The sequence below is a fragment of the Pseudonocardia ammonioxydans genome, from assembly GCF_900115005.1.
Classification (GTDB): domain Bacteria; phylum Actinomycetota; class Actinomycetes; order Mycobacteriales; family Pseudonocardiaceae; genus Pseudonocardia; species Pseudonocardia ammonioxydans.
Genome location: NZ_FOUY01000022.1, coordinates 57,099 through 114,769, shown reverse-complemented (window position 1 = coordinate 114,769; position 57,671 = coordinate 57,099). Strand labels below are relative to the sequence as shown.

Here is a 57,671-nt window from a genome sequence, read left to right as displayed (position 1 = left end):
TGAGGCCGCCGACGGCGAGGAAGTCGACCCCCGTGGCCGCGTAGGCGCGGGCGTCCGGCAGCGTCAGCCCGCCGGAGGACTCCAGCAGCGCCCGGTGCCCGGTCGCCGCCGCGGCGGCGTCCCGGCTCCGGACGGCCGCGGCGGTCTGCTCGACGGTGAAGTTGTCCAGCAGCACCAGCTCGGCCGCCAGGCCGAGCACCTCCTCCAGCTGGGCCGGCGAGTCGACCTCCACCTCGCACGGCAGCTCCGGTGCCGTGGCCCGGGCGGCGGCGAGCGCCGCCGTCACCGACCCGGCCGCCGCGACGTGGTTGTCCTTGATCAGCACCGCGTCGCCGAGGCCGAGCCGGTGGTTCGTCCCGCCGCCGCAGCGCACCGCGTACTTCTCCAGCAGCCGCAGCCCCGGCAGCGTCTTGCGGGTGTCGCGGATGCGCGCCCCGGTGCCGTCGACGGCGTCGACCCAGGCCCGGGTCGCGGTCGCGACCCCGGACAGGTGGCAGAGCAGGTTCAGCGCGGTCCGCTCCGCGGTGAGCAGGCCACGGACCGGGGCGCGGACCACCAGGGCGGGCTCACCGGCGCGGAGCCGGTCACCGTCGGCAGCCGCGGAGAGGATCTCGTACCCGTGCGCCCCGTCGCCCCGCACTCCGTCGCCCAGCACCTCGTCGACGCCCAGCACCTCGTCGAGCACCGCGAGTGCCACCGGCAGCCCGGCGAGGATCCCGCCGGTCCGCGGCATGAACGCCCCGACCGCCACCGCATCCGCGGGCACGGTCGCGGCGGTCGTCGCGTCCGGGCCGTAGCGCAGGTCCTCGGCCAGGGCCGTCCGGACCACGCGGGCCAGGTCCTCGGGGTCCGGGGCGCCGATCTCGGACCCTCCCCCGACCCCGGCCGCAGTGCTGTTCCCGCCGTTCATGCCGCCCCCACCAGGGTGTCGGCGACGACCACCGGCCGCCCGTCCGCGTCGAGCCGCACCGGCAGCGACGCCTGCTGGTGGGTGTCGTCGCGCTGCGGGAAGTCGGTGCGCACGTGACAGCCGCGGGTCTCGCGACGGGTCCCGGCGGCGGCCAGCACCGCCTGGGCGAGCAGCGTCAGGGCGGCGTCCTCCACCCCGGCGCGGTCGACCGGCACCGCGGTCACGGTCGCGGCCTCGACCGCGTCGGACGCGCCCGCCAGGCCGGTCGCGTCCCGGCCGATGCCGGCATAGCGCGTCATCACCCGCTGCACCACCGCGCGGTCGGCGACCGGCAGCGCCGGGGCGGGCCGCAGCGGTGCCGAGCGCGCCGCGCCGCCGCGGTCGGCGAGCACCGCACGGACCACGCGCTCGCCCGTGACCAGGCCTTCGAGCAGGGAGTTCGACGCCAGCCGGTTCGCCCCGTGCAGCCCGGTCCGGGCAACCTCCCCGGCGGCGTAGAGCCCGGGCACACCGGTACGGCCGTCGACGTCGGCGACGACCCCACCGCACGCGTAGTGCGCCGCCGGGGTCACCGGGATCGGCTCGGTCAGCGGGTCGATCCCGGCCGCCCGGCAGGAGGCGTACACCGTCGGGAACCGGGTGGCGAACCCGTCGATGCCGGTCGCGTCGAGGTGGACGCGGTCGGCGCCGGTCTCGGCCATCCGGCGGGTGATCGCGGCGGCGACGACGTCGCGCGGGGCCAGATCGGCGAGCGGGTGCACGCCGGTCATGAACGCCGCGCCCGTCCGGTCGCGCAGGACCGCACCCTCGCCCCGGACGGCCTCGGTCACCAGCGGGCGCCGCCCGGCGCCGGCGGGGTCGGGGCCGGCGTGCAGCACGGTCGGGTGGAACTGCACGAACTCCAGGTCCGACGCCGTCGCCCCGGCCCGCAGCGCGAGCGCGATCCCGTCACCGGTGGCCGTGGCCGGGTTGGTGGTCGAGGCATAGAGCAGGCCGTACCCGCCGGTGGCGAGCAGGACGGCGGGGGTGTGCAGGATCCCGGGCCGGCCCGCGCCGTCGAGCACGGACAGCCCGGCGACCCGGCCTGCGGTGTCGCGCAGCGCGTCCACCGCGACGTGCCCGTCGAGCACGGTCAGCTGGGCCGAGCGGGCCGCGGCGACCAGGGCGCGCTCGATCTCGGCGCCGGTCGCGTCCCCGCCGGCGTGCACGACCCGCAGCGCGGAGTGGCCGCCCTCCCGGGTGCGGTCGAGACGGGCTGCCGAGGTCCCGCCGCCCGCCGGGGTTCCGTCGACCGCCGTGGTTCCGTCGAAGACCGCACCCCGCCCGCGGAGCCGGCGCAGCGCCCCGGGCCCGCCCCGCACGACCGCCTCCACCGCGGCCGGGTCGTTCAGCCCGCCACCGGCGGCCAGGGTGTCGGCGACGTGGGCGTCCAGGCTGTCCCCGGCGACGTCGCCGAGCACCACCGCGACCCCGCCCTGGGCCCAGCGGGTGGAGCCCTCGTCGACGCCGTCCTTGGTGACGACGACGGTCCGCAGCCCGGCCGCGACCGCGTCCAGCGCGGCGGTCAGGCCCGCCACCCCGGAGCCGACGACGACCAGGTCGGCGGCCGCCTCCCAGGGGGTGCGCGCCGCGGTGCCGGTCACTCGCCGCTCCCCGGGTTGCCGATCTCGATCATCCGCTGGACGGCGGCGCGGCCGCGGGCGGCCAGCTCCGGGTCCACGTGCACCTCGTCGGTCCCCTCGCGCACCGACCGCAGCAGCGCCTCGGGGGTGATCATCTTCATGTAGGTGCAGGACGCGCGGTCGTTCACTGCCCGGAACTCGATCTCCGGAGCGGCCCGGCGGAGCTGGTGCAGCATCCCGACCTCCGTCGCGACCAGCACCTCCTTCGCGCCGGTGGCGCGGGCCGCGTCGATCATCCCGCCGGTGGAGAGGATCTTGACCTGGTCCTCGGGCACCGCCCCGGTCCCGGCCAGGTACAGCGCGGACGTCGCACAGCCGCACTCCGGGTGCACGAACAGGTCGGCCTCCGGGTGGGCCTGTGACTGCTCGGTCAGCTGGCGGCCGTTGATCCCGGCGTGCACGTGGCACTCCCCCGCCCAGACGTGCATGTCCGACCGGTCCAGGACCCGGCGGACGTGCGCGCCGAGGAACTGGTCGGGCAGGAACAGCACCTCGCGCTCACGCGGGATCGAGGCCACGACCTCGACCGCGTTGGACGAGGTGCAGCAGACGTCGGTCTCGGCCTTCACCGCGGCCGTGGTGTTGACGTAGGAGACGACGGCCGCACCGGGGTGCTCGGCCTTCCACTCCCGCAGCTGCTCGGCGGTGATGGAGTCGGCGAGCGAGCAGCCGGCCCGCGCATCCGGGATCAGCACGGTCTTGTCCGGGCTGAGGATCTTGGCGGTCTCGGCCATGAAGTGCACGCCGCAGAACACGATCGTCGACGCATCGGCCTCGGCCGCGATCCGGGACAGCGCGAGCGAGTCCCCGACGTGGTCGGCGACGTCCTGGATCTCGGGCAGCTGGTAGTTGTGCGCCAGCAGGACCGCGTCGCGCTCGCGCGCCAGTGCACGGACCTCGGCGGCCCACCCGGGGCCGGCCGTCGTCTCCGCCGCGGTGCGGTCGGCTGCCGTGAGCGTCGGGACCATCTCGCCCTCCCGGGCCGTGTCAGGTTTTCGCCTAGTGAGCGGAAACTGGCGGGATCGTAGCACCGGGCCGTGGCCGGCGGCACCTGCGTGGTGACCGGGACCTCACCTGAAGGACACCCCCGCGTCACCCGCCGGTGCGGTGCGGGGGTGCTCCTAGGCTGGCCGCCGTGACGTCCCCGCCGGTCCTGCACGAGGTGCTCGCCGCCGTGCTCGGCATCCGCGACGGGCGGCTGCGGGTGCTGCTCTGGGAACGCGCGCTCGATCCCGATGCCGGCCGGTGGGCCCTGCCCGGCGGGCGGCTGGCGAGCGACGAGGACGTCGAGACCTCGGTGCGGCGCCAGCTGGCCGAGAAGGTCGATGTCCGCGAGGTCGCCCACGTCGAGCAGCTCTCGGTCTTCTCCGCCCCGGACCGCACCCCCGGCGCCCGGACGATCGCAACGGCGTTCGTCGGGCTGGTCCCGTCCGACGCCGACCCGGAGCTGCCCGCCGACACCGCGTGGCACCCGGTCGACGCGCTCCCACCGACCGCGTTCGACCACGCCGGCATCGTCGCCTCCGCGCGGGACCGCCTGCGCGCCAAGCTCTCCTACACCAACCTCGGGTTCGCCCTCGCCCCGGCGGAGTTCACGATCTCGGCGCTGCGCGAGCACTACGTCGCCGCGCTCGGGCACGAGGTGTCGGCGACCAACCTGCAGCGCGTGCTCACCCGGCGCGACCTGCTCGTGACGACCGGGGAGACCGCGCCACCGGGCCGGGCGGGCGGACGCCCCGCCGCGCTGTTCCGGTTCGCCGACCGCGCCCTGCGCGTGACGGACGCGTTCGCGGTACTCCGCCCACCCGCCCGGGCCGGCCGGTCGCGCCCGGGCGGTGCCGGCACCGGCGTACTACCGTGAGGCCGTGTCCGCGATCCTTCCGCTGTTCCCGCTGGGGACGGTGCTGATGCCGGGCGCGGCGCTCCCCCTGCACATCTTCGAGCCGCGCTACCGGCAGCTCACCGTCGACCTGCTCACCGACGAGGTCCCGGACAAGGAGTTCGGCGTCGTCGCGGTACGCGAGGGGCACTCGCCGGACCGCTCCGGCTCCGACGGCATGCACCTCGTCGGCTGCACCGCCGTCCTGCTCGACGCCCGCCGGCTGCCGGACGGCCGCTACGACATCGTCACCCGTGGCGCGCGGCGGTTCCGCGTGCTCGACCTCGACAGCACCGCACGGCAGTACCTGACCGGGACCGTGGAGTTCCTCCCCGACGCCCTCGGCGGGGAGGACCCGCGCCTGGTCACGATGCTGGAGCAGGCCGCCCGTGAGGCGCACCGGGTCTACTGCCGCACCGCCTGGCGCACCGGGGACTGGTCCGAACCCGAGGCGGACACCCCGCTCGCGGAGCTGCCCCACCTGCTCGCCGGGGACTGCCTGCTCCCGCTGCCCGACCGCCAGCGGCTGCTGGAACAGACCGACCCGGTGCAGCGGCTGCGCGACGTGCGCCGGCTGCTGGCCCGCGAGACCGGGTTGCTGGAGCGGTTGCGGGCGGTGCCCGCCCCGCACGGCACGTTCGGCGACCAGCCCAGCGCCAACTGAGCCCGCTCACCCGCCCGGGAGCGCGAGCTCGCGACCCGTCCAGCGCCGGCGCAGCCAGCGGTCGTGCGAGGTGACGACGACGGCGCCCGGTGCGGTCCCGATCGCCTCCTCGAGCTCGCCGGCCAGCCGCAGCGAGACGTGGTTGGTCGGCTCGTCGAGCAACAGCAGGTCCGGGGCATCGGCGATCGCGACGGCCAGCGCGAGCCGGCGGCGCTGCCCCAGCGACAGCTCCCCGACGAGGGTGCCGTGCTCGCGCGGGTGCAGCAGGCCCAGCTCGCCCAGCGGCAGCCGCTCGGCGAGCTCCGGACCGAGCAGCGCGGCGTAGGCCGCACGGGCCGTCCGGTCGAGGGGACCGACCTCCGGGTCCTGGGCGAGCAACCCGACCCGGTCGGCCCGCACGTCGACGGCCCCGGCGTCCGGGACGAGATCCCCGTGCAGGACGGCGAGCAACGTCGACTTCCCCGAGCCGTTCGGCCCGGTGACCAGCAGCTTCTCCCCCACGGCCAGGTCGAGCAGACCCAGCCGCACCCGTCCGGCCACGCGCAGGCCCCGGACCTGTACCGCGAGACCGCCACCGGCGCCGTTGCCGGGACCACCGGCGCGGTCCCCGGTCAGCCGGCCGGTGAACCGCAGCGGCCGCGGCGGCCGGGGCAGCGCCTCGCGCTCGGCAACGGCCAGGCGACGGCGGGCGTCGTCGATCCGGCGGGCCCGGGTGCGCTCGACGTTCGCCCCCTTGAACTTGACGATGAACTTGTCGTTGTCGCGCGGCCCCCGGCCGGGCGCGATCGCCCGGGTCGAGATCCGGGTCCGCTCGCGGAGCTCGCCGATGCGCTCCTGCTGCTCGGCGAACCGTTCCTCCCAGCGCCGGCGGCTCGCGGCCTGCTCGGCCAGGTAGTCGGTGAACGAGCCACCGAAGCGGCGCCCGCCGTTCCCGTCGGTGCCGAGCGCACCGGCATCGAGGTCGAACAGCTCGGTGCACACCCGGTCGAGGAAGGTGCGGTCGTGGCTCGCCGCCACGACCACGCCGGGCAGCTCGGGCAACGCGCGTTCGAGGAGGTCGAGCGCGTCGTCGTCGAGATGGTTGGTGGGTTCGTCGAGCAGCAGCACGGCCGGGCGGCGGACCAGCGCGGCGGTCATCGCGAGCCGGGTCCGCTGCCCGCCGGACAGCGTCGTGACCGGCCGTTCCCGGTCCAGGCCGGCCACACCGAGGGTGCCCGCGGTGACCTCGGCGCGACGGTCGGCGTCCCACGCGTCGTGCGCGACGGCCCAGGCGAGGACCCGGTCGTACTCCCCGCCGACGTCCTCCCCGCCGACGTTGCTGCCGTCGGCCATCCGCCCGGCGAGCCGTTCGAGCGCGGCGACCGCGTCGTGCAGCGGGCGCAGCGCGCCGTCGAGCAGCTCGCCGACGGTGCCGTGCTCGCCGGCGTCGGGTTCCTGCGGCAGGTACACCAGGTCGGCCGGCGCGGACACGGTGCCCGAGTCCGGGGTGTCCGCTCCGGCCAGCAGCCGCAGCAGCGTGGACTTGCCTGCGCCGTTCTCCCCGATCAGCCCCAGCCGGGTCCCGGGTGCGACGGTGAGGTCGATCCCGTCGAGGACGGGCGGGCGTCCGGCGCGGGTGGCGAAGGAACGGACCAGGCCGTGCGCGGTGAGGGCCTGCAGGTCGGTGCTGGATGACACGACGACGTCTCCGTGAACGGAGGGAGACCGGCGGGGGCGTGTGCCGCGTCCGCGGTCGGTGGCGTCGTCTACAGCTCCATGATGGCGGTGAGCCTAGACCGGTTGCGCCGTCCGGCGCTACCCGAATTCCGCCGTTCCCTCGTGGGCGTCACGCAGCCGGGGCCGACCCCACGGTCGCGGCCGGGACCGCGGGCACCCGGCGGAACCGCGGGTGCAGCAGGACGAACACGCTCATCAGGCCCATCACCACCGCCGCGACGACGACCGGCAGCGGCGCCCACACGCCGTACAGCACGGTGCCTGCGGTGGGGGCGATCACGAACGTCAGCCCGGTGGTCGCACTGGTCAGCCCGGCCAGGCCGCCCTGCTCCTCGCGGCGGACCAGGAGCGTCGGCCCGGCGGTGTAGCCGGGCATCGCGGTACCGAGCCCGAGCCCGATGAGCAGGACCGCGACGAACAGCAACACCCCGCCGGCATCCGGGACCAGCAGCGCGAACCCCGCGAACGCGACGGCACCACCGACTCGCAGCAAGGTCGGCGCCGTCCAGCGGCTGCGCGGCACGACGACACCCTGCGCGAGGACCATGCCGATCCCGGCGGTCAGCAGCGCGCCGCCGGTGACCAGGCCGGTGGTCTCGGCGTCGAGACCCAGCCGGTCCTGCACGAGGAACCCCGTGATCACCTGGATGAAGCCGAGCGAGGTGAACATCCCGAACCCGGCCAGCAGGAACGGCCAGACCCGCGGGTCCCCCGGCCGCACCCGGACGGGTTCCTCGATCAGCTCGGTGCGGGGCTCGCGGCGCAGCCGGACCACGAGCAGCACGAGACCCGCCGCGAGCAGCAGTGGGACCGCGATCAGCGGCGTGATCAGCCCGAACACCGACAGCACGCCGCCGACGACCGACCCCGCGATCATCGCGCCGCCCTGCACCGCACCGATGCCCGCCATGCCCTTCACCCGGGCCTGCTCGTCGGTGGTGACGTCGGCGATGTAGGCCTGCGCGGTCGGTGGGACCGCGGCGATCGCGGTGCCGAACCCGAGCCCGCGCAGCAGGACGAACAGCACGAACAGCACCGTGCCGGTCACGATCCCGGTCATGCCCAGCCAGGCCACCAGCGCGAACAGCGTCATCGTTCCCACGCCCAGGGCCAGCGCGCCGGCCAGGACCGGCTTGCGGCCCCAGGACTGCGAACGACGGCCCCAGAACTGGCTGGTGAGCACGACCATCACGGCCGCAGTGCTGATCGTGACGCCGATCTGCCACTCGGCCAGGCCGACCTCGCGGGAGAGCGGGGCGATGACCGGGTTGAGCGTCATCTGGCCCAGGAAGACCAGGAACACCGCACCGAGCAGCAGCCCGATCTGTGGTCGGGGCGTGGTGCCGTCCGGTGCGGCGGCGGGTCGTACGGTCATGGCCGATCCTTCGGGTGAGCAGGTGGTGGTGGGGAACGGCGCGGGCCGGGAGACCTGGGGCGCTGGAGCGGTGGGTGCGGGCTCAGGGCGGCCGGCTCACGGGCGGGGCCAGCTCACGGTCGATGCCGGCGAGCACGATGCGCAGCTTGCCGAGGAACCAGTCGATCGGCGACGCCCGGAGCGCGTGCACCATCTCGGCGCGGACCCCGGCCGCGGCCGCCGCGGGCGGCGCCGACCGCCACTGCTGTTCCAGCAGGTCGCGCTGCCCGCCGCCGGGCGCGTCGTAGACCTCGATGCCGCGCCGGTTGTCCGCGGCCAGGTCGAACACGAGGTCGACGGCCAGCACCGCGTCCGGCGCGGTGAACCCGCGCTCCACCAGGGCCGCACCGACCCGGTCGGCGAGCACCACGATCGACGGCGGCACGATCCCGCGCCCCACCTCGGCGACCGCGCCGGGGTGGCGTTCCCAGACCCGCCAGGACGCGACCGCCCAGCGCTCCAGCAGCGGCTTCCACGGGCCGGTCAGGTCCGGCCAGTCGGTGCGGCGCAGGGCGAGGTCGATGCCGAGCCGCACCAGCTCGTCCCGGTTGGCCGCGTGCCGGTAGAGGGTCGCCTGGCCGACACCCAGCCGCGCGGCGACGGCGGCGAAGGTGAGCGTGGGGAAGCCGACGGTCAGCACGGCGTCGGCGATCGTGTCCGGGGACAGCGCCGGCGGGCGACCGCGACGCCGGCCGCCGGTCGGTGCAGTGAGGCTCACCTCACCACATTACGAGAGCATGCTCTCGCAATTCAAACCCGAACCGGGATCATCGGAGGGTCAGCGCCAGCCGTAGCGCGACCGCAGCTGCCCGGCGACCCGGTCGAACAGGGCCCGGTCGAGCACCGCACCCTCCCGCCGGATCCCGTGCTCCTCGACCTCGAGCACCCGGTCCAGCCGGATGTAGGAGTCACGACCCGCGCGGTCCCAGGCACCCGAACCGATCCCGACCCAGTCCGGGTCGCCGGCCCGCTTGTCCTGGCTGGACAGCATCAGCCCGAGCAGGTCGGCGCCGGAGCGCCCGACGACCAGCAGCGGCCGGTCCTTGCCCTGGGCCGGGTCCTCCTCGTAGGGCACCCAGGTCCACACGATCTCGCCCGGGTCCGCGGCGCCGTCCGGCTCCGGCGCGTAGACGATCTCCCGGGCCCGGTCGCCGGTGGGTGCGGTGCGGACCGGCGGCGCCGGTGCCGGGCGGCCCCGCTGCGCGTGCTGTGCGGGCTGCGATTTCTGTGCCGGCTGGGACTTCCGTGCCGGCTGGGACTTCTGTGCCGACTGTGACTTCTGTGAGTCCTTCAGCAGCTGCACCGCCACCTCGGCGGCCTTGCGCAGGACCCTCCCCCAGTTGATCGCCATGCGTGCAGCCTGCCGCACCGGCCGGCGACCGGTACACGCGGTGGGCCCGGGCTGGGAACCTGGAGCCTCCGACGAGAGAGGAGCACGCCGTGGAGATCGTGTCGCTGACCGACGAGGCCGACCGGCACCTGGAACTCGCCCGTGAGGCCGGCAGCGGCCGGGCGGCGCACACGGTGCGCGGCGGCCACGACAACGTCCTGCGCCAGACCCTGATCGCGCTGGCCGCCGGGCGCGAGCTCGCCGAGCACGAGAGCCCCGGCGAGGCGACCCTGCAGGTGCTGCGGGGCCGGGTCCGGCTCGTCGCCGGGGACGACGCGGTCGAGGGGTCGGCCGGGGACCTGCTGACGATCCCGCCCCGCCGGCACGCGCTGCACGCCGTCGAGGACTCGGCGGTGCTGCTCACCGTCGCCGAGAAACTGTCCTGACACGGAACCGGCCCCGCACACGGTGTGTGCGGGGCCGGTCGGTGGACGGTGGGGCGGGTGGGTCAGCCCTGCTCGCCCTGCTCCTTCTCCTGCTCGGCGACGGCAGCCTTCACCTCGTCCATGTCGACCGCCTTGACCTGGCCGATCAGGTCCTCCAGGGCCTCGGCGGGCAGCGCGCCGGGCTCGGAGTAGAGGACGACACCGTCGCGGACCGCCATGACGGTCGGGATCGAGGAGATCCCGAACGCCCCGGCGAGGTCCTGCTGCGCCTCGGTGTCGACCTTCCCGAAGGTCACGTCCTGGTGCTTCTCGGACGCCTCGTCGTACACGGGTGCGAACTGCTTGCACGGCCCGCACCAGGACGCCCAGAAGTCGATCAGGACCGTCGCCCCGGGCGCGCCCACGACGTCGTTGAAGTTGTCGGTGGTCAGATCCACGGTGGCCATACGGGGGGCAACGAGCCGGTCCGGCCCGTTGTTCCCGCGGCGCGTGACCCGATCGGGCCGCACCGGGGCCGGGTCAGACCCGCAGCATCCGGCGGGCCGCCACGGCGATGCGGTACCCGGCCGCGGTCCGGTCCGCACCGATGGACCCGTCGCCCGGCTCGACCTCGACGAACCGCTGGGCGTCCTCGTCGAGCACCAGTACCCGGCCGGTGGCGGTGTCGTGGAACAGCCCCACGCTCTCGACGTCGGGGGCCCCGGCGACCGCCTCCTTGGCGCGCAGCATCTCCAGCTGCATGGCCACGTTGACCATGGCCAGCTGGTCGACCTCGTCGACACCGTCCCGGGCGGCCGCGACGGCGACCGGGTGGCCGGCCTCGTGCGCCCGCAGCACCGGGCGGGCCTGCCGCAGCCAGGTCGCGAGCGGGCCCTCCCGGCCGGCGGCCCCCGCGCGCAGCCCCGCCATGGCACCACAGCCCGAGTGCCCGCAGACGGCGAGGAGCCGCACGCCCGGCGCCGACGTCGCGACCTCGACGGCCGCCGCGGTGCCCGGCCCGACGACCAGGTTCCCGACGTTCTGCACGGTGAACACGTCGTCCGGCTCCCCGCCCGCGGGCAGGTGCGGCAGCGGTCCGGAATCCGCGCAGGTGATCATCATGACGGACGGCACCCGGCCGCTCACCGGTTCCGGCGTCCGCGGGCCGAGGGCCCCATCGGTTCCTCCCGCGGCATCGGTTCCTCCCGCGGCATCGGTTCCTCCCGCGGCATCGGTTCCTCCCGCGGCACTGCGCTGCCACTCGCCCCAGGCCAGGAAGCGGGCGGCGGGTGGACCGGCGTGCCCGGCCTGCTGCGGTTCGATCACCTCGACGGTCCCGCCGGTGCCCTCGTGCCGCGCCGTCCAGGCCGTCAGGTGGTCGCGGGCCGCGTGGTCGAGGTAGTCGGTGGCCAGCCGGACGGTGACGTCGACGCCGCGCGGCACCGCGTTCAGTTCGCGGGCCAGGCGCGGGACGGCCAGGAAGCTGACCGAGCCCTCGACGATCAGCTCGCAACGGCCGTCGTCGTGCCGGGTCAGCCGCGGGCGCGCCCGCACGGCCCGCCACAGCAGCATCAGCCCGGCCAGCACCAGCCCGGCCAGCACGCCCTCGAGCAGGTTCAGCAGCACCACCCCGGCCAGGGTGACGGCGTAGACGGGCAGCTCGCCGTGGGTGCGCGCCGTGCGGATGTCGGCCGGCTTGATCAGCCCGACACCCATCATGATCAGCAGGCCGGCCAGGGCCGCCATCGGGATCAGCTCGATGACACCGATCAGCGCGATCGCGAACACCGCGATCCAGACGCCGTGCAGCACGGCGGAGGCGCGGGTCCGGGCGCCGGCGTTCACGTTGGCCGCCGACCGGACGATCACCCCGGTGACCGGCAGCCCACCGATCAGGCCGGAGACGGTGTTGGCGGCCCCCTGGCCGAGCAGCTCGCGGTCGTTGTCGGTGCGCAGGCCCGGGCGCATCCGTTCGACGGCGACCGCGGACAGCAGGGACTCGACGCTCGCGACCAGGGCGACGGTCAGCATGCCGCCCAGCACGCCGGCCCAGTCGGACGCGGGCAGCACCGGCGTCGACAGTGCTTCCAGCAGCGAGCCGCCGAGCTGGACGCGGCTGACGTCGGTGAACAGCAGCGAGACGGCGGTGGCGAACACGACGGCGACCAGCGCGGCGGGGACCACGGTGATCCGTCCGGGGAGGCGCTTCCAGAACAGCAGGACGCCGATGACCAGGGACCCGAGCAGCAACGCCGGCCAGGACACGGTGGCGAGGGCTCCGGGGAGCGCGGCCATCGACGCGACACCGCCGGTCTGCGACTCACCACCGAGGACGACGTTCAGCTGGCCCAGCGCGATCGTGGCGCCGATGCCGGCGAGCATGCCGTGCACCGCGGCGGGCGGGATGGCCTGGGCGAAGCGCGCCAGCCGGGTCAGCCCGAAGACGATCTGCAGGACGCCGGCGCCCGCGGTGATCAGGCAGGTGACCTCCCAGCCGAACCGCGCGACGAGCTCGGCGACGATCACGGTGAGGCCGGCCGCCGGCCCGGAGACCTGCAGCGGGGAGCCGCCGAGCAGGCCGGCGACGACGGCACCGACGACGGCGGCGACGAGGCCCGCCAGGATCGGCGCGCCGGAGGCCACGGCGATACCGAGCGAGAGCGGCACCGCGACGAGGAAGACGACGATCGAGGCCGAGAGATCGGCCCGTGCGTGCGGGAACATCCGCCCGAACCGGCCACCGCCCGGCGGGGAGTGCTCGCCCAGCCCGGACTCGGCCGGGGCATGCTCGTCCTGTGTGGTGCGTACGGGGCTGGTGTTGTACGTGTGACTGGAGTGATCCTGCGGATGCACCGGTTCCTCCGTGTTCGACTGCTGAGTGGGCTCGGCTGCCGGGTGGGCTCGACTGCTGGGCGGGCTCGACTGCCGGGTGGGCCCGACTGCTGGGCCGGCTCGGCTGCTGGGTGGGGATGCCGGACCGCGACGATGCGACCGGTGACAGCGGTGCCTCGGGGGGACGGCCACCGCGTGGGCTTCGTGAGCGCCTCGCAGAGGGCTCAAGAAGGACAAACCACGCACGAACCGTACCCTCCACTGTCGACCCGCCGGGGCCTGCGCGAGGAGCCCGCGGGGCCGCGGTGGCGGCCCCATTCACCGGATGGGGAACCTCCCGGAACGCTCACCGGCGAGCGATCAGCTGGTCAGGGCCGCGTTCCCGGCCGCGAGGTGACCGGGAACACGGGCAGGTCCACCCGGACCGGTGGTTCGGATCGTCCGAGTCCTGATCCGGTCCGTGGCACCGGGCTCTAGGCTGGCCCGACCATGGCCACCCCGTTCCGTGACCCCCCCGCCGACACCGATCCGGACACCTCGGACGGATCACCGCTGCGCCGCCGCGAGCTCGGCCAGACCTCGGCCCGGTCGCTGCTGCTCACCGTGCTCGGCGAGTTCGTACTCCCGGCCGGCGAGCCGGTCTGGACGCGGGCGCTGCTGGAGGTGCTCGGCGCGCTCGGGGTGGAGTCCAAGTCGGCGCGCCAGGCGCTCTCCCGGACGGCGGCCGAGGGGGTGCTGACCTCCGACCGGGACGGCAGGCGGGTGCGCTGGTCGCTGACCCCCGACGGGGAACGGCTGCTGTCCGAGGGCGCCGCGCGGATCTACGGGTTCGGGGCGCCCGCCACCGAGTGGGACGGCCGGTGGCTGGTCCTGCTCGCGAGCGTCCCGGAGTCGCGCCGGCGGCTGCGGCACCGGTTGCGGACGCGGTTGGCCTGGGCCGGTCTCGGCTCCCCCGCGCCGGGGGTGTGGGTCTCCCCCGACCCGGGCAAGGAGCCCGAGGTCGCGGCGGTGCTCGACGAGCTGGACCTGCGCGGGATGAGCAGCTCGTTCATCGGGCACTACGGCGGCATCGGGCGCCCGTCCGACGTCGTCGCCCAGGCCTGGGACCTGGACCGGGTCGAGCAGGCCTACGAGCAGTTCCTCGACGAGTTCGGCCCCGAGCGCGACCGCGACGACGCCGACGACGTGCTCGCCCGCCAGGTCCGGCTGGTGCACGCGTGGCGGCGGTTCCCCTTCCTCGACCCCGAGCTCCCGGCCGAGCTGCTGCCGGACCGCTGGGCCGGGGCACGGGCGGCCGAGCTGTTCACCACGCTGCACCGCCGCTGGGACGCACCGGCCCGTACCGCCTGGGCCGGGCTGACCGGCACGCCCTGAACCGGCGGACGGGGCGGTGCTGGCCGGTCAGCCGCCCGGGCGGATGACCGGCCGGCCCGGTCAGCCCAGGCAGCCCGGCCCGAGCAGGGCCTTCAGGTCCCCCATCAGCGCCGAGGTGTGCATGACCTTCAGCGAGTCGTCGACCCGCAGCGCGGTGACCTTGCTGCCGTAGACCAGCGACAGGTGCACCTCGGAGGTGCCGGGGTGGTGGGTCAGCACCTCCTTGAGCTTCGCGACGCGCTCGGGCGTGCACTGGTCGGTGCGCAGGCTGACCCGGATCGGCAGCCCGGCGTCGCCCACGGCGAGCTCGGGCACCGCGAGGTCGTTGGCGATCAGCGAGATGCGGTCGTCGCGCTTGTTCACCCGGGCCTTGACCAGCACGATCGCGTCCTCCGCGACGTCCATGCCGACCACCTGGTAGGCGCGCGGGAAGAACAGCACCTCGATCCCGCCGGCCAGGTCCTCGATCTGTGCCGACGCCCAGGGTTCGCCGTTCTTGTTCACCCGGCGGTTGACGTTGGCGAGGATGCCGCCGACGGTGACCTGCGCGCCCTCGGCGACCGAGCCCTCGACGATGTCGGCGATCGAGGTGTCCGACTTCGCCGCGAGCGCCTGCTCCAGCCCGTCGAGCGGGTGCCCGGAGACGTAGAGCCCCAGCATCTCCCGCTCGACGGCGAGCTTGTGCTTGGTGTCCCACTCCTCCTCGGGGACCTTCACGTCGAAGATGCCGCCCAGGCCGCCATCGCTGTCGTCGCCGTCCCCGCCGGAGCCGTCCATCGACCCGAACAGGTCGAACTGGCCCATCGACGCCGCCTTCTTGGTGCTCATCACCGCGTCGATCGCGTCCGCGTGCACCAGCAGCAGGCCCTTGCGGGAGTGCCCCAGCGAGTCGAAGGCACCCGCCTTGATCAGCGACTCGACGACCTTCTTGTTGCAGACCACGGCGTCGACCTTGCGCAGGAAGTCGGAGAAGTCGGCGAAGTTCCCCTTCTCCCGGCGCGCGGCGACGATCGCGTCGACCACGTTGTGCCCGACGTTGCGGATGCCGCCGAGGCCGAACCGGATGTCGTTGCCGACCGGGGCGAAGTTGCGCACCGAGTCGTTGACGTCCGGCGGGAGCACGGTGACGCCCATCCGGCGGCACTCGGCCAGGTAGACGGCGGCCTTGTCCTTGTCGTCGCGGACCGAGGTGAGCACGCCGGCCATGTACTCGGCCGGGTAGTTCGCCTTGAGGTAGGCGGTCCAGTAGGACACGACGCCGTACGCCGCGGAGTGCGCGCGGTTGAACGCGTAGTCGGAGAACGGGAGCAGGATGTCCCAGAGGGTCTTGACCGCGTCCTCGGAGTAGCCGTTCTCCTTCATCCCGCCGGCGAAGGTGACGTACTCCTTGTCGAGGATCTCCTTCTTCTTCTTGCCCATCGCCCGGCGGAGCAGGTCCGCCTGTCCGAGCGAGTAGCCCGCCAGGGTCTGGGCGATCGCCATGACCTGTTCCTGGTAGACGATCAGACCGAACGTCTCGCCCAGGACGTCGCGCAGCGGCTCGGCCAGCTCCGGGTGGATCGGCGTGATCTCCTGGCGGCCGTTCTTGCGGTCGGCGTAGTCGTTGTGCGCGTTCGCACCCATCGGGCCGGGGCGGTACAGCGCACCGACCGCGGAGATGTGCTCGAACTCGCTGGGCGCCATCCGGCGCAGCAGGTCCCGCATCGGGCCGCCGTCCAGCTGGAACACGCCGAGCGTGTCCCCGCGGGCGAGCAGCTCGTAGGTCGGCCCGTCGTCCAGCTCGACGTGGTCGAGATCGACCGCCGGCTTGCCGTTGAGGGTGATGTTCTCCAGGGCGTCGTCGAGGATCGTGAGGTTGCGCAGCCCCAGGAAGTCCATCTTGAGCAGCCCGATGGTCTCGCAGACGCCCATGTCGAACTGCGTGATGATCGCGCCGTCGGACTCGCGGCGCTGGATCGGGATGACGTCGATCAGCGGCGTCGACGACATGATCACGCCGGCCGCGTGCACGCCCCACTGCCGCTTGAGGCCCTCCAGACCCCGCGCGGTGTCCATGATCTCCTTGACCTGCGGGTCGGTCTCGTAGAGCGCGCGGACCTCGGTGGCCTCGGAGTAACGCTTGTGGCTCGCGTCGAACACCCCGGACAGCGGGATGTCCTTGCCCATGACCGCGGGCGGCATCGCCTTGGAGATCCGGTCGGCGACCGAGTAGCCGGGCTGGCCGTAGAGCACCCGCGCGGAGTCCTTGATCGCGGCCTTCGCCTTGATCGTGGAGTAGGTGATGATCTGGGCGATCCGGTCCTCGCCGTACTTCTCGGTGACGTAGCGGATCATCTCGCCGCGCCGGCGCTCGTCGAAGTCCATGTCGATGTCGGGCATGGACACGCGGTCCGGGTTGAGGAACCGCTCGAAGATCAGCTTGTGCCGGATCGGGTCGAGGTCGGTGATGCCCAGGACGTAGGCGACCAGCGAGCCGGCCGCCGAGCCACGTCCGGGGCCGCACCGGATGCCGACCGACTTGGCGTGCTGGATGAGGTCGGCGGTCACCAGGAAGTAGCCCGGGTAGCCCATCTTGATGATGACGCCGACCTCGTACTCGGCCTGGCGGCGGTACTGCTCGGTGATGCCGTTCGGGAACCGGGCGTGCAGGCCCCGCTCGACCTCCTTGATCAGCCAGGACTCCTCGGACTCGCCCTCGGGGACCGGCGCCTTGGGCTGCAGGTCCTGGCCGGTGGTGAAGTCGATGTTGCACCGCTCGGCGACCCAGAGCGTGTTGTCGCAGGCCTCCGGGTGGATGGGGTCCCAGAGGTTGCGCATCTCCTGCGCGGACTTGAGGTAGAAGTCCTGCGCGTCGAACTTGAACCGGTTCGGGTCGGCGAGGGTCTTCCCGGTCTGGACGCAGAGCAGCACCTCGTGCGCCTTGGTGTCGTCCGGGTAGGTGTAGTGCAGGTCGTTGGTGGCCAGGCCGGGCAGGTCGAGGCGCTTCTTCAGCGCGAACAGGTCCTCCTGGACCCGCTTCTCGATCTCGATCCCGTGGTCCATCAACTCGCAGAAGAAGTTGTCCTTGCCGAAGATGTCCCGGTAGTCCGAGGCGGCCTGGCAGGCGCCCTCGTAGTCGTTCTGCTGGAGCAGACGGGCGACCTCGCCGGACGGGCAGCCGGTGGTCGCGATCAGCCCCTTGCCGTACTGCTCGAGCAGCTCGCGGTCCATCCGGGGCTTGTAGTAGTAGCCCTCGAGGCTGGCCAGCGACGAGAGCCGGAAGAGGTTGTGCAGCCCCTCGGTGTTCTCCGCCAGCAGCGTCATGTGGGTGTACATGAGGTCGGGGTTGCTGTCGCTGCCGTCACCGAGCGCGACGCGCTTGCGCTCGTGCCGCGACCCGGGGGCGAGGTAGCCCTCCATGCCGATGATCGGCTTGATGCCCGCGGCCTTCGCCTTGCGCCAGAACTCGAAGGCGCCGTAGACGTTGCCGTGGTCGGTCATCGCGACCGCCGACATGTCGTTCTTGACGGCCTCGTCGAACAGGTCGTCGAGCCGCGCCGCCCCGTCGAGCATCGAGAACTCGGTGTGGGTGTGCAGGTGGACGAACGAGCCTGCCTCGGATGTGGCGCCGGCCATGTCTGTTCCGCACTCCTCTCCCGCGCCCTGGGGCGGCGCGGTGCTTCCCCGTCGTGCCACTGCGCCCGCGGCGCACGTGCTCGGACGCGCGTCGCGGAGGTACTCACCACCGACCGTGACGGGACGCCTGCGGCGGGACGACCTCCCGGGCGCGGCGCCCCTGCGGGTGCCGCGCGGGACGCCGGTGGGACTCCTGCCGTGCGGCCGGACCGACCGGATCGGTGAGGTCCCCAGACTAGCCGCGGGGTCCGACAGTTCCCGAGACGGCGCCTGCGAGCCGAGCGGGCTCGGCGTGTCGCTCCAGCTCAGCGTCGTGCGGCCCCGCGTCGGCGTGTCGCGCCCCTGCTCGGAGGCCGGTGGGACCCGCCGCCGGCGCCGCTCAGCCGGTGGGGACGGGGCCGTCGTCGGGCGGTGGGAGTGCGGTGGTCCGCTGCTGCGGCAGCAGCGGGGAGAGCGCGAGCTCCTGGGCCGTCGTGCCGGGCGGCGCGGCCTGGACGGCGCGGACGCCGTCGCGCCCGGCCAGCGCCTCCAGCCCCGCGCGGTCGGCACGCACCACCAGCGCGATCACGCAGGCGCACCCCGGGTCGGCCAGGGCGCGGCGCTCGGCGGCGGCGACCGCGGCCCGCCGGGTCAGCGCCGCGCGCGCCTCCGGGGCCGTCGCCCCGGCCGCGGCCTGCTGCGCACGTCCGGCGTCGGCCTCGGCCCCGAACAGCGCCCGCTCGCGGGCCACCCCGAGCGCTCCCGTGACCTCACCGGTGCCGGTGACCGGTTCGAACCGCAGCGCCGTCTGCACCCGGTCGAGCGGCACCCGGAACACGGCGGTCTCGACCCCGGCCCCGGCCGGGCCGGCGGCGGCCGCGGCCCCCGCGGCGTCGAGGGGACGGTCGAACTGCACCAGCGCGGGCACCGCCGGTCCGGGCGGCGGGAGCGACCCGGGCAGGCCGGCGAGGTAGCCCGCCACGTCCTGACCGGGGTCGGGCCCGAGCCGTACGGACCCGGTCGCCGCGGGCGGGCCGGACGCGGGACCGGACCCGGCGGCCCACACCGCACCGACGAGTACGACGGCCATCACGGCCACGACCACCCACAGGCCACGGGTGCTCAGCCCGGTCATCGCGCTCCGGCTCCGGTCACGGCTCCCGCAGCGTCTCGAGCGCCGCGGCCAGATCGTCCGGGTACGGGCTGGTGTACTCGACGTGGCGCCCGTCGGCCGGGTGCTCGAAGCCGAGCCCGCGGGCGTGCAACCACTGCCGTGACAGCCCGACCCGCTTCGCCAGCGTGGGATCGGCGCCGTAGGTCAGGTCCCCCACGCACGGATGGCGCAGCGCCGAGAAGTGCACCCGGATCTGGTGCGTGCGCCCGGTCTCCAGGTGCACGTCGAGCAGGCTGGCTGCGCGGAACGCCTCGACCGTGTCGTAGTGCGTGATGCTGGGCTTGCCGCCCTGGAGGACGGCGAACCGGTAGTCGTGGCGCGGGTGCCGGTCGATGGGGGCGTCGATCGTGCCCGACGACGGGTCCGGGTGCCCCTGCACGACGGCGTGGTAGCGCTTGTCGACGGTGCGTTCCTTGAACGCGCGCTTCAGCGCCGTGTACGCGTGCTCGGACTTCGCCACGACCATGACACCGGTCGTGCCGACGTCGAGCCGGTGCACGATGCCCTGCCGTTCCGCGGCACCGGAGGTCGACAGCCGGGTACCGAGGGCGGCGAGCCCGCCGGTGACGGTCGGCCCGGTCCAGCCCGGCGACGGGTGCGCCGCGACCCCGACCGGCTTGTCGACGACGACCAGGTCGTCGTCCTCGTGCAGCACCGTCAGGCCGGCGACGACCTCGGCCGGACCCTGCATCGTCTCCGGCGCGCGCACGTCGGGGAGCTCGATCTCCAGCCACGCCCCGCCGGGCAGCCGGTCGGACTTGCCGGCCTCGCGGCCGTCCACCTGGACCCGCCCGGCCTCGGCGAGCCCGGCGGCCACCGTCCGGGACAGGCCCAGCAGCCGCGCCAGGCCGGCGTCGATCCGCATCCCGTCCAGCCCGTCGGGGACGGGCATGCTCCGCAGCTCTCCCATGCCTCAGCCCCGCGTTCCGTCGATCTCGATGCCGCGCAGCGCCATCAGCACCAGCAGGATCCCGCCGCACACGATGCCCGAGTCGGCGATGTTGAACACCGGGAAGATGCTGCCGTCCGGGCTGAACGCGGCGAGCATGTCCACCACGTGTCCGCGCATCGGGCCGGGTGAGCGGAAGAACCGGTCGATCAGGTTGCCCAGCGCGCCGCCGAGCACCAGGCCGAGCCCGACCGCCCAGCCGGTGGACGCCAGCCGGCGCGCGATCCGGATGATCACGCCGACGACGACCACGGCGACCAGCGTCAGCACCCAGGTGTAGCCGGTGGCCATCGACCACGCCGCGCCCGGGTTGCGCAGCAGGGTCAGGTAGAAGAAGCCGTCGATCACCGTGATCGGCTCCTCCCCCTCCAGCGTGGCGACGGCGGCGATCTTGGTGATCAGGTCGAGCGCGAGCACGGTGCCCGAGATCCCGGCCAGCAGCAGCACCCCGCGCCGCCGGACGACGGGATCGACGGGTGTCTCGCTGGCATCGGGATCGGCACTCACGGGCCCGATTATGACGATCGGCCCGCGCCCGGACACCGGCGGACCGGTACCGCCGGGCGTCAGGGCGTCCAGACGAGGGTCACGGCGGCGGTCCGGCGCGGCGGGATCGTCGCGAGCGCCTCCGCGACCTCCCCCACCCGCTCGGCCGGCAGGCACAACCGGCGGGCCACCCACTCGGGCCCGTGCGGCAGCCGGCGTTCGCGCTCCCAGCGGTGCACCTGCGCGGTGATGCCGAACTCCTCGCCGAGCACGGCGACCGCGTCCTCGGCGGTCGCCGGTGCCGGGCGGTGCAGGTCGTGGAACCGCGCCCACAGCGGATCGAGCCAGGCCATCGGATGCTCCGGCAGCATCTCGACCACGACACCGCCGCCGACACCGCCGCCGCGGACCGCGCCGGTCAGGGCGGCGAGGAACGGCGGCAGGTCGACGACGTTGTGCAGCACGTGGTGGCAGACGACGACGTCGTGCCGGCCGGCCTCCTCGGCGGCGTCCGGCCAGGACCCCCGCACGGTGCCGTACGGGATCCCCCGGGACCGGGCGGCGGCGGCGAACACCCCGAGCATGTCGGCCTGCCGGTCGAGCCCGACCACCCGCGCGACCGGGGACAGGTCGGGCCAGGCCGCCGCGAGCGACGCGTCCCCGCCCCCGCAGCCCACGTCGAGCACCGAGACCCCCGCGCAGGTGCGGGCCGCGGCCCGTTCGGCCAGCGCGCGGGCCGCGGTGCGGGACGGGGTGTCGGCCGGGACGTCCGGCGGGGCGAAGTCGGCGGGTACCTGCGTCCACGGGTCGGCCGGGGCCGCCCGCAGGATGTGCTCGGGGATGCCGCGCGCGGACTGGCGTTCCCGCCACCGCGCCGCCGCCCCACCCACGGGGCCGAGGGTACCTACAGCGGCGTCCAGTACCGGGTGCCCTCGCCGCGCACGATCCGCCCGAACGCCGCCTCCGGGAAGTGGCAGCACCCGACCGGGGTGCCGGTGCCCTCCAGCTCGTCGAGCAGCCGCTCCCGGGTCCGGCGCGCCGTGTCCGGGTCGACGTCGAAGAGCACCGCCCACTCCGGTTCGAGGAGCTGGGCCGGGCAGTGCGCCACGTCGCCGAGCAGCACCGCCCGTTCGGCGCCGGAGGACACGACGACCGACTGGTGGCCGGGGGTGTGCCCGGGTGTGGCGCGCACCGTGACCCCGGGGGCGACCGTCTGGCCGTCGCGGCAGAACTCCAGACGCGGCGAGAGCGGGTCGAGGACGGTCGCGACCGGCGGCGCGAACGGCGCCTCCGGGTTGGCCCGCCAGAACGCGACCTCGGCCTCGTCGCCGACCAGGTGGGCGGCGTGGGTGAAGGTCAGGCCGTCCTCGCCCGCGGTCCAGCCGGTGTGGTCGGCGTGCAGATGGGTGTAGAGCACGGTGTCGACGTCGGCGGGGGTCAGGCCCTCGGCGGCGAGGGACTCGAGCATCCGGCCGCTCTCGGCACGGGCGAAGCCGGGGATGTCGACCTCGGCGGTACCGAACCCGAGATCGACCAGGATCGTGCGGTCGCCGGTGCGGATCAGGTAGGCGCCGATGGTGGCGACCACGCGCCCGTCGTCGTCGAGCCACTGCGCGTGCCGCGACCAGGCGGCCTCGTCCGAGGCGGGGAACATCCCGACCGGGTCGAAGTGCCCCTCCCCGTCGGGGAGGTAGGTGATCGCGATGTCCCCGACGGTGATCGTGCGGGACGGTGCGGGCTGGGCCACGGCGGTGCTCCTCGGTACGACGGCGCTGTCGGTCGGGACGACCGTAGAGCCGCCGGCCGCGGAGATCCACGCGGCGTGCGGGGCCGCCGGGCACCGGCGCGGCCGGAGCCGTGCCGGTGCCCGGTCGCGGTCAGGCCTTCGCGACGGTGGCCCGCAGTGCGGTCGAGGTGCCGTCCGGGGCGACGACCTGGCCACCGGAACCGGCGGCGGCATCAGCAGCGGCAGCGTCGGCGGCAGCACCGGCATCGGCAGCAGCAACGTCGTAGGACACCGAGGTCGCGAGCACCTCCCCGGCCACGAACGCCTCGTGCGTCCGCACCGCGTCGAGGACCGCGCCCGGCCCGTGCAGGGTCAGCGCGATCCGGTCGGCGACGGCGAGCCCGGCGTCGCGGCGGGCCTGCTGGACGACCCGGACGACGTCGCGGGCGGTCCCCTCGGCGGCCAGCTCCGGCGTGACGGTGGTGTCCAGCACGACCAGCCCGGCGTTCCCGGGCAGGGCCAGGGTCCGCTCCGGGTCGGCGGCGACGAGCTTCTCACTGAACTCGCCGTCGACCAGGGTGATCCCGGCGGCGACGACGGTGTCGTCCGACTGCCGGCCCCACTCCCCCGCCTTGACCGCGCGGATGCACTTCTGCACGTCGGAACCCAGCCGCGGGCCGGCGACCCGGGCGTTGACCGCGATCTCGAACCGGCCGTGCGCGGCGACGTCGTCGGTCAGCTCCACGGTGCGGACGTTGACCTCGTCGCGCAGCAGGTCGGTGAAGGGGGCGAGCACCGAGGCGTCCTCCGCCGCCACGGTGAGCCCGGGCAGCGGCTGGCGCACCCGCACCTTCGACGACTTGCGCAACGACAGCGCCGCGCTCGCGACCTGCCGGATCCGGTCCATCCCGGCGACGAGTGCGGCGTCGTGCGGCAACCCGGCCCCGGACTGCTGCTGCGACACCGTCGGGTCGGCGCCGCCGGGCCAGTCGGCGAGGTGCACCGAGCGGCCGCCGGTCAGCCCGCGCCAGATGGCCTCGGCGGTCAGCGGCAGCAGCGGCGCCGCGATCCGGCAGGTCACCTCCAGCACCGTGTGCAGGGTGTCGACGGCCTCGCGGCGCGCGCGGTCGGTCTCGGCGGTACCGCTTCCCCAGAACCGGTCGCGGGAGCGGCGGACGTACCAGTTCGTGAGGGTCTCGGCGTGCTCGCGGATCCGTTCACACGCCCCGGCGATGTCGTAGGTGTCCATCGCCGCGGTGACCCCGTCGACCAGGTCGGCCGTCTTGGCCAGCACGTAGCGGTCCAGCACGTGCGTGCTGTCGGTGCGGAAGCGGCCACGCTCCTGCCCGGCGTAGAGCGACAGGAAGTACCAGGTGTTCCACAGCGGCAGGATCGCCTGCCGGACGCCCTCGCGGATGCCCTGCTCGGTCACGACCAGGTTCCCGCCGCGCAGGATCGGGCTCGCCATGAGGAACCAGCGCATGGCGTCCGAGCCGTCCCGGTCGAAGACCTCGTTGACGTCCGGGTAGTTCTTGCGCGACTTCGACATCTTCGCGCCGTCGTCGCCCAGCACGATGCCGTGCGCGACGCAGTGCCGGAACGCGGGCCGGTCGAACAGCGCGGTCGCCAGCACGTGCAGCGTGTAGAACCAGCCGCGGGTCTGGCCGTTGTACTCGACGATGAAGTCGCCCGGGTAGTGGTGCTCGAACCAGTCGGCGTTCTCGAACGGGTAGTGCACCTGGGCGAACGGCATCGAGCCGGACTCGAACCAGCAGTCCAGCACCTCCGGCACGCGGCGCATGGTGGAGGCCCCGGTCGGGTCGTCCGGGTTCGGCCGGGTCAGCTCGTCGACGTACGGGCGGTGCAGGTCGGTCGGGCGCACGCCGAAGTCGCGCTCGAGCTCGTCGAGCGAACCGTAGACGTCGGTGCGCGGGTAGCGCGGGTCGTCGGAGATCCACACCGGGATCGGGCTGCCCCAGTAGCGGTTGCGGGAGATGCCCCAGTCCCGGGCGCCCTCCAGCCACTTGCCGAACTGGCCGTCGCGGACGTGCGACGGCGTCCAGTCGATCTGCTGGTTCAGCTCGACCATCCGCTCCCGGAACTGCGTGACGCGCACGAACCAGGAGTCGACGGCGCGCTGGATGAGCGCGTTGCCGCAGCGCCAGCAGTGCGGGTACGGGTGGTCGTAGGTCTCGTGACGCAACAGCGTCGCAGTCACATGGGGCGCCCGCTCCTTGAGGTCCCGGATGATCTGCGGGTTCGCGTCGAACACCTGCATCCCGGCGTACGGCGGCACCTCGACGGTGAACTCGCCGCGGGAGTCGACCGGGTTGACGACCTCGATCCCGGCCGCGTCGGTGACCTCCTTGTCCTCCTCACCGAAGGCCGGGGCGATGTGGACGAGGCCGGTGCCGTCCTCGGTGGTGACGTAGTCCGCCGCGAGCACCCGGTGGGCGTTCTCCCGGCCGGTGAAGAAGTCGAACGGCGGGGTGTAGGTCGCGCCGAGCAGGTCGGCGCCCCGCAGCCGGGCCACCACCCGCGGCTCCTCGCCCAGCTCACGGGCGTAGGCGCCGACCCGGGCCTCGGCGAGCAGCCAGCGCTCGGCGGTGCCGTCCTTCGTCGCGGCCTCGACCACGACGTAGTCGACCTCCGGGTGGACGGCGACGGCGAGGTTCGACGGGAGCGTCCACGGCGTCGTGGTCCAGACCAGGGCGAGTGCCCCGTCGACGTCGGCGTTGCCGGTGCCGCTCAGCCGCAGCCCGACGGTGACGGCCGGGTCCTGACGGTCCTGGTAGACGTCGTCCATCTTGGTCTCGGTGGCCGACAGCGGCGTCTCGCAGCGCCAGCAGTACCAGAGGACGCGGAAGCCGGAGTAGACAAGACCCTTGTCCCACAACGACTTGAACGCCCACATGACGGACTCCATGTAGTCCAGGTCGAGCGTCTTGTAGTCGTTGTCGAAGTCGACCCAGCGGGCCTGGCGGGTCACGTAGTCACGCCACTCGCCGGTGTAGCGCAGCACGGAGGTGCGGCACGCCTCGTTGAACGCGGCGACGCCCATCTCGTCGATCTCGGACTTGTGCTTGATACCGAGCTGGTTCTCGGTCTCGACCTCCGCCGGGAGGCCGTGGGTGTCCCAGCCGAACCGGCGCTCGACCCGGTGCCCGCGCATGGTGCGGTAGCGCGGGACGACGTCCTTGACGTAGCCGGTCAGCAGGTGCCCGTAGTGCGGCAGGCCGTTGGCGAAGGGCGGACCGTCGTAGAAGACGTACTCGTCCGCGCCGTTGTCGCCCGCGGGCCGCTGCTCGACCGAGGCCCGGAAGGTGTCGTCGGCCTCCCAGGAGGCGAGTACGTCCCGCTCGAGCCGCGGAAACGTCGGGTGGGCGGGGACCTCGGGATACCCGGTGTCGCGCGCTGTCTCGCTCATGCGGCGTGCTCCTCGTGCGATGTCCGTCTCGCACGGGGACGACGCCGGCCCGCTCGGGCCGTGCCGCGGTACCACCCCGCTTGCGCGCGCGATGCCGCGCACGCCTCTCGTTCGGCGGCGTTGACGGGCCGCTCCCGTCCGGTTCTACTCCGGCCGCACGTGGCGTGCTCCGCTGGGAGCGGCGCCAGGCGGCCGTTTCTTCCGGAGGCTCCCCGGTGATGGCCGGATCCCTGCCTGTCGAACCAGGATAGCGCGGGCGGTCGACCGGATATTCCGCAGGCCCGCGCCCCGCCTACCGGACCTGGGCGGGGTGTCGCTCGCCGAGGGTCCGGTTCGGTGCACACCAGCCGCACGGGGTGAAGCCGAGCTCGACGGCCTCGCTCACCGGCAGCGGGATCACCGGGCGGCCGGACAGCGCCCGGCAGGTCTGCACGTGGTAGCGCGGGTGCTCGTCGATGACCAGCACCTCGTCCGGCAGCCGCGCTACCAGGTTCGCCAGCGTCGGGTCGCGCGGTTCCTCGGGGGACTCGCCGTCCGCCGCGGTCGGCTCCTGCCCACCGGCGGGCCCGCCGCCGGCAGCCTGGTCCACCGCGGCCGTCTGCTCCGCCGGGGGCGCCTCGCCCGCACCGGCGGGGGCTCCCGCGGCCGCGGACGGGTCCGCCTGCGTGACGTCCGGTCCGGGCTCCTGCCCCGAGGCCGGGACGGCCGTCGTGGCCGCTCCCGCCGCTGCGGCGGCCCCGGTCAGGGAGGTCTGGCCGGCCGGTCCGGTCCCTCCGGTACCACCCCCGGCCTCGGCCGGGGACTGTCCAGGGGCACCCGTGGAGCCCACCGCGCGGGTCTGCTCGCCGGCGCCCGCGCCGAAACCGGAGTCGTCGCCCGGCCCACGCTCACCCGGTCCACGCTCACCCGGCCCACGCGCGCCGGAGCCACGCTCGCCGGCGGCACCGTCGCCCGCTCCGGCCGTGGCCGCCGCGACCGTCGCGGCACCTGCCCCGGTCGCGGTCGCGGGCGTCACGTCGTCGTGCCCTCCGGTGCCGGGCGAACCCGGCCCGGCACCCTCGGCAGGAGCACCCGACGCGCCGGCAGCGGCCGCGGCGCCGCTCTGCGCCGTGCTCCTCCCGGGGCCACCCGGGTCGCCGCCACGACCCGCGCTCTCCCGGTCCTGGGCACCTGCTCCCTCGGAGCCGACGCCGGCCACACCGGCAGCGTCGTGCGCCCGCGCCTCTGCGTTCGCCGGTGCACCGTCGTCCGCCCGTGCACCGACGGGGGATCCGGCACCCGCGGGGCCGGATTCGGTTACGGACGGTGACGAAGAACCACTCGAACGGGAAGCGACGGGCGGTCCCTCCGCAGAGCCGGGCGGCCGGACGACCGGCATCCGGATGGTCGCGTCGGACGCGTTCCCGGCGTCCGGCGGCGCTGCGGCCGCCCCGGCAGGACGCCCGGGTGCACCGGCACCGCCGGTCTCCGGGCGTACGACCGGCAGGACCTGGGTCGCCGGCTCCATGTCCGGTCCGGGGCCGGCCCCGGACCCGTCCGGTGTCGCACCCGGACCGCCGGTCTCCTCGCCTCCGACGCCCCCGGACCGGTCACCGGCCCGGACGGCGGACCGGGTCTGCCACCAGTCGTAGAGCAGGGCGAGGGCGGCGAGCAGGCTGATGCCCACCGACGTCCAGGCCAGTGCCACCACACCCAGGATCCATCCTGCGAGCAGCAGCACCAGCGCGATGACCACGAGGATCAGGACCAGCACCAGCATCGGCGAACTCCGTCGGTCGGCAGCGGCACCCGGCCGCTACCCGGTCGTCGTCGGTCGTCTCGGGCGCGTCGTCGCGCGCCGAGCCTCAGCTCCCGGTATCGGCCCGTTGGCCGTAACCGGAGGCGGCGTACCCGCCGTTCGAGCTCGACCGGTTCGTGGTGCTGCCACCGCCGGAGTTGCTGCCGTTGCCCGAGCCGCTCTCCGACGACGGCGCGGCGGACCCACGGCCCTCCAGGTCACGCAGCTGCGACTCCAGGTAGGTCTTGAGCCGGGTGCGGTACTCGCGCTCGAAGGTCCGGAGCTCGTCGATCTTCTTCTCCAGCACGGACTTGTCGCGCTGGATGGCACCCATGATCTCGTTCTGCTTGCGCTCGGCATCGCTGACCAGGCCCGATGCCTTGTCACGCGACTGCCGCTCGAGCGTCTCGGCCCGGGTGCGGGCGTCGTTGAGCATCGTCTCCGACCGCGAACGCGCGTCGTTGACCAGGCCGTCGGCCTTGGTCCGCGCGTCCGAGAGCAGCTGCTCGGACTTGGTCCGGGCGTCCGACAGCATCGTGTCGGCCTCGTTCTTGGCCTCGGCGGTGAGCCGGTCGGCCATCTCCTGGGCCAGGCCCAGGACCTTGGCGGCCTGCACGTGGTGGTCGCCACCGTCGGCGTCGGCGGGGACGGCGCCGGCCAGCTGCGGCGCGGGCGCGTTCGCGCCCCCACGGCCCATCGGCGACGGCGACGCCTGCTGCAGCGCCTGGGTCTGCGCCGGAGCCGGCTGGCTACGGGCCTCCTCCAGGTCGGCCTCGGCGTCGCCGAGGCGCTGCTCCAGCTGCGCGACCTGGTCACGCAGGTCGTCGTTCTCACCGATCAGCCGGGCCAGCTCGGCCTCGACCAGGTCGAGGAAGGCGTCGACCTCGTCCTCGTTGTATCCCCGCTTACCGATCGGGGGTTTGCTGAACGCGACGTTGTGCACGTCGGCGGGCGTCAGCGGCATCGGATCACCTCATGCGGTCCTCGGCGGCACTCCCGGGTGACTGGGGCTCATCCCAGGAGCTGTGATCTGACGGCGGTCATCGCGATGAACACCACCAGCACCAGCACCATAATCGACAGGTCCAGTCCCACGCCTCCGATACGGACCACAGGGATCACTCTCCGCAACAACTTGACCGGAGGATCGGTGACGGTGAACACGACCTCGAGCGCCACCGCGGGCGGGCCGGCCGGCCGCCACTGGCGCGCGAAGGAACGGACCATCTCGACGACGATCCGGGCCGCGAGCAGCAGCCAGAAGAAGAACAGGACGTAATAGACCAGGAAGCCGATGGCGGTGGACACGCCTCTAATCCTGTCGGAAAGCCCCGCGCTCGGCGAGCCTGCGGGCGTCGTCGGCCGACACCTCGACGTCGGCCGGGGTGAGAAGGAACACCCGATCGGTCACCTTGTCGATCGACCCGCGCAGCGCGAACGCCAGGCCGGCGGCGAAGTCGACCAGGCGTTTCGCGGCCGCACCGTCCAAATCGGTCAGATTCATGATGACCGGGACACCGTCGCGGTAGCGCTCGCCGATCGTGCGCGCCTCGTTGTAGCTGCTCGGGTGCAGCGTGGTGATCGAGGCCGGGCCGGCGGCCGTGCGGTCGCGCTGCTCCGGGACCGGCGCGACGGGTGCGACGGGTGCGGCGCGCTCCTCGCGCTGCGCCTCGCGCGAGGGGCTCCCGAAGGCGTCCGGGTCCATCGCGAGCGAGCCGCGCACGGCCGCGCCGGGACCCCCGCCGGAGCCGCCCCCGATGGGGGTCGGCAGCGCACCCCGGTCCCCCGGGAGCGGTCCCGTGTCCCGCTCACCGCGGGAATCCGGCCGCACGGCGCGCGCCGGGCGGACCGGCTCACGCGACGTACGGCCGCCCCAGCCGTCGTCGTAGGCGGCGGGGGCGTCGTAGCGGCCGTCGTCGTAGCCGTCCGGGTCGGCGAACCGGCCTCCACCACCGGACCAGCGGTCACCGCGCGGGCCCGGGTGCTGGTCGTGGCCACCGTGCGCGGCTCGGAAGCGCTCCGGTTCGTCCGCGTAGTCCATCTCGTCGGCCGGGACCATGCCGAAGTAGGCCTTCAACCGGTACATCGCGCTCATCCGCTGTCCCCTCGCAGTACTGCTCGATTCCGTACGCGCACACCGGCGCGCGCACCCGCGTTCTGGCGACGGTCTCGCCGATGGCCCGGTACCCGCACCGACCAGCGATTACTCGGAGGCTATCCGCCGGTCCCCCACAAGAGCCGTACCGACACGCACCACGGTCGATCCGTGATCGACCGCGAGTTCCAGGTCCCCGCTCATCCCGGCCGACAGCTCGGTCGCCGACGGGTGCCGTTCGCGGAGTCGGCGGGCGGCCTCGGCGATCGCGGCGAAGGCGCGCGCGGGCTCGCGGTCCAGGGGGGCGACGGCCATCAGGCCGGCCAGTTCGAGGCCGGGCAGGCCCGCGACCAGGTCGCTCAGCTCGTCCAGGTCGCCGTCGGGAACGCCGCCGCGGTGCGGGTCGCCGTCCACACTGTACTGAACGAGCACCGGGAGCGGCCCGGACCGCTCACCGCGCTGCTCCGCCCGGCCGACCTCCTTGTCGATCGCCCGGGCCAGCCGGGGCGAGTCGACGGACTCGATCCGCGTCACCCACGGGAGCACCGCCCGTACCTTGTTCCGTTGCAGCCCGCCGACGAAGTGCCAGCGCGGATCGGCGTCCGGGCGCAGGGCGGCCACCTCGGCGACCTTGGTTCCGGCCTCCTGGGCCCGGTTCTCGGCGAAACCGGTCAGCCCCAGGTCGATCAGGTCGGCGACGTCGGAGGCCGGGACGGTCTTGGTGACCGCCAGCAGCGAGACCGCGCCGGGGGCCCGCCCCGCGGCCCGGCAGGCCGCGTCCAGGCGCGCGCGGACGGCGTCGAGCCGTTCCTTCAGTTCCGTCGTGCGTTCGGGAGGGTTCGAGTCGGCCACGGCCTCATCGTGCCGCGCGGCCCGGGGAACGGCGAGCGTCGCTCGTGTCACGCGGGTCGAGCCAGGTGATCGCGGCCTGCCGGCCGCAGCGCCCCTCCCGGCGGTGGCTGTACAGGTCCGGGTCCTCGACGGTGCAGCGCGGGTCGGTCCCGACCCGGCGGACACCGAGATCGGCCAGCCGCCGGGTCAGCCCGGCGCGCAGGTCGAGCCCCGCGGTCCCGGTCCGGGTGGTGGACGCGCTGCCCGGCAGCACCGCCTCGACCTCGTCGCGCATCGCCGCGGGGACCTCGTAGCAACTGCCGCAGACCGCCGGTCCGAGGAGCACCTCGATGCGGTCGGCCTCGGCGCCGAGCGCGGTCATCTCCTCGAGGACCGCGTCGAGCACGCCCGACGCGGCACCCACCCGGCCTGCGTGCGCGGCTCCCACGACGCCCGCGGCCGCGTCCCCGAGGAGGACGGGGACGCAGTCGGCGGCGAGCACGGCGATGCCGAGCAGCGGGACGTCGGTGACGACGGCGTCGACGTCGGGGATGTCCGGGGCGACACCGCCGGTCCCCGGCCGGGCCCGCGGCGGCTCACGGAGCACCGCCACGTCGCGGCCGTGCACCTGGGTGAGGAACACCAGCCCGGACAGGCCCAGCTCGCGGACGACCCGGGCCCGGTTCGCGGTGACCGCACCGGGGTCGTCACCGACCCCGAGGGAGAGGTTGAACCGGGCGAACGGGCCGGTGGACCGGCCGCCCGCCCGGGTCGTCATGACGCGGCGGACGCGCACGCCGGACGGTGACGGTTCGACCGGCACCGCCGTCAGCGCCGCATGAACGGCGGGACGTCCACCTCGTCATCGGCCTGGCCGGACTGGCCGGACTGGCCGGACTGGCCGGACTGGCCGCCCTGCTCCTGGGCCGGGCGGGACGACCCCGCCGCGGCGGTGCCGGACGTCCCCGGCGCCGGCGCGGCCGACGCCGAGCCTGCCGAGCCGTCGTACCCCGGTGCCGCGGCATCGCTGCGGACGTCGGGCTGGCGCGGTGCCGGCGCGGCCGGCTGGGCGGGCGGGAGCACGCCCGTGCGCTCCGGGGCGGCCGGGACCGACGTGGGCGCGTTCGGCGAGGTCGGCGTGCCCGCTGCCGGGGCGCCGGCACCGTAGGCCGGGCCGCCGCTCTGGCCCTGGGGCGGCTGTGCCTGGGGCGGCTGCGGCTGGGTGGGCTGCGACGCGGGAGCCTGCTGCTGCGTCTGGACCGGCTGCTGGGGCTGCGCCGGGGCCTGCTGCGCCGGCTCGGCGGGCTTCTCGGTGCCCTGCCGGAACACCGCGGGCTCGAGCTTCTTGTGGGTCGGCGTACCGCCCTCGAAACCGGCCGCTATCACGGTGATGCGCACCTCGTCACCGAGCGAGTCGTCGATGACGGTCCCGAAGATGATGTTCGCCTCGGGGTGGGCGGCCTCCTGGACCAGCGACGCCGCTTCGTGGATCTCGAACAGGCCGAGGTCCGAGCCGCCGGCGATGGACAGCAGCACCCCCTGGGCGCCGTCCATCGAGGCCTCGAGCAGCGGCGAGTTGATCGCGCTCTCGGCGGCCTGCACCGCGCGACCCTCGCCGCGGGCCGACCCGATGCCCATCAGGGCGGAGCCGGCACCGGACATGACCGACTTGACGTCGGCGAAGTCCAGGTTGATCAGACCGGGCGTGGTGATCAGGTTCGTGATGCCCTGCACACCGGAGAGGAGCACCTCGTCCGCGGAACGGAAGGCGTCCATCAGCGAGACGCCCACGTCACCGAGCTGCAGCAGCCGGTCGTTCGGGATGACGATCAGCGTGTCGCACTCGTTGCGCAGCTGCTGTATGCCCTCCTCGGCCTGCCCGGCACGCCGCCGGCCCTCGAAGGTGAACGGCCGGGTGACGACACCGATGGTCAGCGCACCGAGCTTGCGGGCGATCGACGCGACGACCGGCGCGCCGCCGGTGCCCGTGCCGCCGCCCTCACCGGCGGTGACGAAGACCATGTCGGCCCCCTTGAGGACCTCCTCGATCTCCTCGGCGTGGTCCTCGGCGGCCTTGCCACCGACCTCCGGGTTCGCGCCGGCGCCGAGCCCACGGGTGAGCTCGCGGCCGATGTCCAGCTTCACGTCGGCGTCCGACATCAGGAGGGCCTGGGCGTCGGTGTTCACCGCGATGAACTCCACGCCCTTGAGGCCGACCTCGATCATGCGGTTGACGGCGTTCACGCCGCCGCCACCGATGCCGACGACCTTGATCACGGCCAGGTAGTTGTGCGGGGGCGTCATGCGCGGCACCTTCCAGTCGCTCGGGGGGTCCGGTCCAGCTCCGGGTGCCCCGGGCCTTCGCGGGAGGAACGCTAGGTCGCGCCCCCGGCCCGGGTCCAGCAGGCGCGCCGCGCGTCGGCAACACCCCGCCCGGGTGGTTCGCGGTCCCCGGTCACGTGAATCGCACTCGGTTGCCGCGCGATCACACTACGCCGATCGGCGGTGCCGGTCCGTGCTGCGGGGAGGTAACCGTCCCTGCCCCGAGGGGCACCCTCGTAGCGCCAGGTGCCCCGAGGGTGCCCCTGGGGGCACACGGCGGGGCGGGCCCGGGCCGGAGCCGGGGCGTCACGGCGGCGCCGGGCCCGGCTCAGCCGTCGCGGACGGTGACCAGGGCAGGGCTGGACACGTCGTACACCGCGCCCTCGCGGGTCAGCAGCGGCTCCAGCACGGCGGCGCGCTCCGCCGTCGCGCCGGTGTCGGCCCACGGCCCCCACAGCACCCGGCGTTCCTCGGTCAGGACCAGCTCGAAGGTGCTGCCGCCCGGTCCCAGTGCCAGTGCCTGCACCTGCTCGCGGACCGGCTGCGGCAGGGCCTGCAGCACGGCGACGGCGGCGCGGGTGGCCGGGTCGTCCGGGGCGACGCGCGGCAGCTGCAACCGGGGCAGCCGCATGTCCGGCTGCGGGATCCGGTAGACGAACCCGCCCGCGTCGACCAACTGCGGGCCCTCGGGGGTGTCGAGCAGCGCGACCGGGACGCGTTCGGTCACCGTGACCGAGAGCGTGTCCGGCCAGGACCGCCCGACCTCGACCGCGGACACGCCCGGGATCGCGGCCACCCGGGCGGTCACGGCGCCCGTGTCGACGGCCGCCAGCGGGGTGCCCGGGTCGATGCCGGCGGCGTCCTCGACGTCGCGGACGGGGATCTGCCGGGTGCCGGTCACCTCCACGGAGGCGACGGCCGGGCCCCAGCGGGCCAGCGCCCACCAGCCGGCCGCGGACACACCGAGCAGCACGACGACGACGGTGGCGAGCAGCGCGATCGCGCGCCGGCGCCGGTAGCGGGGGTCGCGGGGTGCGCGGGCACGCTCGGCCGCCCGGGTGGCGGGGCGCTCGCGGACGGCCGCACCCCGGCCCCCGGAGCGTCCGGGACGACCGGAGCCGCCCGGGTCGCCCGAGCGTTCGGCCGCCCGGCGCTCGCGGATCCGGCGGGCCCGTTCGGCGGCGCGCCGCTCCTGCTCGGGGGTGCGGTGGGTGCCGCCGCCCGGGCGGTCGTCGCCGCCGCCGCCGCCGTCGTCGCTGCCCATCGCGCCCCCGTCCGTCGTCGTCCTCCGGGCCGTGCTCCCCGGCCGGTCACGTCCTGCTCAGTCCCCGCCTCCGGCGAGCTCGCGCAGGATCTCGGGGCCGAGTGCGGTCACGTCCCCGGCCCCCATCGTGATCACCGTGTCACCGTCGACGGCGAGCCCGGCGATCGCCGCGGGGGCCCGCTCCCAGGACGGCGCGCGGTGCACCCGCTCGGCCGGCAGCCGGACCTCGTCGGTGATCAGCGCCGGGCCGACGCCGGGTTCGGGGTCCTCCCGGGCACCGTAGACGTCGAGCACCATCACCTCGTCCGCGAGCGACAGCGACGCGCCGAACTCGCGCGCGAACAGCCGGGTCCGCGAGTAGAGGTGCGGCTGGAAGGCGACCAGCACCCGTCCGCGCCGGCCGTGCACGACCGGGGCCGCCTCGCGGGCGGCCCGCAGCGTCGCGGCGACCTCGGTGGGGTGGTGGGCGTAGTCGTCGTAGACGGCCACGCCGCGGACCCGGCCCTTGAACTCGAACCGGCGCTGGACGCCGCCGAACCCGGTGAGGCCCTCGAGCAGCGTGGCCGGGTCCTGGTCGACGACGACGCCGGCGAGGAACGCGCCGAGCGCGTTGAGCGCCATGTGCTCCCCGGGCACCGACAGGACGAGCTCGTGCTCGGTCCCGGCCCACCGGAACGTGACCCGGGCCCCGGTGCCGTCCGGGGCGAAGTCGAGCAGCCGGGCGTCCCGGGAGCCGACGGCGGTCCGGCCGTAGCGCAGCACGGTGATCCCGGCCCGCTCGGCGTGCACCGCGACGTTCTCGGCGCCGGGGTCGTCGGCGCAGGTCACGAGCGTCGCCCCCGGGACGAGCCGGTCCAGGAAGCGTTCGAAGGTCGCGTAGTACGCGGCGGCGTCACCGTGGTGGTCGAGATGGTCGGGCTCGACGTTGGTGACGATCGCGACCGAGGGGGCGAACGCGGTGAAGGACCCGTCGCTCTCGTCGGCCTCGACGACGAAGACCTCCCCGGAGCCGTGGTGCGCGCCGCTGCCGGACACCGACAGGTCGCCGCCGATGGCGAACGACGGGTCGGCGCCGGCGTGCTGCAGGGCGACCGTGACCATCGACGTGGTCGAGGTCTTGCCGTGCGTGCCGGCGACGGCGATCAGCCGGCGGCCCTCGGTGAGGTCCGCCAGCGCCACGGCCCGGTGGATGACGTCGAGGCCCTGCGCCCGCGCCTGCGCCAGCTCCGGATTGGTCTCCCGGATCGCGGTGGAGACGACGACGGTCGGGGGCTCCTCCCCCGCGGCCTGCAGATGACCGGCGTCGTGCCCGATCTCGATACGGGCACCGAGCGCGCGCAGCGCGGTGACGGTGCGGGACTCGCGGGCGTCGGACCCGGAGACGGTGATCCCGCGGGCCAGCAGGATGCGCGCGATGCCGCTCATCCCGGCGCCGCCGATCCCGATCAGGTGCACATGCGTGCCGAGCACGGTCACCGCCCGGCCACCTCCATCACGATCCTGGCCAGCTTCTCGTCGGCCTCCCCGTGCCCGGCCGCCTTCGCCCGGCGGCCCATCGCGAGCGCGAGGTCCGGGTCGGTGAGCATCGGGATCAGTTCGTCGACGGCCCGCTCGCCGTTCATGTCCTCGTCGGCCACCAGCTTCCCGCCACCCGCCTGCACGACGGGCCGGGCGTTGAGCGCCTGCTCGCCGTTGCCGTGCGGCAGCGGGACGTAGACCGCGGGCAGCCCGACGGCGGTCAGCTCGGCGACGGTGGTCATCCCGGACCGGCCCAGCACGACGTCGGACGCGGCGTAGGCCAGGTCCATCCGGTCGATGTAGGGCACCGGGAAGTAGCCGGGCCGCGGTTCGGCCGGGGTGCCGGTGCGCCCGTGGGCGTGCAGCACCGCGATCCCGCGGTCGGTGAAGGCGGGCAGCGCCTCGGCGACGGCCTCGTTCAACGTGCGGGCACCCTGCGAACCACCGAACACGAGCAGCACCGGCCCGTGCGGGGGCAGGTTGAAGTACGTCCGGGCCTCCGGGCGCAGCGCGGCCCGGTCCAGCGTGGTGATCGCCCGGCGCAGCGGCATGCCGACGACCTCCTCGTGCGCGAGGCCGGTGCCGGGTACGGCGGTGGCGACGGCCGCGGCGAACCGCGCGCCGACCTTGTTGGCCAGGCCGGCCCGGGCGTTCGCCTCGTGGACCACGATCGGCACCCGGTTGCGGGCACCGAGGTAGGCGGGCAGCGAGACGAACCCGCCGAAGCCGACGACGACGTCGGCCTCCACCGACTCCAGCACCTCGCGGACCCGCCGGACGGCGCCGCGGACGTTGCCGGGCAGCTTCAGCAGGTCGGCCGTGGGCTTGCGGGGTAGCGGCACCGGCGGAATCAGCTCAAGCGGGTAGCCGCGGGCCGGGATCAGCTGGGTGTCGAGGCCCTTCTCGGTGCCGAGTGCGGTGACCCGTGCGCCCGGGACGAGCCGGCGGATCGCGTCGGCGACGGCCAGTGCCGGCTCGATGTGACCTGCGGAGCCTCCGCCCGCGACGACCACGGACAGCGCACCCGACGCCGGCGCCGGTGCCTGCTCACCCGCCGGACGGGTGGTGGCGGGCGGGAAGGCGCGGGTGCCGTCCGCCCCGGGGTCGCCCGGTCCGCCCGGCCCGGCCGGGCCGCCGGGGGCCCCGGACCCGGCGGGAGCGCCGGGCATGCCCGGGCCACCGGGTCCTGCGGGGTGTCCGGGGCTTCCGGGCGCTCCGGGGCCGCCGGGCATGCCGGCACCGCCGGGCGCGCCCGGTGTGCCCGGTCCGCCGGGGTCGGTGAAGTTGACGGGTCGGCCGGGGCCCCACGGGCCCGGGCGATGCTGCTGGCCCGGCTGGCCCGGCTGGCCCGGCTGGCCCGGCTGGCCCGGCTGGCCCGGCTGGCCCGGCTGGCCCGGCTGGCCCGGCTGGCCCGGCTGGCCCGGCTGGCCCGGGAAGTGTTGCCGGTCTCCGGCCGGTCCCGGCATGCCGGGCTGGGACGGCTGCGGACCGGGCTGCTGGGGCGCGCCGGACGGTTCCGCGGAACCGGGCCACGGCGGCCGGCCCTGCTGTGGCCGGTTCGGGTACGGCCCACCGGGCTGCCCCGGCCCGCCAGGTGGGGCGAACCCGGGCTGCGGCTGACCGGCCGACGGCGCCCCGGGCTGTGCCCCGCCGAACTGGGGGCCACCGGCCTGGGAGCCGCCGGCCTGGGAGCCACCCGCTTGGGGGCCGCCGGCCTGGGGCCCGCCGAACTGGGGACCACCGGCTTGGGGACCACCGAACTGCGGCCCACCGAACTGCGGGCCACCCTGCTGTGGCCGGTCGAACGGCGGCCGGGCGTGCGGCGCCCAGCCGGGACGCGGCTGTCCCGGCTGTTCCTGTCCCGGCTGTGGCTGCCCCGGGTGCTGCTGGGGCCGGCCGTCCTGCGGCTGACCGGACGGCTGGGCGTAGGCGACCCGACCGTGCTGAGGCGTCCGGTCCGCCGCGGCGCGGTCGGCCCCGCCGACCGGAGCCTGGGCAGCACCGGCAGCGACACCGTTCGCGGCGGGATCATCGGCTCGTCCGGCCACACCGGACTCGTCCCCGGGCGCACCGGACCCGCCCGGTACGGAGGCAGGGCCCGCTCCGGTCGTCGGGAGAGCAGTGGTGCCGGCCTCGGCCGGGCTCTGCGCGCCGGTCCGGGTCTGCGGGTCGGTGGACGGACCGGACGCCTCCACCGGTCGCTGCGGACCGGTCCCCGACGTCGGGGTCCGTTCCGGGATCCCGCTCTGGTCCGGGGCTCCGGCCCGGTCCGGGGTCGACGCCTGCGCACCGGGCACCTCGGCACCGCGGGTCACGGCCGCCTGAGCACCGGAGCCGGACACCCCGGCCTCACTGGAACCTGCCGCCTGCGCCTCCGCGCCGGACACCCCGGTACCGCGGGGATCTCCCGGCGGCGTTTCCGCGCCGGGCACCCCGGCCTCGCGGGGCCCTGCCGTCTGCGCCTCCGCGCCGGGCACCTCGGTCCCGCGGTCCAGGCCCGCCTGCGCGGACCCGCCGGACACCTCGGCTCGCCGGGGCAGGGACGGCTGCGCACCGGGTCCGGGTCCCTCCGCGCGCTGCGAGCCGCCGTTCTGCAGGTCACCGTTCTGCAGGCCACCGTTCTGAGAGTCACGGTCGGCGGGTCCCGGACGCCCCGGCGCCTGCGCACCGTGCGGCCCGGTTCCCGTCGGCTCCGGGTGTCGCGGCCCGGACGGTGTGAAGAGCCCGCCCGGCGCCATCGCACCAGGGGGCACCGGGCCGGGCGGTCGCACCCCCGGCGGGCCACCGGGGCCACCGGGTGCTGTCCCCGCTCGGCCGGCTCCGGGCGCGGTGCGATCACGGTCGCCGGTGGGCCCGCTACGGGCGGCCCCGTGGGGGCCGGCCTCGTGCGGTCCCGCTCCATTCGGGCCGACGCCATGCGGCCCCGCACCGCGTGGGTCGGCGGCGTGCGGGTCGACACCGTTCGGAGCCGCTCCGTGCGCCTCACCCCCGTGCCGGTCACCACCGTCCGGGCCCGCATCGAACAGATCGGCACCGTGGGGTCCGGCACGGTGCAGGTCGGCACCGTGGGGGTCCGCACGGTAGGAGTCGGCGCCATTCGGGCCGGCCCGGTACGGGTCGACACCGTTCGGGCCCACACGGTCCGGGGCGGCACCGTACGGATCAACACCGTTCGATCCGGATTCGTACGGGTGAGCACCATTCGGACCGGCACCGTTCGGGCCGGCGCCATCCTGGCGCGCACCGTACGGGTCCGCACCGTTCGGGCCCACGCCGTTCGGGACGGCAGTGTTCGGACCAGCACCGTTCGGGCCAGCAGCGTTCGGACTGACACCGTTCGGACCAGCAGCGTTCGGGGTCGCACCGTTCACCCCGGCACGGGGGCCGTCGCCCATCGTGGGCCGCCCACCCGGCCGGCTGCTGTGCGCGTACGGGTCCCACCCGGTGCCCGGGAGCCGCTGCGGCCCCCGCGGCCCCGCCGGACGGTCCGACGGCGTTACCCGGGGCCCCTCCCCGGCAGCCCCGGGGGTCCCGGCGGGGCCGGGGTCCCCGGCGGCCCCGGAATTCCCGAGGGCCCCAGGGCTCCCGGCAGACCCGGAATTCCCGACGGCCCCAGGGCTCCCGGCAGACCCGGAGTTCCCGGTGAGCCCGGAGTTCCCGGCACCGGGCACGTCGCCCGCGCCGGGTCCCGGCGGCACCGCCCCGGCGACCGGCATCGCGGACGTGTCCCCGTCCGCCCCGAGCCCCTCCGGGGTGCGACCGTCCGGTCCCGGCCAGGCCGGACGCGAGACCGTGTCGGCACCGTCGTCCGGGGTGCCGAAGAGGACGCCGTCCGGCTCCACGACGGGCCGCTCCGGCGGGCGCCCCATCATCGGCCGGCCGCCGGGCGCTCCCGGCCCGGCCGCACGGTCGTCGCGGCCCGCGCCACCGTCACCCGATTCGCCGGTGCCGCCGGTCTGATCCGTGCCCGTCACGCTCTCGTGCCCCTCGCGTCGTCCGACTCCAGCTGCTTCCGCGGCGCGGAAGCGTCCTCATCGCGCCGCCCACCGCGACGCCGGCCCCGGCGCCCGGTACGGCTGCGGCAGCGGCAGGCGCAGCAACTTCGCCACGCGCCCCTGCCCGTCCTTCCGGAGCGCGGCGATCGCCTCCGGCTCGTGCCGGGCCGCGTTGGTGATCAGCCCGAACAGGAACATGGTCACCACCAGCGAGGTCCCGCCGGAGGAGATCAGCGGGAGCTGCAGCCCGGTCACCGGCAGCAGCCCCACGACATACCCGATGTTGATCGACGCCTGGATCACCAGGCCCGCCGTCGACGTCGCGACCACGATCCGCAGCCACGGGTCGACGTTGCGCGCCGCGATCCGCATGCCGGTGTAGGCCAGCGTCGCGAACAGCGCCAACACCGCGAACGCGCCGACCAGGCCCAGCTCCTCGCCGATGATCGCGAAGATGAAGTCGTTGTGGGCGTTGGGCAGGTAGTCCCACTTCGCCCGGCCCTGCCCGAGGCCCACGCCGAACAGGCCGCCGTCGGCCAGCGCGTACAGCGCCTGCGTCGCCTGATAGGCCGGGCCCAGCGGGTCCGCGGTGGCCGGGGACAGGAACGCGGTGATCCGGCTCACCCGGTACCCGGCGGTGAGCCCGAGCAGCACGGCCCCCGCGAGGCCCCCACCGGCGATCAGCGCGAGCAGCTTCACCGGCGCACCGCCGAAGTACAGCAGCGCGAGCATGACGATCCCGATCGAGACGGTCATGCCGAGGTCGGGCTGGAGCACGAGCAGCGTGAAGACCACCAGCGTGACCGGCACGACCGGGTTCAGCGCGTGCTTCCAGCGGTGCATCACCGCCCGCCGGGCGACGAGCACGTGCGCGCCCCACAGCGTCAGCGCGATCTTCACCATCTCCGAGGGCTGCAGCGACACCGGCCCGAGCGCGAACCAGGAACGGGCACCACCGCGGACCGCCCCGATGCCGGGGATCAGCACGGCGACGAGCCCGACCAGCCCGACGATCAGCAGCACCGGGGCCATCGCCCGCAGCCGGCCCGGCGGGATCCGCATGCCGATGTAGAACAGCACCAGCCCGATCCCGCAGAACATGACCTGGCGGGTGAACACCGAGTAGGACGATCCACCGGTCGCCACCGACGACGCCGACAGCACCATGACCAGGCCGAACAGGGTCAGCAGGCCGAACACGCCGAGGATCAGGTGCAGCGAGGTGAGCGGGCGGCGCAGCCAGCGCCGCAGCCGTCGTACCCCGCCCTGGACGCCGGTCGCGACCGTCCGCGCGGCCGGGGACGCCGGGCTCACCGGGGGGCTCCGCCGGTCCGCGCGGCCAGGCCGGCGACCGCGGCGGCGAACGCGTCACCGCGGTGGGCGTAGTCGCGGAACTGGTCCATCGAGGCGGCCGCGGGGGCGAGGAGCACGACGTCGCCGGGCCGGGCCAGTGCCGCCGCCCGGCGGACCGCGCCGGGCATCGGATCCTGCAGGTCGGAGGGCGCCATCGGACCATCGTCACCCGGTCGGGCCTCCTCCACCGGGACGTCGGGGGCGTGTCGCACCAGCGCCTCGACGATCGGTGCCCGGTCCGTGCCGATCACGACGATCCCGGCCAGCCGGTCGGCGTGGGCCCGCGCGAGCGCCGCGAGCGCATCCGGCGCGACCCCCTTGAGCAGCCCGCCGACGATCCACACCGCGCGCGCGCCGGGACGGCGGGCGGCGATCGCGGCCAGTGCCGCGTCGGCGGCGTGCGGGTTCGTGGCCTTGGAGTCGTCGACGTAGCTGACGCCGTCGTGCTCGCCGACCGGGGCACTGCGGTGCGGTCCGGGGGTGAACGACGACAGCGCCGCGCCGATGTCCGCGGGCGCCACCCCGTGCGCCCGGGCGAGCGCGGACGCGGCGAGCGCGTCGCAGAGGCCGGGCGGCCCGGGCGGCACGACCGCGTCCGCGGCCAGCAGCTCTCCCCCGCCGAACGCGCGGTCGGTCAGCACCCCGTCGGCGACGCCGAGCTGGTCCGGTCCGGGCGCGCCGAGCGTGACGCCGACCCGGCGCGGTGCCGGGGCGGTACCGAGCAGTCCGGCCGCGACCGGGTCGTCGACCCCGGCGACGGCGACGTCCCCGACCAGGGCGCGGGCCTTCGCCGCCGCGTAGCGGGCCGGTCCGCCGTGCCAGTCGAGATGGTCGTCGGCGACGTTGAGCACCACCCCGGCGGCCGGGCGGATCGACGGCGACCAGTGCAGCTGGAAGCTGGACAGCTCGACGGCGAGCACCTCGTAGCCGGCCGCCACCGCGCTGACCACCGGGTAGCCGATGTTCCCGCAGGCCACCGACGACAGCCCGGCCGTGTGCAGGACGGCAGCGAGCATCTCGGTGGTCGTCGTCTTGCCGTTGGTGCCGGTGACCACCAGCCAGGCGGGGGGCACGTCGCGCAGGGCACCGAGCCGCCACGCCAGCTCCGGCTCCCCGATCACCTCGGCCCCGGCCGCGACCGCGCGCCCGACCAGCTCGTGGTCGGGGCGGCGCCCGGGCGAGGTGACGACCGTGGCGACCCCGTCCGGCAGGCCCGCGTCGCGCCAGGCCTCCAGCCCGTCGGGCAGAGCGTCGAGCACGGCGGGCGAGTCGTCCGCGACGAGCACCCGGGCGCCCACGTCGCGCAGCGCCACCGCGGCGGCCAGCCCGGAGATCCCGGCGCCCGCCACGAGTACGGGACGGTCCACGAGGGACCCGGCCGCCGCCGTCACGCCGAACCCGAGGCCGCGAGCCACTCGCTGTAGAAGATGCCCAGCCCGAGCGCCGCGCAGATCGCGGCCAGCAACCAGAACCGGATGATGACCGTCGTCTCGGCCCAGCCGGCCAGCTCGAAGTGGTGGTGGAACGGCGCCATCCGGAACAGCCGTCGTCGCGCCGTGCGGAACACCAGGATCTGCAGCGACACCGACAGCGCCTCGACCACGAACACCCCGCCGATGACGACCAGCAGCAGCTCGGTGCGGGTGACCATCGACAGCCCGGCCAGCAGCCCGCCCAGTGCCAGCGAACCGGTGTCGCCCATGAAGATCCGGGCGGGAGCGGCGTTCCACCAGAGGAAGCCGATGCAGCCGCCCATCGCGGCCGCGGCGACCAGGCCGACGTCGAGCGGGTCGCGGACCTCGTAGCAGCCGGCCGAGGCGGCCAGCGCGCAGTTGTTGCGGAACTGCCAGAACGCGATGATCACGTAGGTGCCGAGCACCATCGCGGCGGTCCCCGCGGCGAGACCGTCGAGGCCGTCGGTGAGGTTCACCGCGTTCGACCAGGCCGCGACGATCAGGTTGCACAGCACCACGAACCCGACGACGCCGAAGCTGAGCACGGCGATGTCGCGGACGAACGACAGGCTCTCCGAGGCCGGGGTCAGGTTCCGCTCGTTGGCGAAGCGGACCGCCAGCACACCGAAGACCGTCGCGGTGGGCACCTGACCGACGATCTTGGACGTCTTGTTGAGGCCCAGGTTGCGCTGGCGGCGGATCTTGAGGAAGTCGTCGAGGAACCCGACCACGCCCAGCGCGGTGGTCAGGAACAGCACCAGCAGCGCCGAGGCGGTGATCGGTTCCCGGGTGAACGCGTGCGAGCCCAGGTAGCCGACCCAGATGGCGACCAGGATCGCCACCCCGCCCATCGTCGGCGTGCCCCGCTTGGACTGGTGGCTCTGCGGCCCCTCCTCGCGGATCTCCTGCCCGAACCCCTGCTTGGCGAAGAACCGGATCAGGTACGGGGTGAGCAGGATCGACACCGCGAGCGCCAGGCCCGCGGCCAGGAAGACGCCCCTCACCGGCGCACCAGCCCTTCGCTCTGCAGCAGTCCGGCCGCGACCCGCTCGAGGCCCGCGCTGCGGGAGGCCTTCACGAGCACCACGTCACCGGGGCCGACCTCGGCCCGCAGCAGCTCCAGCGCGGCATCGACGTCGTCGACGTGCTCGGCGTCGGGACCGTAGTCCGGGGCACCGACGGCGATCACCCGCCCGACGCCGGCGGCGCGGGCGTCCCGGGTGGTCGCGGCGTGCGCCTGCGCGGCGCCGTCACCGATCTCGGCCATCGGGCCGAGCACCGCCCAGGAGCGGCGATCCGGCCCGGCGACGGAGGCGAGCGCGGAGATCGCCGCGGTCATCGCCTCCGGGTTGGCGTTGTATGCATCGTTGACGACGGTGACGCCGTCCGCGCGGTCGGTGACCTCCATCCGCCAGCGCGAGGCCGGGGTCGCGGCCGACAGCGCGGCCGCGATCTGCTCCGGGCCCGCCCCCAGCTCGAGGGCCACCGCCGCCGCGGCGAGCGCGTTGGACACCTGGTGCCCGCCGACCAGCTGCAGCGCGACGTCGGCCGCCCCGGCCGGGGTGACCAGCCGGAACGACGCCCGGCCGGCCTCGAGCCGCACGTCCTCGGCACGCACGTCGGCCGTGGCCGACCGGCCGAACGTCACCACGCGCGCCGGCGTGCGGCTGCGCATGGCCAGGACGAGGTCGTCGTCGGCGTTGAGCACGGCCACCCCGCCCCGGCCACCGGGCAGGTCACCCGGGGGCAGCGCCTCGACCAGCTCGCCCTTCGCCGCGGCGATCCCGGCCCGCGAGCCGAACTCGCCCAGGTGCGCGGACCCGACGTTGAGCACGACCCCGATCCGCGGCGGGGCGACGGCGCAGAGCGCGGCGATGTGCCCGGCGCCGCGGGCGGAGAACTCCAGCACCAGGTGCCGGGTCGACGCGTCGACGCGCAGCGCGGTGTACGGGGTGCCGAGCTCGTTGTTGAACGACTCCGGCGGGGCGACCGTGCGGCCCAGCGGTGTCAGCACCGCGGCCAGCAGGTCCTTGGTGGAGGTCTTGCCCGCGCTGCCGGTGACCCCGACGACGGCCAGGCCGGGCACCGCGCCGAGCACGTGCCGGGCCAGCCGGCCCAGCGCCCCGAGCACGGCCGCGCCGTACCCGTCCGGGTCGACGGAGCCCAGGTAGGTGTGCGCGTCCCGGGCCCCGGCCTGCGGCGCGATCACCGCCGGGGCGTCGACCTCGCGGCCGGCCAGCACCGCCGCCGCGCCGCGGGTGACCGCGCCCCGGGCGAAGTCGTGGCCGTCGACGCGCTCACCCGGCAGGGCGAGGAACAGCCCGCCCGGGCCGACCGCGCGCGAGTCGAACTCGACGCCCGTGACCGTCGTGGTGGCGGCCTGTTCCTCCGTGAGCCGGTGCAGCGTGCCACCGGTCACCCCGGCGACCTCGGCCAGCGTCATCTCGATCATCGCCCGCTCGCCTCCACCGGCTCGGTCCGTCCTCCTGTCATGGATCCCAACACCCTCATGAGGCCGCCCGGATCGCGGCGACCAGCTCGTCGGCGTCGTCGAACGGGTACTTGACCCCGTGCACCTCCTGCCCCGTCTCGTGCCCCTTCCCGGCGATCACGACGGCGTCGCCGGGCCGGGCCGAGCGGACCGCGTAGACGATCGCACTGCGCCGGTCGCCGATCTCGATCACGTCACCGCGGGCCGGTTCGTGCAGCGCACCCTCGAGCATCGCCCGGCGGATCCGGCCTGGTTCCTCGCTGCGCGGGTTGTCGTCGGTGACCACCAGCAGGTCCGAGCGGATCGTGGCGGCGGCACCCATCAGCGGGCGCTTGCCGGTGTCGCGGTCCCCGCCGCAGCCCAGCACGGTGATCACCCGGGCGTGCGGGCGGATCTGGGCGCGCAGCGCGTCCAGCAGCGCGGCGACGGCGGCCGGCTTGTGCGCGTAGTCGACGACGCCCAGCCAGGGCTGCCCGGCGTCCACCCGCTGCATCCGGCCGGGCACCGAGAGCCGGGCGAACCCCTCGGCGGCGACCGACGGCGGGATGCCGTCGGCGTCCAGGCAGGCCAGCGCGACCAGCGCGTTCGCCACGTTGTAGCGGCCGGGCAGGGCGAGGGTGACCGGCTGGCCGAGGCCGTCCGGGCCGATCGCGGTGAAGGTCTGGGTGCCGTCCGGGTGGGCGGCGAGCTCGCGCACCGTCCAGCTCGCGGGCGGGCCGGCCGGGTCCGAGGAGACGGTCACCGCGTCCGGACGGCGGCCGGCCAGCTGGCGGCCCCACTCGTCGTCCAGGCAGACGACGCCGTGCCGGGCGGCGTCCACCCCGGCTGCCCCGCCGGCGAAGAGCAGGGCCTTGGCCTCGAAGTAGTCCTGCATCGTGGGATGGAAGTCCAGGTGGTCCTGGGACAGGTTGGTGAACGCCCCGACCGAGAACCGGGTCCCGCCGACCCGGCCGAGCGCCAGCGCGTGGCTGGACACCTCCATCGCCACGTCGGTGACCCCGGCCTCCACCATCACCGCGAACAGCGCCTGCAGGTCCGGCGCCTCGGGGGTGGTGAAGGCGCTGGGCAGCGCCCGGTCGTCGTGGCCGGGGACCCGCACCCGGGTCCGGACGGTGCCGAGCAGGCCGGTCGCCCGCCCGGCGGCGGCCAGGCCGGCCTCCAGCAGGTGACCGACGGTCGTCTTGCCGGAGGTGCCGGTGACCCCGAGCACCCGCAACCGGGCGGTCGGCTCGCCGTAGATCGCGGCCGACACCGGGCCGAGGACCTCGCGCGGGTCCGGGTGCACCAGCACCGGCAGCCGGGAGTGGCGGATCTCGGCGCGGTCGGCGCCTGCCGGGTCGGTCAGGACGGCGGCCGCGCCGCCGGCGATCGCCTGCGCGGCGAAGTCGGCGCCGTGCGCCCGGGCCCCGGCCAGCGCGGCGAACAGGTCGCCGGGCCGGACCGACGCGGCGCGCAGCGTCGCCCCGGTGACGGTGTGTGTGCCGGCGGCCGCATCGAGCAGCGGGCCGGGGCCGGCACCGGCGGTGCGCGGGTTGAGCTCGGCACCGGCCAGCCGCGCGAGCAGGGCGACGTCGACCGGACGCACCGCCTCCGGACGGTCGGGGAGCTGGTCGCCGATCACCGAACCGGCTCCCGTCTCGGCACGGGCGCCGTACGCAGCGTGGACGTCGGGCACAGGGCGGGAGGTTACCGACCGGCGGGGGACGCGCCGGGCCCGGCTCCACCGGTCCGCGACCGCTCGCGGGCCCGATCGCGCCGGACGGTCGGAGGCCACGCCCCCACGGTCGTCCGGCACACCGGATACGGCCATCCGGCGCACGCGGGCGCACGGTGGGCGGGTCGTCGCCGGCCGCGCGTGCCGCGACACGCGTGCCCCGCACGGGTGAGCGGTCCGGGTGACCGCCCGACGCTCCGGCGCGGTCACCGACCGTCCCCTCACTCGAGCTGCAGCCGCTGCACGCGGGGCGGTGTGGTCTGCACCGGGAGGTTGTCCCGCTGCGCCACGTACGAGGCGATGTCGTGGAACAGCGGGGCCGCGCTCGTCCCGCCCTTCGGCGCGTCGAGCATGATCCCGACCACGAACCGCGGGTCCTGGGCCGGGAGCATCCCGGCGAAGGTGATCCAGTACTGGGAGCGCGAGTAGGCACCGGTCTCCGGGTCGACCTGTTGCGCGGTGCCGGTCTTGCCCGCCACCTCGTACCCGTCGACGGCCGCGGCCGGGCCGGTCCCGGTCTGGCCCGGCTCGTCCTGGGTGACGGCGGTGAGCATCGTCCGCAGGGTCTGCGCGGTCTCCGGGGACATGACGTGCACCGGCTCCGGGCGCTCCGCCGGGACACGGACACCGTCCGGCCCGGTCGTGGAGGCCACCACGCGCGGCGGGATGCGCACGCCGTCGTTGGCGATCGCCTGGTACATCCCGGCCATCTGCAGGACCGTCATCGACAGCCCCTGCCCGATCGGCAGGTTGCCGAACGTGGAGCCGGACCAGGTCGCGCGCGGCGGCACCGACCCGGCGCTCTCCCCCGGCAGCCCGATCCCGGTCTTCATCCCGATGCCCATCCGCCCGAGCATCTCGGAGAACGCGTCCGGGCCGACCTTCTGCGCGGTCATCAGGGTGCCGACGTTCGACGACTTCGCCAGCACCCCGGTGAGGGTGTAGCGGTCGAGGCCGTGCGCCCACGCGTCCCGGATCGTCCGGTCGGCGAACTTGATCTGGCCCGGGACCTCGAGCACGTCCTCCGGCTTGGCCACACCGGTCTCGAGCGCCGCGGCCATGGTGACCACCTTGTTCACCGAGCCGGGCTCGAACGGGGTGGTGACGGCCTTGTTGCCCAGCGTCGCGGGGTCGGCGTTCAGCAGGTTCGACGGGTCGAACGAGGTGTTGTCGGCCAGCGCCCGGACCTCACCGGTCTCCCGGTCGAGCACGACCGCCGAGCCGCCGCGCGCCCCGGACTCCGCCGCGTAGTCGGCCAGCATCCGCTGGACCTGGAACTGCAGGTCCGAGTCGAGCGTCAGCTGGATGTCCGAACCGGACACCGCGGGCTGCTCGGAACGCACGCTGCCGGGGATGACGGTGCGGCTGCCCTCGGCGGTGTCGGCGACCTGGAAGCCGTCCCGGCCGGCCAGGAGCTCGTCGTCGGCGGACTCCATGCCGATCCGGCCGACGAGCTTCTGCGCGTCGGCGCTCCAGGTGGCGGCGCCGATGATGTTCGACGCCAGGTTGCCGCCCGGGTACTGGCGGGCCTCCCGGCTCTCCTCGGCGATCTCCGGGAACTTCTCGCGCAGGTCCCGGGCCGGGCCCGGGTCCACCGCGGTGGCCATGACGACGTAGCCGCGGTCGGTGTTCAGCGCCCGCTTGAGCTCCTCGGGGTCACCGCCGGCGACCGAGGCAACGGCCTCGGCCATCGCGTTCTTGTAGGCGGCGGCCTCGGGGCCCTTCGTCCGGTTGATCAGCCGGGGGTTCGTGACGAGCGCCTTGGACTCGGTGGAGAAGGCCAGGACGTTGCCGTCGCTGTCGGTGATCGAGCCGCGTTCCGCGGGGATGGTGATCCGGCTGGCGCGCTGCTTCTCCGCGTCGGCGGCGAGCGAGCCGGCCTGCACCGTCTGTACGAACACGAGCTTGGTGCCCGTGACGAGCAGCAGCGCGGCCAGCAGCACCCAGGCCAGCCGCAGCCGGTACCGCGGGTCGTCGGCCGGGGACCCGCGCCGGCGGCGGGGCGGTCCGGACCGCGGCGGCCCGCCGCCGGGGCGCCGGGGCCGCGGCGGGGCGTAGGCCATCAGCCCCGGCCCGCCGCGCGGTCGTCGGCCGGGACCTCGCGCTCGGTGCCCTCGGCGTTCTGCTGGGTCTCATCCTGCTGGGTCCCGTCCTGCTGGGTCCCGCCGCCGGCGGGCTGCTCACCGGCCGGCTCTCCAGCGGCCGGCTGTTCACCGGCGGGCTGCTCACCCGGGGCCTGCGCCTGCCCGGGCTGCTCACCGGGCTGCTGCTCCCCCGCGGGCGGGGCACCCGCCTGGGCACCGGCGGAGTTGGCGGCGTCGCCGCCGGTGGCGTTCGGGTCGGAGGTGTCCCCGCCCGACGCCGCACCGTTCGGGGCGGGGGCGTCCGGCGCGGCGGGCACGGCGGCCTGCGGCTCGCCGACGACCTCGACGCGCCCGTCCGGCGCGACCACCAGCCGCGCCGGGTCGGCCACCGGGACCATGCCGAGCGCCGCGGCCCGCTCCGCCAGCGGGCCCGGGCTCTGCAGCACCGTGACCTCCTTGCGCAGCGACTCGGACTGCTCGGTGAGCGCGGCCGTCCGCTGGCGGGCGTCCTGCAACGCGTAGGAGTCCGCCGCCGCGGCGGTCGAGAGCCACAGCGTGGCGACCAGTCCGGCCACCAGCAGCACCATCACGACCAGCACGAACTTCGCGCGCCCGGTGTTCTCCCGGACCGCGGTGCGGCGGCGCTGGTCCTGCGCCCGCCGGACGTCGCCCGGTCCGCGCTGCGCCGGGATCCGCGGGGGCGCCGCCGTCCGGCGGGTCTGCGGACGCGGCCGGTCGCCGCCCGGGGTCCCCGGGCGCTCGATGACGGGTGTGCTCATCGCCGTTCCTGCCTCTCCGCCGTGCGTGTACTGCCGGTGACGCCCGTGCCACGGGTCATGGCGCCACCCCCTCGGTCCCGGTGCCCGGTCCGCCCGTGCCGGACCGGTCCGCGAGTCGCTCGGCCGCGCGCAGCCGGACCGGTGCGGCCCGCGGGTTGCGGTCGATCTCCTCCTCGGACGCCGTCTCCGCGCCCCGGGTCAGCAGCCGGAACTCCGGGCCGTGGCCGGGCAGCTCGACCGGGAGGTCGACCGGGGTCCGGGAGCGGGTCCGCTCGGCGAGCGTCCGCTTGGTGATCCGGTCCTCCAGCGAGTGGTAGGACAGGACGACGATCCGGCCGCCGGGGGCGAGCGCGTCGAGCGCGGCGGGCAGCGCGTCCCGCAACGCGTCGAGCTCGCCGTTGACCTCGATCCGCAGCGCCTGGAACGTCCGCTTCGCCGGGTGGCCGCCGGTCCGGCGGGACGCGGCGGGCACCACCCCGTACAGCAGCTCGACCAGCTCGGTGCTGCGGGTGAACGGTCGCGTCTCCCGGGTCCGCACGATCGCCTTCGCGATCGGTCCGGCGAAGCGCTCCTCGCCGTACTCGCGCAGGATCCGGCGCAGCTCGGTCGCGGAGTAGCTGTTGAGGACGTCGGCGGCGGTCGGCCCGGTGGTCGGGTCCATCCGCATGTCGAGGTCGGCGTCGCGTGCGTAGGAGAAGCCGCGCCCGGTCTCGTCGAGCTGCAGCGAGGAGACGCCGAGGTCGAAGAGGATGCCGTCGGCCGGACCGGCACCGGTCTCGGCCAGTGCCTCGCCGATGCGGTCGTAGACGGCGTGTACCCGGTGCAGCCGGTCGCCGTGGGCCGCGAGCCGCCGGCCCGCGAGGTCCAGGGCCTGGGGGTCGCGGTCGAGCCCGACGACGGTGAGCTGCGGGTGCGCGGCGAGCAGTGCCTCGGCGTGGCCACCCATGCCGAGGGTCGCGTCGACGTAGACCGCGGGCCGGTCCGTGAGTACGGGAGCCAGGAGTGCGCTGACCCGGTCGAGGAGCACCGGGGTGTGCCGTTCGCCGGGGGCCTGCTCGCCGGTCTCCACGTCCCGACCGTCCACGTGCCACCCCCCGGTGCCGCTGTCCGTCCCCGTGGTGTCGTTCGTCCCCGTGGGGTGAGTACCGCCGCCCCCGGTCCCGGCCCGTGACGGGCCGGAACCGGACGGACCTGTCCGTGGTCGTACCGCGTCGCCGGCTCCCACAACCGGCCCGCCGCACGCCCGAAGACGCCCGGACGTCGCCGCGCCACCCGAACTCCCCAGTCGGGGTGGTTGCCGGCGCCGTCCCCACCCGGGGGCCGTGCCGGCCGGACCTGGCACCGGGGAAGTTGTGCCAGGGCCGGGCGATCACGGCACCCGGGTCGGGACGGCGACGGTGGCGCCGTCCGTGTCGTGCTGTCGCTCCTCACCCCGCCCGCCAGCGGAGGTCAGAACAACCCGGGCAGAACCTCCTCCTGGGCCTTGGCGAACTCGTCCTCGTGCCGCTCCTGGTACTCCTGCCAGGCCTGCGCGTCCCAGATCTCGGCACGCGTGAACGCGCCGATCACCACGCAGTCCTTGGTCAGTCCGGCGTACCGGCGCAGCTCGGACGCGATCGCGATCCGGCCCTGCCCGTCGGGGTTCTGCTCGTCGGTGCCCGAGAAGAGGTTGCGCTGGAACACCCGCGCCGACTCGTTCGTCAGCGGGGCCGCGGCGACCTTGCGCGCCATCTCGGTGAAGGCGTCACGGGTGAACACGTAGAGGCAGTGGTCCTGCCCTTTCGTGATCATGCAGCCGCCTCGCAACTCGTCGCGGAATTTCGCGGGCAACGTGAGCCGCCCCTTGTCGTCCAGCCGCGGGGTGTAGGTGCCGAGGAACACCGACCCCACCTCCACCTGGAGCCCCTGTTCGCCCCAGCGATCACCACACTACCCCACAACCCACCACCGTCAACCCGAACCGGGTCCACAGTCGCGTGTTCATCGCGCGTTTCCGCAGGTGAAATGGGGTGGGGCGCGGTGGGGTGGCCCGGCGTGCCACCCGGTAGCGCGACGCCGGGACCCCTCCCCGGGCCCGCTGCGGTCCTCTCCGGACAGATCACGATCCGCCCTGGTCAGAGCCGGATTCCGGCGGATCCGCGCGCCGGGGTGGGGAACGGTGGGGTGCGGGGTGGGGAACGCGGTGGGGGACGGTGGGAGGCTCCGGTGGCGGGAAGTGGGGAACCGCCGGGCCTCCCCCCGGGCCACCGCGGCGGGCCCCGTGTGGGCCACGCGCGGTCGGGCGGCGCACGGTTTGCCAGACTGGAGCCGCCCGTGCCACCACCCGAGGAGGCCCGTTGTCGTCGAGCGCACCGTCTGCGCCCTCCGTGCCGGGGGTACCGCCGGCGCCGTCCGGTCCCGTGCCCGGCCGCCGTCCCGAACCGGCCGGCGCCGCGGCGTACGCGGCCGAGCCGATGGACGCGGCCACCGTCGCCGACCTGACCGGCCGGATCGCCTCGGCGGTGCAGCGGGTGATCGTCGGGAAGCCGGACGCGGTGCGGCTCGCGCTCGTCGCGATGCTGTCCGAGGGCCACCTGCTGGTGGAGGACGTGCCCGGTGTCGGCAAGACCTCCCTCGCCAAGGCCCTGGCCCGCGCCGTCGACGGCGCCGTGAGCCGGATCCAGTTCACCCCCGACCTGCTGCCCGGCGACATCACCGGCACCTCGGTCTACAACCGGCAGACCTCGGAGTTCGAGTTCCGCGCCGGGCCGGTGTTCGCCAACGTGGTGATCGCCGACGAGATCAACCGGGCGTCGCCGAAGACCCAGTCCGCGCTGCTCGAGTGCATGGCCGAGCACCAGGTCACCGTCGACGGCGGGACCTACCCGCTGGGCGACCCGTTCATGGTCGTCGCCACCCAGAACCCGGTCGAGATGGACGGCACCTACCCGCTGCCCGAGGCGCAGCGGGACCGGTTCACGATCCGGATCAGTGTCGGCTACCCGGACCCGGCGGCCGAGCTCGCCATGCTCGACGAGCACGGCGCCGGCGAACCGCTGGACCGGATGCGTCCGGTCACCGACCTGCACACGCTCCGCTCGATGACGGCCGCCACCCGCGCCCTGCACACCGCGGCCGAGGTGCGGCGCTACTGCGTCGACATCGTCGGCGCGACCCGCCGGCTCAGCGAGGTGCGCCTCGGCGCGTCGCCCCGCGCCACGCTGCACCTGCTGCGGGCGGCGCGGGCGTGGGCGATCACGTCCGGGCGCGGCTACGTCGTCCCGGACGACGTCCAGGCCGTCGCCGTGCCCGTTCTGGCGCACCGGCTGCTGCTCGGTCCGGAGGGGGTCGCCGCCCGCCGGTCGGCCACCGACCTGGTGCGCGCCGCCGTCGGCCGGGTCGCGGTGCCGTCCCCGCCGCGGAGCTGACGTGCCGCCCGGGCCCCGCCCCCACGGCCCGCCGGCCCGGCCACCGGTGGGGACCTCGGCCACCGCTCCCGGGCCGGACGCCCGCGCCCCCGGCAGCAGCACCGCAGCGGCCCCGGCTCCGTCCCCACTCGCCCCCACCGCGTCCACCCGCTCAGAACGCCGGGCCGGGCTGACCGTCCGGGGCCGCTGCCTGCTGGCCGGTGGGCTGGCGATGGTCGTCTCCGCGATCCTGCTCGACGAGCGCGACCTCGTCCGGATCGGCGCGTTCGTCGTCCTGCTGCCGGTGCTCGCCCTGGTCGTCGCGCTGCGGTCGCGGCGGACCCTGCACATCGAGCGCAGCCTCGAACCGTCCCGGATCGAGGCAGGCGGGTCCGGCACGGTGCTGCTGCGGATCGCCGGCGGCGCGCTGCTGGGTGCGCTGCGGATCGCCGACCACGTCCCCGACGCGGCGGGCCCGTCGGACCGCTACCCACCGCGGTTCACCGTGCACCGGCTCGGCCGGCGCGGGGCCCGGGTCGGCTACCCGCTGCGCCCGGCCGTGCGCGGCACCTACCGGATCGGCCCCCTGCGCGGCCGCGGCACCGACCCGCTCGGCCTGGCCGAGTTCCGGCACGACCTGCTGGCCCCCGACCGCTGGCTGGTGCTCCCCCGGGTCACCCCGCTGACCGGGCGCCCGTCGCTCGCGTCCACCGCCGTCGGCCGCGGCGCCGAGGGCGGCAGCCGCCCCGGGGCCGGCAACCCGGACGTACTGATCCGCCCCTACCGCCAGGGCGACGAGCTGCGCCGGGTGCACTGGCGCTCCAGCGCGCGCCGGGACGAGCTGATGGTGCGGCTCGACGACCGCCCCGATCCGTCCGGGGTGACGCTGCTGCTGGACCGCCGCGACGCCGCGCACCGTGGCCACGGCGCGGGTTCCAGCCTGGAGTGGGCGGTGGAGTTCACCGCGAGCGTCGCGGTGCACCTGCTGCGCCGCGGTGAGGTGGTCACCCTGGTCGACGAGTCCGGTGAGTCCCTCGATGAGGCGTCGGCCGGCCACGGCACGCACAGCGGTGAGGAGGACCAGGTGCCGCAGCGGCTCGAGTCGCTGGCCGTGCTGCGGCCCTCGGCCACGGCGGAGCTCGGCTCCGGTGGTCACACCCCCGGCACGTCCCGGCCCGACGGCGTGCTGGCCGTGCTCGGCGCCGTCTCCGCGCAGGACGTGACCGCCCTGATCGCGGCCTGGCCGCGGGGCGGGCACGCGGTCCTGCTCGACGTCGACGGCTGGGACGCCACCGCCGAGGACGGGCCCACCCACAGCCCCGGCGCGGCCGCCGCGACCGCCCTGCGGCGGGCCGGCTGGCAGGCGACCGTCGTGCGCGGCGGGACCAGCGTGCAGCGGGCCTGGGCCGACGCCTGCGACGAGCCGGCGACCGCGGGAGCGGCCCGGTGACCACCGACCCCTTCCCCCGCCCGCGCACCGGTACCGCCCCCGCACCCTGCCGGGCGGGCGAGACCTCCCGAGGTGTCCGATGAGCGCACCCACCGTCCCGCCGACCGCCACGACGCCCGCGAGCGGACGCCCGCCGGGTGCACCGGCCTGGACGAGCCTGCTCGCCCCGCTCGCGTCCGGGATCGCGGTGCTGCTGGCCGGGGCGGCGACCGGTGCCGTCGTCGGGGGCGGCGCCTGGGTCTGGCACGCGGCCGCCGCGGTCGCGCTCGTCGTCGTGACCGGGACGGTGCTGGTCCGGGTCCGTCCGTGGCTCGCCGCGCCCGGCCAGCTCGCCGCGCTGGTGCTGCTGGTCACCGGCTGGTTCACCGACAGCGGCATCGCCGCCGTGCTGCCCGGCCCGACCGCACTCGGTGAGCTGGGCACGCTGCTCCGGCAGGCCGGACAGGAGATCGACACCGGGCTCCCGCCGGTGGCGCCGACCACGGCGATCCTGCTGCTGGTCACGCTCGGGTTCGGGACGCTGGCGATCGCGGTGTTCGGGCTCGCCGTGACCGTGGCCGCGCCCGCCGCGGCCGGGGTGCCGCTGCTCGTGGTGTTCGCGGTCCCGACCGCGCTGCAGTCCGAGCTGCTGCCCTGGTGGTCGATGGTCGCGGCGGCCGCCGGGTACGGCGTGCTGTTGCTGCTGCGCCCGGACCGGCTCCGGCAGGCACCGGGCGGGGTCGCGGTCGTGGTGGTCGCCACGGTGGGCGCGCTGCTGGCCGGCCTCGCGGCCGGCGCCGTCGGGACCGCGGGCCGGTTCGACGCCGCCGGGGGCGCGGGCAGCGGTGCGGACGGCTCGATCGGGCTGAACCCGTTCACCTCGCTGCACGGCCAGCTGACGCGCGACGAGCCCCGGGAGCTGTTCCGCGTGCAGGGCCTGCAGCGGACGACCTACCTGCGCGCGCTGACCCTGCAGACCTACGTCCCGCAGGAGGGCTGGCAGGCCGGGCGGCCCGCGCCGGGGGTCCCGCTGACCGGGCCGCTGCCGCCGTCGACGTCCGGGCCGGCGGCCGAACAGACCGTGCAGGTCGAGAACCTGGGCTTCCGTGACTACTGGCTGCCGGTGTTCGGCGACCCGACCGCGGTCGGCATCGAGTCGGAGAGCTGGGCCTACGACGCGTCCGGCGGCATCGCCTACAGCGAGCGCCCCCGCGAGGAGGACGGCTGGACGCAGGCCATGCGGCTGCCCGAGCCGTCCGCCGACCAGCTGCGCGGCGCGTCCGGGCCGGTCACGGTGGACCGGACCTACTTCGACACCGCGGGCGTCGACCCCCGGGTGGCCGCCATCGCACAGGAGGTCACGTCCGGTGCCGCGACGCCGTTCGACCGCGCGATGGCGATCGAGAACCACTTCACCGGGCCGGGCTCGCCGTTCACCTACAGCCTCGCGACCGCCCCCGGTGCGGGCGGGGACGCGCTGGTCGAGTTCCTGACCCGCGGCCGGACCGGCTACTGCGAGCAGTACGCGTCGGCGATGGCGGTGATGCTGCGGGCGGTCGACGTCCCGGCCCGGGTCGCGGTCGGTTTCACCGCGGGCGACGAGGGCGGCTCCGGCCGCACCATCACGACCGAGGACGCGCACGCCTGGGTCGAGGCGTGGTTCCCCGGCTACGGCTGGATGACGTTCGACCCGACCCCGCTGGCCGACGGGCGCACCGTGCAGCCCGGCTACGTCGAGCAGGCGCAGGAGCAGCAGGGCGGCACCCCGGCACAGCAGCAGCCTCCGACGCCCGAGCCGTCCGCCGCTCCCCCGCCGCCCGCCGAGGGTGGGGGCGGCGCCCCGGAGCCCCCGCCCGGTGCGGACCCGGACCAGCCGGGTGCCACGGCCGGGGCCGGCTCCTGGTGGCTCCCCGCCGTCGCGGGTGCGGTGCTGCTGCTCGCGGTGCTGCTCACCGCCCTGGTCCCCGGTTGGTGGCGCCGCCGCCAGTACGCCCGCCGCGCCGGCCTGGCCCGCGCGGGCGGGGCCGGCGCGGCGACGGCCGCGTGGGACGAGGTGCTGGCCGCGTCGCGCGACCACGGGGTACCCGTGCCGCCCGGGGACACCGTGCGTGGTGCGGCCGCCCGGATCATCGACCGGCACGGCCTGACCGGGCGTCCGGCCCAGGCCCTGCAGGAACTCGCCGAGCGGGTCGAGGCGAGCTGGTACGGCGACGTGTCTCCGGAGCCGGGGACACTCGACACCCTGGTCGACGAGGTGCGCGCCGCGCTCGCGGCCGGCGGGTCGTCGCTGCGGGCGACGATGCTGCCGCCGTCGGTGGTGCCGGAGTCGGTACGGCGGAAGCGGTCCGCCCCGGACGACGAGCCCTCCGGCGAGGACGCGGGCGCGACGGACCCGGCCGATGCCGGGCACCGCTGACGTCGGTCCCGGGACCGCTTTCCGGCCTCGGCCGCACCGGGCCGCCGGGCCACCGGGCCACCGGGCCACCGGGCCACCGGGCCACCGGGCCGCCGGGCCCACCGGGTCACCGGGCCCACCAGCTCACCGGGCCCACCGGGCCCACCAGGCCGCCGAGCCACCGGGCCCCACCGAGCCACCGGGCCCCACCGGGCCACCGGGGCAACCACCCGGGCCGCCCGGGGCCACCCGGGGCTATTCGGGGCTCGAGCTCGGGCTCGAGTTCGGGCTCGAGTTCGGAATCAGGCTCGAGTTCGGGCTCGGGGCTCGGGGCTCGGGGCTCGGGGCTCGGGGCTCGGGGCGAGAGCGTGCAACTCAGCCGGCCGGACGCGCCGAGGTGCACGCCCGCGCCCGGTGCGGGGCGAGAGCGTGCACGTCGTCACCGCTCCGGCCGAGGCGGTAGCCGGGTCGGGGGCGTCGTTGGCCACCGGCACGTAGGCACCGCGGGGCCGGACACACGACGGCGGGGCGGGACATGTCCTGTCCCGCCCCGCCGGGCGTCATGGGAGCGGCGCGCCGACCGCTCTGCTCACTCCTGCTCGAAGCGGCGCCGGAAGCGCTCCTCCATCCGTCCGGTGAAGCCACCGTTCTCACCGCCGCCGGACTTGTCCTTCGACGGTGCGGCGCCCTCGGCCGACTCGGCGTCCTTCCCGGAGCGCGCTCCGATCGAGGTCACCGCGAGCAGGGCCCCTCCGAGCATGGCGAGGAATCCGACCACGCTGAGGACCGGGATGTCGCCCAGGTACAGCGCCTGGAACGGGATCCCGGCCACGAGCAGGACGAGGCCCAGCACGAAGAGCACAGCCCCTTGGATCCGGCGCCGACGAGCTGGCTTGCTCATCTTGCTGCCGCTCACCGAGGAGGCGAACTTCGGGTCCTCCTGGTAGAGGGCCCGTTCGATCTGTTCGAGCAGGCGCTGCTCGTGCTCGGAGAGCGGCATGCCTTCACCTCCGGCACACGAAATCGGACGGTAGGCCGCGTCGACCGGAACTGCTGCCCCGCTCGGCACGACGGGCGCCCCACCTGGGCGTCTGAGAACAAGAGTACGAGGCGAAGCGTGCTGCGACCACCCGGACCGGCCAACCCGCACGACTGATCGTCGAGCGGACGGCGTGGCGCGGCGTGTCGTTGCTCACCGACGG

The 57,671-nt window shown here is 75.3% G+C and carries 44 protein-coding genes (1 of these 44 only partly in view); 8 read left to right on the top strand and 36 right to left on the bottom strand.

Features of this window, described 5'->3' with window-relative positions; genetic code table 11:
• The 3 genes in view from nadC to nadA are tightly spaced (each overlapping or abutting the next) and all read right to left on the bottom strand, a layout consistent with a single transcriptional unit that may run on beyond the window.
• Positions 1–910, bottom strand: partial view of a carboxylating nicotinate-nucleotide diphosphorylase gene (gene nadC / locus BM093_RS20835; protein WP_093347267.1) — the 5' portion only. The gene continues 122 nt to the left of window position 1, outside the view; only the first 910 of its 1,032 coding nucleotides appear in the window; its start codon is at positions 908–910; its stop codon lies beyond the left edge, outside the window.
• Complete coding sequence (locus BM093_RS20830) at positions 907–2,553, bottom strand: L-aspartate oxidase (RefSeq protein WP_093347264.1); 1,647 nt, start codon at positions 2,551–2,553, stop codon at positions 907–909. The genes nadC and BM093_RS20830 overlap by 4 nt, the downstream gene beginning before the upstream one ends.
• Complete coding sequence (nadA, locus tag BM093_RS20825; protein ID WP_093347261.1) at positions 2,550–3,560, bottom strand: quinolinate synthase NadA; 1,011 nt, start codon at positions 3,558–3,560, stop codon at positions 2,550–2,552. The genes BM093_RS20830 and nadA overlap by 4 nt, the downstream gene beginning before the upstream one ends.
• A 167-nt stretch (positions 3,561–3,727) precedes the next feature.
• Between nadA and BM093_RS20820 the strand changes: the two genes are divergently transcribed.
• Together BM093_RS20820 and BM093_RS20815 are read left to right on the top strand one after the other, a co-directional pair.
• Entirely contained in the window at positions 3,728–4,453 is a 726-nt protein-coding gene (locus tag BM093_RS20820) for an NUDIX hydrolase (RefSeq protein ID WP_093347257.1), read from the top strand.
• A 4-nt stretch (positions 4,454–4,457) separates the two neighbouring features.
• Positions 4,458–5,135 (top strand): LON peptidase substrate-binding domain-containing protein, encoded by a 678-nt coding sequence (locus BM093_RS20815; RefSeq protein ID WP_093347356.1) that lies wholly within the window; start codon positions 4,458–4,460, stop codon positions 5,133–5,135.
• 6 nt (positions 5,136–5,141) lie between these two features.
• On the opposite strand, the gene BM093_RS20810 is transcribed toward BM093_RS20815, so the two are convergent.
• The 4 genes from BM093_RS20810 to BM093_RS20795 all read right to left on the bottom strand — a co-directional run bounded on the left by BM093_RS20810 (position 5,142) and on the right by BM093_RS20795 (position 9,616).
• Positions 5,142–6,812, bottom strand: a complete 1,671-nt coding sequence (locus BM093_RS20810; protein ID WP_093347253.1) for an ABC-F family ATP-binding cassette domain-containing protein — start codon at positions 6,810–6,812, stop codon at positions 5,142–5,144.
• Positions 6,813–6,960: 148 nt separating this feature from the next.
• Positions 6,961–8,226, bottom strand: a complete 1,266-nt coding sequence (locus BM093_RS20805) for an MFS transporter (protein ID WP_093347248.1) — start codon at positions 8,224–8,226, stop codon at positions 6,961–6,963.
• An 82-nt stretch (positions 8,227–8,308) separates the two neighbouring features.
• A complete protein-coding gene (locus BM093_RS20800) occupies positions 8,309–8,983 on the bottom strand; it encodes a TetR/AcrR family transcriptional regulator (RefSeq protein WP_093347245.1) in 675 nt (224 codons plus the stop codon).
• Between the two features lie 60 nt (positions 8,984–9,043).
• Positions 9,044–9,616 (bottom strand): type II toxin-antitoxin system PemK/MazF family toxin, encoded by a 573-nt coding sequence (locus BM093_RS20795; RefSeq protein ID WP_093347242.1) that lies wholly within the window; start codon positions 9,614–9,616, stop codon positions 9,044–9,046.
• An 89-nt stretch (positions 9,617–9,705) separates the two neighbouring features.
• Here BM093_RS20795 and BM093_RS20790 point away from each other — a divergent pair, with 89 nt between their 5' ends.
• Positions 9,706–10,041: a cupin domain-containing protein gene (locus tag BM093_RS20790; RefSeq protein WP_093347239.1), complete on the top strand. Its 336-nt coding sequence runs from the start codon at positions 9,706–9,708 to the stop codon at positions 10,039–10,041.
• A gap of 62 nt (positions 10,042–10,103) precedes the next feature.
• On the opposite strand, the gene trxA is transcribed toward BM093_RS20790, so the two are convergent.
• Positions 10,104–10,487: a thioredoxin gene (gene trxA / locus BM093_RS20785; protein ID WP_093347236.1), complete on the bottom strand. Its 384-nt coding sequence runs from the start codon at positions 10,485–10,487 to the stop codon at positions 10,104–10,106.
• A gap of 73 nt (positions 10,488–10,560) precedes the next feature.
• Positions 10,561–12,744 (bottom strand): SulP family inorganic anion transporter, encoded by a 2,184-nt coding sequence (locus tag BM093_RS20780; RefSeq protein ID WP_425439186.1) that lies wholly within the window; start codon positions 12,742–12,744, stop codon positions 10,561–10,563.
• Positions 12,745–13,341: 597 nt separating this feature from the next.
• Between BM093_RS20780 and BM093_RS20775 the strand changes: the two genes are divergently transcribed.
• Positions 13,342–14,226 carry a PaaX family transcriptional regulator gene (locus tag BM093_RS20775; RefSeq protein ID WP_093347227.1) on the top strand — a complete coding sequence of 295 codons (885 nt, stop codon included), beginning with the start codon at positions 13,342–13,344 and terminating at the stop codon, positions 14,224–14,226.
• 60 nt (positions 14,227–14,286) lie between these two features.
• On the opposite strand, the gene dnaE is transcribed toward BM093_RS20775, so the two are convergent.
• From dnaE to BM093_RS20690, 17 genes are all read right to left on the bottom strand, one after another.
• Positions 14,287–17,841 carry a DNA polymerase III subunit alpha gene (gene dnaE / locus BM093_RS20770; RefSeq protein ID WP_093347224.1) on the bottom strand — a complete coding sequence of 1,185 codons (3,555 nt, stop codon included), beginning with the start codon at positions 17,839–17,841 and terminating at the stop codon, positions 14,287–14,289.
• A gap of 379 nt (positions 17,842–18,220) precedes the next feature.
• Positions 18,221–18,955, bottom strand: coding sequence for a hypothetical protein (locus BM093_RS20765; protein ID WP_093347220.1), 735 nt, complete (start codon positions 18,953–18,955; stop codon positions 18,221–18,223).
• A 16-nt stretch (positions 18,956–18,971) separates the two neighbouring features.
• Positions 18,972–19,904, bottom strand: coding sequence for an RluA family pseudouridine synthase (locus BM093_RS20760; protein ID WP_093347217.1), 933 nt, complete (start codon positions 19,902–19,904; stop codon positions 18,972–18,974).
• 3 nt (positions 19,905–19,907) lie between these two features.
• The gene (lspA, locus tag BM093_RS20755; RefSeq protein ID WP_093347214.1) at positions 19,908–20,450 is read right to left on the bottom strand and encodes a signal peptidase II; all 543 of its coding nucleotides are present in this window, start codon (positions 20,448–20,450) and stop codon (positions 19,908–19,910) included.
• Between the two features lie 59 nt (positions 20,451–20,509).
• Positions 20,510–21,319 (bottom strand): class I SAM-dependent methyltransferase, encoded by an 810-nt coding sequence (locus tag BM093_RS20750; protein ID WP_177238604.1) that lies wholly within the window; start codon positions 21,317–21,319, stop codon positions 20,510–20,512.
• A 14-nt stretch (positions 21,320–21,333) separates the two neighbouring features.
• Positions 21,334–22,176 (bottom strand): MBL fold metallo-hydrolase, encoded by an 843-nt coding sequence (locus tag BM093_RS20745; protein ID WP_177238603.1) that lies wholly within the window; start codon positions 22,174–22,176, stop codon positions 21,334–21,336.
• A gap of 130 nt (positions 22,177–22,306) precedes the next feature.
• Positions 22,307–25,582, bottom strand: coding sequence for an isoleucine--tRNA ligase (gene ileS / locus BM093_RS20740; protein ID WP_093347208.1), 3,276 nt, complete (start codon positions 25,580–25,582; stop codon positions 22,307–22,309).
• A gap of 292 nt (positions 25,583–25,874) precedes the next feature.
• Positions 25,875–27,341 carry a hypothetical protein gene (locus tag BM093_RS20735; RefSeq protein ID WP_093347204.1) on the bottom strand — a complete coding sequence of 489 codons (1,467 nt, stop codon included), beginning with the start codon at positions 27,339–27,341 and terminating at the stop codon, positions 25,875–25,877.
• A gap of 85 nt (positions 27,342–27,426) precedes the next feature.
• Positions 27,427–28,323, bottom strand: coding sequence for a DivIVA-like cell division protein Wag31 (wag31, locus tag BM093_RS20730; RefSeq protein ID WP_093347201.1), 897 nt, complete (start codon positions 28,321–28,323; stop codon positions 27,427–27,429).
• A gap of 47 nt (positions 28,324–28,370) precedes the next feature.
• On the bottom strand, positions 28,371–28,667 hold the full coding sequence (locus BM093_RS20725; RefSeq protein ID WP_093347198.1) for a YggT family protein: 297 nt from the start codon (positions 28,665–28,667) through the stop codon (positions 28,371–28,373).
• A gap of 4 nt (positions 28,668–28,671) precedes the next feature.
• On the bottom strand, positions 28,672–29,454 hold the full coding sequence (locus BM093_RS20720) for a cell division protein SepF (RefSeq protein ID WP_093347195.1): 783 nt from the start codon (positions 29,452–29,454) through the stop codon (positions 28,672–28,674).
• A 108-nt stretch (positions 29,455–29,562) separates the two neighbouring features.
• A complete protein-coding gene (locus tag BM093_RS20715; RefSeq protein WP_093347192.1) occupies positions 29,563–30,306 on the bottom strand; it encodes a YggS family pyridoxal phosphate-dependent enzyme in 744 nt (247 codons plus the stop codon).
• Between the two features lie 4 nt (positions 30,307–30,310).
• The gene (gene pgeF / locus BM093_RS20710) at positions 30,311–31,081 is read right to left on the bottom strand and encodes a peptidoglycan editing factor PgeF (protein WP_093347352.1); all 771 of its coding nucleotides are present in this window, start codon (positions 31,079–31,081) and stop codon (positions 30,311–30,313) included.
• 32 nt (positions 31,082–31,113) lie between these two features.
• Positions 31,114–32,589, bottom strand: coding sequence for a cell division protein FtsZ (ftsZ, locus tag BM093_RS20705; RefSeq protein WP_093347189.1), 1,476 nt, complete (start codon positions 32,587–32,589; stop codon positions 31,114–31,116).
• Positions 32,590–32,935: 346 nt separating this feature from the next.
• On the bottom strand, positions 32,936–33,871 hold the full coding sequence (locus BM093_RS20700; protein ID WP_093347186.1) for a cell division protein FtsQ/DivIB: 936 nt from the start codon (positions 33,869–33,871) through the stop codon (positions 32,936–32,938).
• 57 nt (positions 33,872–33,928) lie between these two features.
• Complete coding sequence (gene murC / locus BM093_RS20695) at positions 33,929–35,347, bottom strand: UDP-N-acetylmuramate--L-alanine ligase (RefSeq protein ID WP_281248717.1); 1,419 nt, start codon at positions 35,345–35,347, stop codon at positions 33,929–33,931.
• Complete coding sequence (locus tag BM093_RS20690; RefSeq protein WP_093347184.1) at positions 35,344–36,558, bottom strand: UDP-N-acetylglucosamine--N-acetylmuramyl-(pentapeptide) pyrophosphoryl-undecaprenol N-acetylglucosamine transferase; 1,215 nt, start codon at positions 36,556–36,558, stop codon at positions 35,344–35,346. Before BM093_RS20690 ends, murC begins: the two co-directional genes overlap by 4 nt.
• A gap of 955 nt (positions 36,559–37,513) precedes the next feature.
• On the opposite strand from BM093_RS20690, the gene BM093_RS20685 reads away from it, so the two are divergent.
• Positions 37,514–37,714, top strand: a complete 201-nt coding sequence (locus BM093_RS20685) for a hypothetical protein (protein ID WP_143105450.1) — start codon at positions 37,514–37,516, stop codon at positions 37,712–37,714.
• 1,706 nt (positions 37,715–39,420) lie between these two features.
• Here BM093_RS20685 and ftsW read toward each other — a convergent pair.
• The 9 genes from ftsW to mraZ all read right to left on the bottom strand — a co-directional run bounded on the left by ftsW (position 39,421) and on the right by mraZ (position 51,140).
• Complete coding sequence (ftsW, locus tag BM093_RS20675) at positions 39,421–40,698, bottom strand: putative lipid II flippase FtsW (protein ID WP_093347175.1); 1,278 nt, start codon at positions 40,696–40,698, stop codon at positions 39,421–39,423.
• Complete coding sequence (gene murD, locus BM093_RS20670; protein WP_245773667.1) at positions 40,695–42,152, bottom strand: UDP-N-acetylmuramoyl-L-alanine--D-glutamate ligase; 1,458 nt, start codon at positions 42,150–42,152, stop codon at positions 40,695–40,697. The genes ftsW and murD overlap by 4 nt, the downstream gene beginning before the upstream one ends.
• The gene (mraY, locus tag BM093_RS20665; protein ID WP_093347170.1) at positions 42,125–43,195 is read right to left on the bottom strand and encodes a phospho-N-acetylmuramoyl-pentapeptide-transferase; all 1,071 of its coding nucleotides are present in this window, start codon (positions 43,193–43,195) and stop codon (positions 42,125–42,127) included. Before mraY ends, murD begins: the two co-directional genes overlap by 28 nt.
• On the bottom strand, positions 43,192–44,643 hold the full coding sequence (locus tag BM093_RS20660; RefSeq protein WP_093347167.1) for a UDP-N-acetylmuramoyl-tripeptide--D-alanyl-D-alanine ligase: 1,452 nt from the start codon (positions 44,641–44,643) through the stop codon (positions 43,192–43,194). The genes mraY and BM093_RS20660 overlap by 4 nt, the downstream gene beginning before the upstream one ends.
• Before the next feature lie 55 nt (positions 44,644–44,698).
• A complete protein-coding gene (locus BM093_RS20655) occupies positions 44,699–46,303 on the bottom strand; it encodes a UDP-N-acetylmuramoyl-L-alanyl-D-glutamate--2,6-diaminopimelate ligase (RefSeq protein ID WP_093347347.1) in 1,605 nt (534 codons plus the stop codon).
• 314 nt (positions 46,304–46,617) lie between these two features.
• Complete coding sequence (locus BM093_RS20650) at positions 46,618–48,459, bottom strand: peptidoglycan D,D-transpeptidase FtsI family protein (protein WP_093347164.1); 1,842 nt, start codon at positions 48,457–48,459, stop codon at positions 46,618–46,620.
• Positions 48,459–49,259 carry a cell division protein FtsL gene (gene ftsL / locus BM093_RS20645; RefSeq protein ID WP_093347161.1) on the bottom strand — a complete coding sequence of 267 codons (801 nt, stop codon included), beginning with the start codon at positions 49,257–49,259 and terminating at the stop codon, positions 48,459–48,461. The genes BM093_RS20650 and ftsL overlap by 1 nt, the downstream gene beginning before the upstream one ends.
• Before the next feature lie 55 nt (positions 49,260–49,314).
• The gene (rsmH, locus tag BM093_RS20640; protein ID WP_093347158.1) at positions 49,315–50,343 is read right to left on the bottom strand and encodes a 16S rRNA (cytosine(1402)-N(4))-methyltransferase RsmH; all 1,029 of its coding nucleotides are present in this window, start codon (positions 50,341–50,343) and stop codon (positions 49,315–49,317) included.
• Between the two features lie 365 nt (positions 50,344–50,708).
• Entirely contained in the window at positions 50,709–51,140 is a 432-nt protein-coding gene (mraZ, locus tag BM093_RS20635) for a division/cell wall cluster transcriptional repressor MraZ (protein WP_093347344.1), read from the bottom strand.
• Between the two features lie 572 nt (positions 51,141–51,712).
• Here mraZ and BM093_RS20630 point away from each other — a divergent pair.
• From BM093_RS20630 to BM093_RS20620, 3 genes are all read left to right on the top strand, one after another.
• Positions 51,713–52,666, top strand: coding sequence for an AAA family ATPase (locus tag BM093_RS20630; protein WP_093347341.1), 954 nt, complete (start codon positions 51,713–51,715; stop codon positions 52,664–52,666).
• Between the two features lies 1 nt (position 52,667).
• Positions 52,668–54,095, top strand: coding sequence for a DUF58 domain-containing protein (locus BM093_RS20625; RefSeq protein WP_093347155.1), 1,428 nt, complete (start codon positions 52,668–52,670; stop codon positions 54,093–54,095).
• A 79-nt stretch (positions 54,096–54,174) separates the two neighbouring features.
• A complete protein-coding gene (locus BM093_RS20620; RefSeq protein WP_093347150.1) occupies positions 54,175–56,490 on the top strand; it encodes a transglutaminase TgpA family protein in 2,316 nt (771 codons plus the stop codon).
• A 568-nt stretch (positions 56,491–57,058) separates the two neighbouring features.
• Here the strand turns inward: BM093_RS20620 and BM093_RS20610 are convergent.
• Positions 57,059–57,469: a DUF3040 domain-containing protein gene (locus BM093_RS20610; RefSeq protein ID WP_093347146.1), complete on the bottom strand. Its 411-nt coding sequence runs from the start codon at positions 57,467–57,469 to the stop codon at positions 57,059–57,061.
• Positions 57,470–57,671: the final 202 nt, after the last annotated feature.

Excerpts from the sequence above, each read along its gene's own strand:
- nadA (WP_093347261.1), bottom strand. The coding sequence starts at position 3,560 with ATGGTCCCGACGCTCACGGCAGCCGACCGCACCGCGGCGGAGACGACG.
- BM093_RS20805 (WP_093347248.1), bottom strand. The coding sequence starts at position 8,226 with ATGACCGTACGACCCGCCGCCGCACCGGACGGCACCACGCCCCGACCA.
- BM093_RS20795 (WP_093347242.1), bottom strand. The coding sequence starts at position 9,616 with ATGGCGATCAACTGGGGGAGGGTCCTGCGCAAGGCCGCCGAGGTGGCG.
- trxA (WP_093347236.1), bottom strand. The coding sequence starts at position 10,487 with ATGGCCACCGTGGATCTGACCACCGACAACTTCAACGACGTCGTGGGC.
- BM093_RS20780 (WP_425439186.1), bottom strand. The coding sequence starts at position 12,744 with ATGTTCCCGCACGCACGGGCCGATCTCTCGGCCTCGATCGTCGTCTTC.
- BM093_RS20775 (WP_093347227.1), top strand. The coding sequence starts at position 13,342 with ATGGCCACCCCGTTCCGTGACCCCCCCGCCGACACCGATCCGGACACC.
- dnaE (WP_093347224.1), bottom strand. The coding sequence starts at position 17,841 with ATGGCCGGCGCCACATCCGAGGCAGGCTCGTTCGTCCACCTGCACACC.
- BM093_RS20765 (WP_093347220.1), bottom strand. The coding sequence starts at position 18,955 with ATGACCGGGCTGAGCACCCGTGGCCTGTGGGTGGTCGTGGCCGTGATG.
- BM093_RS20760 (WP_093347217.1), bottom strand. The coding sequence starts at position 19,904 with ATGGGAGAGCTGCGGAGCATGCCCGTCCCCGACGGGCTGGACGGGATG.
- ileS (WP_093347208.1), bottom strand. The coding sequence starts at position 25,582 with ATGAGCGAGACAGCGCGCGACACCGGGTATCCCGAGGTCCCCGCCCAC.
- BM093_RS20735 (WP_093347204.1), bottom strand. The coding sequence starts at position 27,341 with ATGCTGGTGCTGGTCCTGATCCTCGTGGTCATCGCGCTGGTGCTGCTG.
- wag31 (WP_093347201.1), bottom strand. The coding sequence starts at position 28,323 with ATGCCGCTGACGCCCGCCGACGTGCACAACGTCGCGTTCAGCAAACCC.
- BM093_RS20720 (WP_093347195.1), bottom strand. The coding sequence starts at position 29,454 with ATGAGCGCGATGTACCGGTTGAAGGCCTACTTCGGCATGGTCCCGGCC.
- ftsZ (WP_093347189.1), bottom strand. The coding sequence starts at position 32,589 with ATGACGCCCCCGCACAACTACCTGGCCGTGATCAAGGTCGTCGGCATC.
- BM093_RS20700 (WP_093347186.1), bottom strand. The coding sequence starts at position 33,871 with ATGGGCAGCGACGACGGCGGCGGCGGCGGCGACGACCGCCCGGGCGGC.
- BM093_RS20690 (WP_093347184.1), bottom strand. The coding sequence starts at position 36,558 with ATGCCCGGCGCTCCCGCCGGGTCCGGGGCCCCCGGCGGCCCGGCCGGG.
- BM093_RS20660 (WP_093347167.1), bottom strand. The coding sequence starts at position 44,643 with ATGATCGAGATGACGCTGGCCGAGGTCGCCGGGGTGACCGGTGGCACG.
- BM093_RS20650 (WP_093347164.1), bottom strand. The coding sequence starts at position 48,459 with ATGGCCTACGCCCCGCCGCGGCCCCGGCGCCCCGGCGGCGGGCCGCCG.
- ftsL (WP_093347161.1), bottom strand. The coding sequence starts at position 49,259 with ATGAGCACACCCGTCATCGAGCGCCCGGGGACCCCGGGCGGCGACCGG.
- BM093_RS20630 (WP_093347341.1), top strand. The coding sequence starts at position 51,713 with ATGGACGCGGCCACCGTCGCCGACCTGACCGGCCGGATCGCCTCGGCG.
- BM093_RS20620 (WP_093347150.1), top strand. The coding sequence starts at position 54,175 with ATGAGCGCACCCACCGTCCCGCCGACCGCCACGACGCCCGCGAGCGGA.
- BM093_RS20610 (WP_093347146.1), bottom strand. The coding sequence starts at position 57,469 with ATGCCGCTCTCCGAGCACGAGCAGCGCCTGCTCGAACAGATCGAACGG.